52 protein-coding genes, 1 rRNA gene and 5 pseudogenes (1 of these 58 running past the window's edge) are annotated in these 56099 nt (G+C 69.1%); 21 read left to right on the top strand and 37 right to left on the bottom strand.

Features of this window, described 5'->3' with window-relative positions; translation table 11 throughout:
• The 3 genes from ABZT04_RS13510 to ABZT04_RS13500 all read right to left on the bottom strand — a co-directional run.
• Nucleotides 1–401, bottom strand: partial view of a response regulator transcription factor gene (locus tag ABZT04_RS13510; protein ID WP_356056305.1) — the 5' portion only. 340 nt of this gene lie to the left of the window's left edge; 401 of the gene's 741 nt are visible here — the first part of the coding sequence; the start codon lies at nt 399–401; the stop codon falls past the left edge of the window.
• A 193-nt stretch (nt 402–594) separates the two neighbouring features.
• Entirely contained in the window at nt 595–1209 is a 615-nt protein-coding gene (locus tag ABZT04_RS13505) for an FMN reductase (RefSeq protein WP_356056302.1), read from the bottom strand.
• Nucleotides 1206–2297: an LLM class flavin-dependent oxidoreductase gene (locus ABZT04_RS13500; RefSeq protein ID WP_356056300.1), complete on the bottom strand. Its 1092-nt coding sequence runs from the start codon at nt 2295–2297 to the stop codon at nt 1206–1208. Before ABZT04_RS13500 ends, ABZT04_RS13505 begins: the two co-directional genes overlap by 4 nt.
• Nucleotides 2298–2424: 127 nt before the next feature.
• On the opposite strand from ABZT04_RS13500, the gene ABZT04_RS13495 reads away from it, so the two are divergent.
• The 3 genes from ABZT04_RS13495 (at nt 2425) to ABZT04_RS13485 (ending at nt 5155) form a co-directional block, all read left to right on the top strand.
• Nucleotides 2425–3237: a helix-turn-helix transcriptional regulator gene (locus ABZT04_RS13495; RefSeq protein WP_356056298.1), complete on the top strand. Its 813-nt coding sequence runs from the start codon at nt 2425–2427 to the stop codon at nt 3235–3237.
• 71 nt (nt 3238–3308) lie between these two features.
• Complete coding sequence (locus ABZT04_RS13490; protein WP_356056295.1) at nt 3309–4466, top strand: histidine kinase; 1158 nt, start codon at nt 3309–3311, stop codon at nt 4464–4466.
• Nucleotides 4463–5155, top strand: coding sequence for a response regulator transcription factor (locus ABZT04_RS13485; RefSeq protein WP_356056294.1), 693 nt, complete (start codon nt 4463–4465; stop codon nt 5153–5155). The genes ABZT04_RS13490 and ABZT04_RS13485 overlap by 4 nt, the downstream gene beginning before the upstream one ends.
• Here ABZT04_RS13485 and ABZT04_RS13480 read toward each other — a convergent pair.
• The 3 genes from ABZT04_RS13480 to ABZT04_RS13470 form a co-directional block, all read right to left on the bottom strand.
• Nucleotides 5124–5681, bottom strand: a complete 558-nt coding sequence (locus ABZT04_RS13480) for a hypothetical protein (protein ID WP_356056292.1) — start codon at nt 5679–5681, stop codon at nt 5124–5126. The genes ABZT04_RS13485 and ABZT04_RS13480 overlap by 32 nt on opposite strands.
• Nucleotides 5682–5852: 171 nt before the next feature.
• Complete coding sequence (locus ABZT04_RS13475; RefSeq protein ID WP_356056290.1) at nt 5853–6326, bottom strand: MarR family transcriptional regulator; 474 nt, start codon at nt 6324–6326, stop codon at nt 5853–5855.
• A gap of 72 nt (nt 6327–6398) precedes the next feature.
• Complete coding sequence (locus ABZT04_RS13470) at nt 6399–6866, bottom strand: hypothetical protein (protein ID WP_356056555.1); 468 nt, start codon at nt 6864–6866, stop codon at nt 6399–6401.
• 122 nt (nt 6867–6988) lie between these two features.
• Here ABZT04_RS13470 and ABZT04_RS13465 point away from each other — a divergent pair, with 122 nt between their 5' ends.
• From ABZT04_RS13465 to ABZT04_RS13455, 3 genes are read left to right on the top strand one after another with little or no spacing between them, the layout of a single operon-like run.
• Nucleotides 6989–7327 carry a YnfA family protein gene (locus ABZT04_RS13465; protein ID WP_356056289.1) on the top strand — a complete coding sequence of 113 codons (339 nt, stop codon included), beginning with the start codon at nt 6989–6991 and terminating at the stop codon, nt 7325–7327.
• Nucleotides 7328–7383: 56 nt separating this feature from the next.
• On the top strand, nt 7384–8160 hold the full coding sequence (locus ABZT04_RS13460) for an SDR family NAD(P)-dependent oxidoreductase (RefSeq protein WP_356056287.1): 777 nt from the start codon (nt 7384–7386) through the stop codon (nt 8158–8160).
• Complete coding sequence (locus ABZT04_RS13455; RefSeq protein WP_356056562.1) at nt 8160–8327, top strand: hypothetical protein; 168 nt, start codon at nt 8160–8162, stop codon at nt 8325–8327. The genes ABZT04_RS13460 and ABZT04_RS13455 overlap by 1 nt, the downstream gene beginning before the upstream one ends.
• 29 nt (nt 8328–8356) lie before the next feature.
• Here ABZT04_RS13455 and ABZT04_RS13450 read toward each other — a convergent pair whose 3' ends face one another.
• Together ABZT04_RS13450 and ABZT04_RS13445 are read right to left on the bottom strand one after the other, a co-directional pair.
• Entirely contained in the window at nt 8357–9784 is a 1428-nt protein-coding gene (locus ABZT04_RS13450) for a PHB depolymerase family esterase (protein WP_356056285.1), read from the bottom strand.
• A gap of 10 nt (nt 9785–9794) precedes the next feature.
• Nucleotides 9795–11162, bottom strand: a complete 1368-nt coding sequence (locus tag ABZT04_RS13445) for a hypothetical protein (RefSeq protein ID WP_356056283.1) — start codon at nt 11160–11162, stop codon at nt 9795–9797.
• 412 nt (nt 11163–11574) lie between these two features.
• On the opposite strand from ABZT04_RS13445, the gene ABZT04_RS13440 reads away from it, so the two are divergent.
• Nucleotides 11575–12378, top strand: a complete 804-nt coding sequence (locus ABZT04_RS13440; RefSeq protein WP_356056281.1) for an LAGLIDADG family homing endonuclease — start codon at nt 11575–11577, stop codon at nt 12376–12378.
• Nucleotides 12379–12418: 40 nt separating this feature from the next.
• Here the strand turns inward: ABZT04_RS13440 and ABZT04_RS13435 are convergent, their stop codons facing one another.
• Nucleotides 12419–13612, bottom strand: coding sequence for an RtcB family protein (locus tag ABZT04_RS13435; RefSeq protein WP_356056279.1), 1194 nt, complete (start codon nt 13610–13612; stop codon nt 12419–12421).
• Between the two features lie 236 nt (nt 13613–13848).
• Between ABZT04_RS13435 and ABZT04_RS13430 the strand changes: the two genes are divergently transcribed.
• The 3 genes from ABZT04_RS13430 to ABZT04_RS13420 all read left to right on the top strand — a co-directional run bounded on the left by ABZT04_RS13430 (nt 13849) and on the right by ABZT04_RS13420 (nt 17170).
• Complete coding sequence (locus ABZT04_RS13430) at nt 13849–14700, top strand: DUF3558 domain-containing protein (protein WP_356056276.1); 852 nt, start codon at nt 13849–13851, stop codon at nt 14698–14700.
• Nucleotides 14701–14818: 118 nt separating this feature from the next.
• Entirely contained in the window at nt 14819–15697 is an 879-nt protein-coding gene (locus ABZT04_RS13425; protein WP_356056273.1) for a DUF3558 family protein, read from the top strand.
• 165 nt (nt 15698–15862) lie between these two features.
• Nucleotides 15863–17170, top strand: a complete 1308-nt coding sequence (locus ABZT04_RS13420; protein WP_356056271.1) for a DUF2637 domain-containing protein — start codon at nt 15863–15865, stop codon at nt 17168–17170.
• 54 nt (nt 17171–17224) lie between these two features.
• Here ABZT04_RS13420 and lysS read toward each other — a convergent pair whose 3' ends face one another.
• The gene (gene lysS / locus ABZT04_RS13415; RefSeq protein WP_356056269.1) at nt 17225–18964 is read right to left on the bottom strand and encodes a lysine--tRNA ligase; all 1740 of its coding nucleotides are present in this window, start codon (nt 18962–18964) and stop codon (nt 17225–17227) included.
• Between the two features lie 156 nt (nt 18965–19120).
• Between lysS and argS the strand changes: the two genes are divergently transcribed.
• From argS to ABZT04_RS13390, 5 genes and pseudogenes are all read left to right on the top strand, one after another.
• On the top strand, nt 19121–20893 hold the full coding sequence (argS, locus tag ABZT04_RS13410; RefSeq protein WP_356056267.1) for an arginine--tRNA ligase: 1773 nt from the start codon (nt 19121–19123) through the stop codon (nt 20891–20893).
• A gap of 96 nt (nt 20894–20989) precedes the next feature.
• A pseudogene (locus tag ABZT04_RS13405) lies at nt 20990–21169 on the top strand (peptidoglycan-binding domain-containing protein); the annotation flags it as partial.
• A pseudogene (locus ABZT04_RS13400) lies at nt 21166–21279 on the top strand (helix-turn-helix transcriptional regulator); the annotation flags it as partial. The pseudogenes ABZT04_RS13405 and ABZT04_RS13400, both read left to right, overlap by 4 nt.
• 292 nt (nt 21280–21571) lie before the next feature.
• Nucleotides 21572–21739, top strand: a pseudogene (locus tag ABZT04_RS13395) (DUF2690 domain-containing protein); the annotation flags it as partial.
• Nucleotides 21740–21894: 155 nt separating this feature from the next.
• Entirely contained in the window at nt 21895–23829 is a 1935-nt protein-coding gene (locus tag ABZT04_RS13390) for a glycosyltransferase family A protein (protein ID WP_356056553.1), read from the top strand.
• Nucleotides 23830–23968: 139 nt separating this feature from the next.
• On the opposite strand, the pseudogene ABZT04_RS13385 reads toward ABZT04_RS13390, so the two are convergent.
• Nucleotides 23969–24134: pseudogene (locus ABZT04_RS13385) on the bottom strand (nuclear transport factor 2 family protein); the annotation flags it as partial.
• A 258-nt stretch (nt 24135–24392) separates the two neighbouring features.
• Between ABZT04_RS13385 and ABZT04_RS13380 the strand changes: the two are divergent.
• Complete coding sequence (locus tag ABZT04_RS13380; protein ID WP_356056265.1) at nt 24393–25172, top strand: SDR family NAD(P)-dependent oxidoreductase; 780 nt, start codon at nt 24393–24395, stop codon at nt 25170–25172.
• Between the two features lie 37 nt (nt 25173–25209).
• Here ABZT04_RS13380 and ABZT04_RS13375 read toward each other — a convergent pair whose 3' ends face one another.
• Nucleotides 25210–26100, bottom strand: a complete 891-nt coding sequence (locus ABZT04_RS13375) for a calcium-binding protein (protein ID WP_356056262.1) — start codon at nt 26098–26100, stop codon at nt 25210–25212.
• Between the two features lie 116 nt (nt 26101–26216).
• A pseudogene (locus ABZT04_RS13370) lies at nt 26217–26477 on the bottom strand (ATP-binding protein); the annotation flags it as partial.
• A gap of 166 nt (nt 26478–26643) precedes the next feature.
• Between ABZT04_RS13370 and ABZT04_RS13365 the strand changes: the two are divergent.
• Nucleotides 26644–27396, top strand: coding sequence for a DUF4253 domain-containing protein (locus tag ABZT04_RS13365; protein WP_356056259.1), 753 nt, complete (start codon nt 26644–26646; stop codon nt 27394–27396).
• 1 nt (nt 27397) lies between these two features.
• On the opposite strand, the gene ABZT04_RS13360 is transcribed toward ABZT04_RS13365, so the two are convergent.
• The 14 genes from ABZT04_RS13360 to ABZT04_RS13295 form a co-directional block, all read right to left on the bottom strand.
• Nucleotides 27398–27682 (bottom strand): hypothetical protein, encoded by a 285-nt coding sequence (locus ABZT04_RS13360; RefSeq protein ID WP_356056257.1) that lies wholly within the window; start codon nt 27680–27682, stop codon nt 27398–27400.
• Entirely contained in the window at nt 27682–32364 is a 4683-nt protein-coding gene (locus tag ABZT04_RS13355; protein ID WP_356056255.1) for a putative T7SS-secreted protein, read from the bottom strand. Before ABZT04_RS13355 ends, ABZT04_RS13360 begins: the two co-directional genes overlap by 1 nt.
• A complete protein-coding gene (locus tag ABZT04_RS13350) occupies nt 32364–33008 on the bottom strand; it encodes a hypothetical protein (protein ID WP_356056253.1) in 645 nt (214 codons plus the stop codon). The genes ABZT04_RS13355 and ABZT04_RS13350 overlap by 1 nt, the downstream gene beginning before the upstream one ends.
• Nucleotides 33008–33487, bottom strand: coding sequence for a hypothetical protein (locus ABZT04_RS13345; RefSeq protein WP_356056252.1), 480 nt, complete (start codon nt 33485–33487; stop codon nt 33008–33010). Before ABZT04_RS13345 ends, ABZT04_RS13350 begins: the two co-directional genes overlap by 1 nt.
• A 217-nt stretch (nt 33488–33704) precedes the next feature.
• Nucleotides 33705–34928, bottom strand: a complete 1224-nt coding sequence (locus ABZT04_RS13340; RefSeq protein ID WP_356056249.1) for a PLP-dependent aminotransferase family protein — start codon at nt 34926–34928, stop codon at nt 33705–33707.
• Between the two features lie 81 nt (nt 34929–35009).
• The gene (locus tag ABZT04_RS13335; protein ID WP_356056247.1) at nt 35010–35912 is read right to left on the bottom strand and encodes an SAM-dependent methyltransferase; all 903 of its coding nucleotides are present in this window, start codon (nt 35910–35912) and stop codon (nt 35010–35012) included.
• Between the two features lie 189 nt (nt 35913–36101).
• The gene (locus ABZT04_RS13330) at nt 36102–36467 is read right to left on the bottom strand and encodes a DUF805 domain-containing protein (protein ID WP_356056245.1); all 366 of its coding nucleotides are present in this window, start codon (nt 36465–36467) and stop codon (nt 36102–36104) included.
• Nucleotides 36468–36710: 243 nt separating this feature from the next.
• Nucleotides 36711–37076: a DUF805 domain-containing protein gene (locus tag ABZT04_RS13325; RefSeq protein ID WP_356056243.1), complete on the bottom strand. Its 366-nt coding sequence runs from the start codon at nt 37074–37076 to the stop codon at nt 36711–36713.
• Nucleotides 37077–37103: 27 nt separating this feature from the next.
• The gene (gene hemB, locus ABZT04_RS13320; protein WP_355923351.1) at nt 37104–38099 is read right to left on the bottom strand and encodes a porphobilinogen synthase; all 996 of its coding nucleotides are present in this window, start codon (nt 38097–38099) and stop codon (nt 37104–37106) included.
• A 116-nt stretch (nt 38100–38215) separates the two neighbouring features.
• Nucleotides 38216–39922, bottom strand: a complete 1707-nt coding sequence (locus ABZT04_RS13315; protein WP_356056241.1) for a uroporphyrinogen-III synthase — start codon at nt 39920–39922, stop codon at nt 38216–38218.
• Nucleotides 39919–40875, bottom strand: a complete 957-nt coding sequence (gene hemC, locus ABZT04_RS13310) for a hydroxymethylbilane synthase (RefSeq protein WP_356056240.1) — start codon at nt 40873–40875, stop codon at nt 39919–39921. Before hemC ends, ABZT04_RS13315 begins: the two co-directional genes overlap by 4 nt.
• A complete protein-coding gene (locus ABZT04_RS13305; protein ID WP_356056239.1) occupies nt 40872–42584 on the bottom strand; it encodes a glutamyl-tRNA reductase in 1713 nt (570 codons plus the stop codon). Before ABZT04_RS13305 ends, hemC begins: the two co-directional genes overlap by 4 nt.
• Nucleotides 42581–43345: a redox-sensing transcriptional repressor Rex gene (locus tag ABZT04_RS13300; protein WP_356056237.1), complete on the bottom strand. Its 765-nt coding sequence runs from the start codon at nt 43343–43345 to the stop codon at nt 42581–42583. The genes ABZT04_RS13305 and ABZT04_RS13300 overlap by 4 nt, the downstream gene beginning before the upstream one ends.
• Before the next feature lie 247 nt (nt 43346–43592).
• Nucleotides 43593–43832 carry a glutaredoxin family protein gene (locus ABZT04_RS13295; protein ID WP_356056236.1) on the bottom strand — a complete coding sequence of 80 codons (240 nt, stop codon included), beginning with the start codon at nt 43830–43832 and terminating at the stop codon, nt 43593–43595.
• Nucleotides 43833–43946: 114 nt separating this feature from the next.
• Between ABZT04_RS13295 and ABZT04_RS13290 the strand changes: the two genes are divergently transcribed.
• From ABZT04_RS13290 to ABZT04_RS13280, 3 genes are all read left to right on the top strand, one after another.
• Nucleotides 43947–44885 (top strand): HAD-IB family hydrolase, encoded by a 939-nt coding sequence (locus ABZT04_RS13290; protein ID WP_356056234.1) that lies wholly within the window; start codon nt 43947–43949, stop codon nt 44883–44885.
• A gap of 315 nt (nt 44886–45200) precedes the next feature.
• Nucleotides 45201–45974: an ECF subfamily RNA polymerase sigma factor, BldN family gene (locus tag ABZT04_RS13285; protein ID WP_356056232.1), complete on the top strand. Its 774-nt coding sequence runs from the start codon at nt 45201–45203 to the stop codon at nt 45972–45974.
• Between the two features lie 233 nt (nt 45975–46207).
• On the top strand, nt 46208–47428 hold the full coding sequence (locus ABZT04_RS13280; RefSeq protein ID WP_356056230.1) for a DUF5667 domain-containing protein: 1221 nt from the start codon (nt 46208–46210) through the stop codon (nt 47426–47428).
• Nucleotides 47429–47521: 93 nt separating this feature from the next.
• On the opposite strand, the gene ABZT04_RS13275 is transcribed toward ABZT04_RS13280, so the two are convergent.
• The 5 genes from ABZT04_RS13275 to ABZT04_RS13255 form a co-directional block, all read right to left on the bottom strand.
• On the bottom strand, nt 47522–48604 hold the full coding sequence (locus ABZT04_RS13275; RefSeq protein WP_356056228.1) for a lysophospholipid acyltransferase family protein: 1083 nt from the start codon (nt 48602–48604) through the stop codon (nt 47522–47524).
• Between the two features lie 14 nt (nt 48605–48618).
• Nucleotides 48619–49680, bottom strand: a complete 1062-nt coding sequence (locus tag ABZT04_RS13270) for an NAD-dependent epimerase/dehydratase family protein (protein ID WP_356056226.1) — start codon at nt 49678–49680, stop codon at nt 48619–48621.
• Nucleotides 49681–49854: 174 nt separating this feature from the next.
• Complete coding sequence (locus ABZT04_RS13265) at nt 49855–49953, bottom strand: AURKAIP1/COX24 domain-containing protein (RefSeq protein WP_003948845.1); 99 nt, start codon at nt 49951–49953, stop codon at nt 49855–49857.
• A gap of 111 nt (nt 49954–50064) precedes the next feature.
• Complete coding sequence (locus tag ABZT04_RS13260; RefSeq protein ID WP_093781815.1) at nt 50065–50274, bottom strand: helix-turn-helix domain-containing protein; 210 nt, start codon at nt 50272–50274, stop codon at nt 50065–50067.
• Nucleotides 50275–50403: 129 nt separating this feature from the next.
• Entirely contained in the window at nt 50404–51219 is an 816-nt protein-coding gene (locus ABZT04_RS13255; protein WP_356056224.1) for a phosphatase, read from the bottom strand.
• 196 nt (nt 51220–51415) lie between these two features.
• Here ABZT04_RS13255 and ABZT04_RS13250 point away from each other — a divergent pair, with 196 nt between their 5' ends.
• The gene (locus tag ABZT04_RS13250; RefSeq protein WP_356056222.1) at nt 51416–51865 is read left to right on the top strand and encodes a spore-associated protein A; all 450 of its coding nucleotides are present in this window, start codon (nt 51416–51418) and stop codon (nt 51863–51865) included.
• 85 nt (nt 51866–51950) lie between these two features.
• Here ABZT04_RS13250 and ABZT04_RS13245 read toward each other — a convergent pair whose 3' ends face one another.
• The 5 genes from ABZT04_RS13245 to rrf form a co-directional block, all read right to left on the bottom strand.
• Nucleotides 51951–53123, bottom strand: a complete 1173-nt coding sequence (locus ABZT04_RS13245; RefSeq protein ID WP_356056220.1) for an acetoin utilization protein AcuC — start codon at nt 53121–53123, stop codon at nt 51951–51953.
• On the bottom strand, nt 53074–54285 hold the full coding sequence (locus tag ABZT04_RS13240) for an MFS transporter (RefSeq protein WP_356056218.1): 1212 nt from the start codon (nt 54283–54285) through the stop codon (nt 53074–53076). The genes ABZT04_RS13245 and ABZT04_RS13240 overlap by 50 nt, the downstream gene beginning before the upstream one ends.
• A 67-nt stretch (nt 54286–54352) precedes the next feature.
• Nucleotides 54353–55048, bottom strand: a complete 696-nt coding sequence (locus ABZT04_RS13235; RefSeq protein ID WP_356056215.1) for a VC0807 family protein — start codon at nt 55046–55048, stop codon at nt 54353–54355.
• Between the two features lie 69 nt (nt 55049–55117).
• On the bottom strand, nt 55118–55762 hold the full coding sequence (locus tag ABZT04_RS13230; RefSeq protein WP_356056213.1) for an HAD family hydrolase: 645 nt from the start codon (nt 55760–55762) through the stop codon (nt 55118–55120).
• A gap of 60 nt (nt 55763–55822) precedes the next feature.
• Nucleotides 55823–55939: ribosomal RNA gene (gene rrf, locus ABZT04_RS13225) — 5S ribosomal RNA — on the bottom strand.
• Nucleotides 55940–56099: the final 160 nt, after the last annotated feature.

Here is a 56099-nt window from a genome sequence, read left to right as displayed (position 1 = left end):
CCCGAGGCGGAGCCGCCGCCGAACACCGGCACCGGGCTGGTGCGACGGAGCAGGGCGCGCAGCCTCGCGAAGACCTCCTCGACGTCGAAGGGCTTCACCACGTAGTCGTCGGCGCCCGCGTCCAGGCCCGCGATGCGGTCGGCGGTCTCCACGAGTGCGGTCAGCATGAGGATCGGGGTGCTGTTGCCCTCGGCGCGCAGCACCCGGCAGACCTGGAGGCCGTCGATGCCGGGCATCATCACATCGAGAAGCAGCACGTCCGGTGGGGTGCGGTGGGCCTGCGCGAGCGCCTCGACACCGTCGGCGACCGCGGTCACCTGGTAGCCCTCCAGGGTCAGGGCCCGCTCCAGGGCATGACGGATGGCACGGTCGTCTTCGGCGAGCAGCACAGTCTGGGGCACGGCACCCAGTGTGCCAAGGCCTCCGGCGGTGGGGCGGTGGGGGCGGGTCTACGATCACCCTTTTTACCGGGCTCTCACCGTGGTGGGCGCAACCCGGGGCGACCTCCTACCGTCTTCTCACGGTCGGCCGGGCTGGCCGTACCTGGGGGCTGCGCCCCCAGACCCCCGCTTCGGCCCTGAACGGGCCTCGTCCTCAAACGCCGGACGGGCTGGGTGATGCCGAACGTGTGGGAGAGAGTGCCGCGAGCTGTTCCGCGAACGGTATGACCGTCTGCTTCTCCCTCGGGCGTGCTGCCGACAGGCCCTTCATCAGCGCCCCCAGCTCCCCCGCCGCCCGCTCGATCCGCTCCGGCAACCCCTCCACGCCCCAGTCCTCCGAGGCCGCGTAGACCCCGGTCGGGACGACTACGGCGCGCAGGTAGGAGAACAGCGGGCGCAGGGCATGGTCCAGGACCAGGGAGTGGCGGGCCGTGCCGCCGGTCGCCGCGATCAGGACCGGCTTTCCGGCGAGGGCGTCCTTCTCCAGGACGTCGAAGAACGACTTGAAGAGTCCGCTGTACGACGCCGAGAACACCGGGGTGACCACGATCAGCCCGTCCGCCTCCGTCACCGCGTCCAGCGCGGCGGCGAGGGAACGGCCGGGGAAGCCGTTGGTGAAGTTGTGCGCTATCTCGACGGCGAGGTCGCGCAGCTCGACGACCTCGATGTCGACGGGGGTGTGCCGGTCCACCGCCGCCGCCAGCCGGTCGGCCAGCAACCTGGTGGACGAGGGCACGCTCAGCCCCGCCGAGACGACTACGAGCTTCATGCGACGGTCACTCCTTCCGATGCGGCCGCGCGCAGCGACTCGTGCGTCGGGGCCTCCGGCACGTCCGCCGGGCGGTTCACCGCGAACTCCTTGCGCAGGACCGGTACGACCTCCTCGCCCAGCAGGTCGAGCTGCTCCAGGACGGTCTTCAGCGGCAGCCCGGCGTGGTCAAGGAGGAAGAGCTGGCGCTGGTAGTCACCGGCGTAGTCGCGGAAGGCGAGGGTCTTCTCGATGACCTCCTGCGGGGAGCCGACGGTCAGCGGGGTCTGGTCGGTGAAGTCCTCCAGGGAGGGCCCGTGGCCGTAGACCGGGGCGTTGTCGAAGTACGGGCGGAACTCGTTCACCGCGTCCTGGGAGTTCTTCCTCATGAAGACCTGGCCGCCGAGCCCGACGATCGCCTGCTCCGGCGTGCCGTGGCCGTAGTGCGCGTACCGCTCCCGGTACAGCTCGACCATCCGCTTGGTGTGGTCGGCCGGCCAGAAGATGTTGTTGTGGAAGAAGCCGTCGCCGTAGAAGGCCGCCTGTTCGGCGATCTCGGGGCTGCGGATCGAGCCGTGCCAGACGAACGGCGGTACGCCGTCCAGCGGGCGGGGCGTGGAGGTGAAGCCCTGGAGCGCGGTGCGGAACTTGCCCTCCCAGTTGACGACGTCCTCGCGCCACAGGCGGCGCAGCAGGGCGTAGTTCTCGATGGCGAGGTTGATGCCCTGGCGGATGTCCTGCCCGAACCAGGGATAGACCGGGCCGGTGTTGCCGCGGCCCATCATCAGGTCGACCCGGCCGTCGGCCAGGTGCTGGAGCATCGCGAAGTCCTCGGCGATCTTCACCGGGTCGTTGGTGGTGATGAGGGTGGTGGAGGTGGAGAGGATCAGCTTCTCGGTCCGGGCCGCTATGTAGCCGAGCATCGTGGTCGGGGACGAGGGCACGAAGGGCGGGTTGTGGTGCTCGCCGGTCGCGAAGACGTCGAGCCCGACCTCCTCGGCCTTCAGCGCGATGGCGACCATGGCCTTGATGCGCTCACGCTCGGTCGGCGTCCGTCCGGTGGTCGGGTCCGGTGTGACGTCGCCGACGCTGAAGATCCCGAACTGCATGGTCGTTCACCCTCCAGGTTGTTGATGATTCAACTATACCCTCCAACGGACACCCCGCCGCACATATTCCACCGGCCCGCACTTCCCTCCACCGGCCGATGTCAGTGGCCCGTCCTACGCTCCTCCCATGGCAGCCGCACACCGCGACACCCGAGGAATCGTCGACCCCGCCGAGCTCCTCGCCCGCGTGCGCTTCCGCCGCCCCGGACCCGCCGCGCCCCTGAACCCGTACGTCGAGCACTACTGGCTGATCGACTGGGACCTCACCGAGCCCTACGTCTCCCATGTCGTCCCGCACCCGGCCGTGCACATCGTCTTCCAGCGGCTGGCCGGCGAGGACGCCTTCGTCGAGGTCGCCGGCATCCCGCACGGCCTCTTCGCGCAGAAACTGGAGGGGCGCGGGCAGGTGTGCGGGATCAAGTTCCGGCCGGGCGCCTTCCGCACCGTCGCCGTCGCCCCGGACCGCCCGGTGTCGGAGTGGACGGGGCTGCGGGTCCGGCAACCCGAGGTGTTCCCGAACATCGACCCCGCCACGGTCCTCGACGCGCCGGGCGACGACAGCGCCCGCGTCGCCGCCCTCGACGCCTTCCTGCTCACCCTCGGCCCGCGCCCGGACCCGCAGGCCGAGCTGGCGACGGCCCTGGTCGACCGCATCCGCGCCGACCGCACGATCCGCCGCGTCACCGACTTCGCCCGCACCGAGGGCCTGTCCGTACGACTGCTGCAGCGCCTCTTCGCCGCGTACGTCGGCGTCGGCCCCAAGTGGGTCATCCTGCGCTACCGCATCCACGAGGCCCTGGAGCGCGCGGGCACCGAGGAGCCGGTCGACTGGGCGGCCCTCGCCGCCGACCTGGGCTATGCCGACCAGGCCCACCTGGTCCGGGACTTCACAGCGACGGTCGGGGTGACGCCGACGGCGTATGCGCAGGGCGTGCACTGACCGCCACCTGCCGCCGACGGTCGCGCTGATAGCTTTCGCAGCGGCCCGACCACAGCGGAGAGTGGGACCTGATGAACCGAACTCAGGCCGTGGTCCGCTGGTTCACGGCGGACAACAACCCCGTCCAGGTCTTCGGCACCGTCGTCGCCCTCGTCGTCACCGCGTTCACCGTGCGCCCGGTCGGCACGTCCGGTACCGGGCTCGCGGTGCTGTGTCTGCTCGTGCTGGAGTCGCTGCTGCTGTGCACGCGGCTGATTCCCGAGGGGCGGTTCTCGCCCACCGTGCAGCTCGCGGTGCTGTGTGTCTGGGCGGTCGGGGCGGCGGCGTTGATGAGTCTGGAGCACTCGGGGGCGTCGGCGCTGTTCGCGTACTTCGTGACCGGGCACGCCGGTTACCGCCTCGAAGCGCGCCGCGCGCTGCCCTTCGCCGCGCTCACCAGTGCCCTGTGCGCGGGGGCACTGCTTGTGCCGTGGGGCGACCATGACACCTCGTGGATCGTGGGCGCCTTCACCGGCGCCAGTGTGCTGGTCGGGATCTCCAACCGCGCCCACACCGACGCGCTGCGCTCCGCGCGTGCCGCCGCCGAGCAGTCCGAGCTGGCCGCACGTGCCGAGGCCCGGGCCGAGGCGCTCGCCGAGCGGGCCCGGATCGCCCGGGACGTGCACGACGTACTGGCCCACTCGCTGGCCGGGGTGAACATGCAACTGGAGGTCACCGACGCCCTGTTGGAGGCCGGAGACGTCGACCGGGCCCGGGAGGCCGCCCAGCGGGCGCAGAGCCTGGTGCGCTCGGGTCTCACCGAGGTGCAGCGCACGGTCGGGGACCTGCGGGAGGACGCGCTTCCGCTGGTGGAGACGCTGCGGTCACTGCTCGCCTCCGGGTCCGACGCCGGTACGCTGACCGTCGACGGGCCGCCGCGTGAACTGCCCGTCCGCCTCGCCCAGGTGATCGTGCGCTGCGCCCAGGAAGCCCTGACCAACGCACACAAGTACGCGCCCGGCGCCCCGGTCCGTATGCGCCTGGAGCACCGGCCTCAGGAGACTGTCTTCGAGGTGGTCAACTCGGCGCCGCCGCAAGGCCCTCGGCCCCTGGCCGGTGCGGGGAGCGGGATGGGACTTGTCGGGATGCGCGAGCGGCTCGACCTGGTGGGCGGCACGGTCTCGGCCGGGCCGAACGTGGACGGCGACGATGCGGGAGGATGGCGGGTGCACGTGGTGATCCCGGGATGAGCGAGCAGCGGCAGGACGAACAGCGGCCCGGCGTAAGGGTGGTTGTCGCCGACGACCAGACGGCGGTCCGTGAGGCGCTGGCGACCGTACTGGATCTCCAGCCCGGCGTGGAGGTCGTAGCGACGGCGAAGGACGGCGGGGAAGCTGTGCGGGCCGCCGAGGAGCACGCGCCCGATGTGATCCTGATGGATCTCAACATGCCACGGATGGACGGGGTCGAGGCCACCCGGCTGCTCACCGAGCGCTTCCCGCAGGTGGCCGTGGTCGTGCTCACCACCTTCGCCGACGAGGAGTACATCCTCGCCGCGCTCGGCGCCGGTGCCCGCGGCTACCTCACCAAGGAGTCCGGCCGGCAGGACATCACCCGCGCGGTGCGGGCCGCGGCGGCCGGGCAGTCCGTGCTCGACCCCGCCGTACGGGACCGGCTGGTCGCCGCCGCCGCTCGGGGCGGCACCCCCGCCGAGCGGCCGGGCACCGGACTGGCCCCGGATCTCACGCCCCGGGAGGTGGAGGTGCTCACGCTGATCGGCGAGGGGCTCACCAACCGGGGGATCGCCGAGCGGCTGGTGGTCAGCGAGGCCACGGTGAAGACCCATATCAACAACCTCTTCGCCAAGGCGCATCTGCGGGACCGGGCACATGCCGTGAAGTACGCGTTCATCCACGGACTGGTGAAGACCCCCGGGTGAGGGCCTCGCCCGGGGCCCCGGCCGGCGCCAGCAGGCGCACGCGGGCCAGCAGCAGGAACACCCGAGTGAGGACCATGGCCAGCGCCATGATGACGAAGAACGGTGCGATGGCGTCCTGGACTATGTGGTGCTCCGCCATGAACGTGCCCAGGTGCTCGCGGAACCCGGTGTTGTGCTCGGCGAGATAGATGAAGGCGACCCGCAGCCCGACCAACGCCGTCCAGATCGCGACGAACCCCACGCCACAGCGGGTGTGGACCTGGCCCGAGACCGGATCCCGCTCCACTCCGGTGGTGAGCGTGGCGACGACACCGCACGCCAGTCCGATCGCGGCGCCCACCAGATAGACGACGAGGTCGGCCTGCTGGCCGGGCATCCCCCTCAGATAGAAGTAGCCGATCGCGGGCACCGTGCCGATCGGCATCAGCACCTTGTGCAGGTCGTACTTCCGACGTCCGTACTGCGTCAGCATCATCACCGCGAAGATGCCCCCACTGATCGTCAGCGCCTGCTCCATGTCCGTCATGACGTCGCACTCCTCGGTCTCCGGCGGTCCACCCGCCGTCCCTTTTCCTGAGTGCGACTCTCCCGCCGGGGCCGGAAAAGCTCCCGGACCCACGGGTGGACATCCGGGTGGAGAGGCAGGGTGGAGCCGTCGCCCTGAGCATGCCGCCGCTCGCCCGACGGCCGGGGCGACCTACACGTCCCCCGCCCGCAGCCGCGCGATCTGCCGCCCGCTGAACTCCACCGTCCGCCTCATGTGCCCGACGATCACGGCGAGTTCGGCGTCGCCCAGTTCGTCGAAGAGGGTGAACCAGCCGCCGCCGAGGCGGTTCCACATCCGGGCGAACTCGGTGATCTTCTCCGGGACGGTCGCCACCAGCACCCGCCGCCGGTCCTCCGCGTCCCGCTCCCGCACCACGTACCCCGCCCGCTCCAGCCGGTCCACGAGCCGCGTCGCCGAGCCGGTCGTCAGCCCGGTCAGCTCGGCGATCCGGCCCGTGGTCACCGGCCCGGCCTCCAGCGTGAGCAGGTTCAGGCACTGCAGATCGGTGGGGTGCAGCCCGAGGCAGTCGGCGACGGCCTGGTTGAACAGGGCGTAGGACGCCATGTACCGGCGCGATACGGAGAACAACTCGTCCAGCAGCCGCGCCCGCGCGTTCCCGGACATGTCGCACCCCTCGTCGTCTCGCCGTCCGTGCCTATGGAGATCGAGATCGTACGACGAGACCGGGGGCGCGACTCAGAAGTAGTAGGTGTCCCCGGTGTCCAGGACCAGCACCCGCTGCTGGTCGTTGGCCCGATTGACGTCCACCGCGCCGCCGCCCCACACCGTGTCCAGCTCCAGCACCACCTCGGAGGACACGTCCCGCAGTTGTACCCGCACCTCCATCCGCTGGCCCACCTCGTCCGCGGCCAGCGCCCCCGTCCGGCACACCACCACCCGCTCCCCCGACCGGGCACACCCCACCGGCAGCGTCTCCCCCGTCGCGAGAGGCTTCGACCAGCGCAGCCGTACGGTCGCGTCCGGGACCGCGGACGGACCGTGGTTGCGCGGGGTGAACCGCACGTCGATGCGGCCCCCGCTCATGGTCGCGGACCCGTGATAGGCGAGATCCGCCTCCGGACCCGGCGCCCCGGGGGCCGCCCCCATCACCGCGAACGCGGCACCCGCCACCGCCCCGACCCGTAGTACCCGTACCACCCGCATACCGCCCATGTGCCATCCACTCCTCAGTACGCCGTCCACCGCGGTCGCAGGGATGTATCCCACGCGCGGCGCACGACAGGCGCCGTCCATCAGGTGACAGCGCGTGTGATGGGGTGGCGGCCATGCTCGTTCTTCGCTCCGCGGCCCTCTTCGTCCTCGCCGCCGTCTTCGAGATCGGCGGCGCCTGGCTGGTCTGGCAGGGGGTGCGCGAACACCGCGGCTGGCTGTGGATCGGCGGCGGGGTCATGGCCCTCGGCGTCTACGGCTTCGTCGCCACGTTCCAGCCCGACGCCCACTTCGGCCGCATCCTCGCGGCCTACGGCGGGATCTTCGTCGCCGGTTCACTGGCCTGGGGCGCGGTCGCGGACGGCTACCGGCCCGACCGCTGGGACATCACCGGCGCCCTGATCTGCCTGGCCGGGATGGCCGTGATCATGTGGGCGCCCCGCAACGGCGGCTGACCCGGCTCTATACCCTGGCAGCAGTCAGTCGTACGCACCGTCCCGAGGAGCAGCCCATGGCCGCCGCCGCACCGTCCGCCGCCTCCCGTATCGCGATCGTCACCGGGGCCAGCGGTGGAATCGGCGCCGCCACGGCCCGGCAGCTCGCGGCGGCCGGGTACCGCGTCGTCCTCACCGCCCGCCGCAAGGACCGTATCGAGGCGCTCGCCGAGGAGATCAACAAGGCGGGCCACAAGGCGACGGCATACGAACTCGACGTCACCGACCGGGCCGCCGTCGACGAGTTCGCGACCGCCTTCAAGACCGTCGGCGTCCTGGTCAACAACGCGGGCGGCGCACTCGGCGCCGACCCCGTCGCGACCGGCGACCCCGCCGACTGGCGCACGATGTACGAGACGAACGTCCTCGGCACCCTGAACATCACCCAGGCCCTGCTGCCCGCCCTCACCGCCAGCGGCGACGGCACGGTCGTGGTCGTCTCCTCCACCGCCGGCCACGGCACCTACGAGGGCGGCGCGGGCTATGTCGCCGCCAAGCACGGCGCCCATGTCCTCGCCGAGACGCTCCGCCTGGAGATCGTCGGCACCCCGGTCCGGGTCATCGAGATCGCGCCCGGCATGGTCAGGACGGACGAGTTCGCGCTGACCCGCTTCGGCGGCGACGCGGAGAAGGCGGCGAAGGTCTACGCGGGCGTCGCGGAGCCCCTCACCGCCGACGACGTGGCCGACACGATCACCTGGGCGGTCACCCGCCCCAGCCACGTCAACATCGACCTCCTCGTCGTCCGCCCCCGCGCCCAGGCCTCCAACACCAAGGTGCACAGGGAGCTGTGATGTCGGAGATGCCCGACGAGGACGACCGGTCCCCGGAGAAGCGCCGGCTGGCCGAGGAGACCAGGAACGAACGCAAGGTCTGGTACTTCCTCGGCTACTTCCTCTTCGGCATCCACATCATCGCGTTCGTGATGATGTACGCGGTGACGCACGCCCCGAAGAAGTAGCACCCCGGCGGAGTAGGCCGGGGTACCGCTCACTTCCGCTGGTCGAAGATCCACTCCCTGATGGCCTCGATGGTGTAGGCGATCGGCCAGGTCGAGTTGTGCTCAAGGGCGTTCGGGTTCTGCTTGACCTGTGCCGCCGTGAGGGTCGTGCCCTTCAGGAACGTCGAGTAGTTGACCGTCGTCCCCTTGGCCCGCATCGCCTTGACGTCCGCGGCGAACGCGGTGGCGCCGGCCCTCCCGTTCCAGGTCGCGCGGCTGACCTTCGTACCGGCCGCCTCGATGACCTTGGTGATGGCGTTCATCCCGGGATAGGCCTTGGTGTCGCCCTGCGAGACGGTGACCCACAGCTTCTTCTTCGCCAGCGGCTTCGCCTGGGCGTCGGGCCACTGGCCGGCGACGACGAACGAGGCCGCGAACAGGTCGGGGTACTTGATGTTCAGACCGAGGGTCATCATCGCGCCCATGGACTGGCCGGTGGAGTACAGCCGGTCCTTGTCGATGCTGTACCGGGTCGTCAGGTCCTCGACCAGGTTGGCCGTCGCGTCGAAGTACGCCGTCGGCTTGTAGTCGTCGCTCACCACCACGGCCGGGTACTGCGGCGCCAGCACGAACGCCTCGCGCTTGGCCTGGTCCTCGGGACTGGCCCAGCACACAGCGCCGAGACCCTGCACGAGCGTCGCCGTCGGAGTCGTACTGACCACGCTCGCGTCGTGCATGAAGAGGACCAGCGGATAGGACTTGGCCTTGTCGTAGTTCTTGGGGACGTAGAGGTTGTAGGGCAGGGACTTGCCGGTCTTCGGGTCCTTGAAGGTGAACTGCTTGAAGTCGTCCACGATCGGGTTCACGGTCCCGGTGGTGGTGACCTTCGCGCTGTCGGCCGGATAGGCGGTACCGCCGGTGGTCGTGACGGTGCCGGTCTGGGTGACGGTTCCCTTGGCCTTCTTGAGGTTGGCCGCGCCGCCGGTCGCGCCGAGGGTGGGGCCGGGGACGACTCCGGGAGTGCCCGTCGACTGGCTCGCCGAGGCCTGGGGCTGGGCGGACCCACTGGCACCGCCCTGTCCGCCCCCGCCCCCGTTGCCGTAGGGACCGGAGATCCCCCACAGCAGCGCACTGTCGTCGTCGGGGGAAAGCTCGACGATGACGTACCTGCCGTCGGTGCCCTGGTCGGCCGTCGCCGCGCTGGTGTTGGCGTAGACCTTCGTGACCGTACGGCCCTCCGCCTTGAAGGACGACGTCGACAGCTTGGCCGTGGCGATCTCGGCGTCGTACTCGATGGCGACGGCGATGAACTTCTGGCCCTCGCCGTACACCTTGGTGATGGCGGTGGCGCTCTTGACATGGCCGTTCCCGCTTCCGGAATCACCGGAATCGGAGCCGGAACTGCAGGCGGTGAGAGCCGGTGCGGTCAATGCGGCCGCCCCCAGAAAACGCGCCAGGAAAACACGCCTTGTCTGCATTTTCCCCACCTCAGTTCAGGGAATTGATGATGCGTCCGATGCGCGCCTCGGCCTTCTCGGCGGTGCCCTTGATGTAGAAGCCGTCGACCGCCTCGTAGGTGACGTGGTCGAAGTTCCATTGATCGGGCATGTTCTTCGCGCCGCCCTCGAACATCGACATGACGAAGGTGCTGGAGAACGATGAGTTCTCGCGGATCGCGGTCGCGGTGCTGGTGGACAACTCCGGTTCCACGCCGGCGAAGACGCCCTTGCCGACCTGGAAGACCCAGATCGGCACCTGGGCGGTGCCGGTCGGGGTGAAGGTGACGGTCTTGGTGGGCGCGCTGGCCTGGGGACCCGTCACCTGCGTCGTGGTGATGTCGTCGGTGACCAGCCGCACCACGACCGACTTCCCGCTCTCGTACTTGGTGATCCCCTGCGCCACCCGCACGATCTCGTTCCCGAGCCGCTCGCCCTGCACGGTCAGCAGCGCGAAGCCGGCGTCATGCAGATCGACGCCGTAGGTCCAGCCCTTGTCCTTGTCGATCGTGTACCGCTTCGAACGGTAGGCCGGGAACTGGTCCCCGCACGCCCCGACCAGCCAGAAGCCGACCGCGCCCGGGTACTGCGCCTCGACATGCGCGACGGCCGCGCCGGCGAGGTCGGCGGTGATCGGAAGGGTGCCGTCGGCCATGACGGAGTCCTGCATCACGCAGGACTGCACGTTGTAGTTGGTCAGCACGGCGATCGGGTTGCCGTCGAGGTCGTTGAAGCGGGCCACGTACACGCCCTTGTCGGAGGGCAGTTGCTCGTTGACGCCGAGCCAGTAGCCGTTCGCGGTGGACACATTGCGGTTGACGTTGACGTCGGACCGGCCGGAGCCGTAACCGACTTCGGCGTCCTGAAGGTTCTTCACCGCGTCGGCGACGGCGGACTTGGTGGCGGTCACGATGTTCTGCACATACGTGGCGGCAGCGGCCGAGGACGAACTCGCCTGCACATGCGGCGCGGAGAAGCAGTGCGTGACGGTGACCATGATGTTCGCGGCGGCCACGCCACTGGCCGCGGTGATGGCCTCGCGCATCAGCGCGATCGCCTCGGCGCTGATCGAGGTCAGGTCCAGCACGGCCAGTGCGATACGGCGGGAGCCGGACTCCACCAGCAGCACACGGACGTTGAGGTCGTCGTGCACGGCGGTGAAGTTGTCCAGCGGCAGCAGCGAGGCCGCGGGTGTGAACGCGGCCTTTCCGACACCGACCTTCAGCCCGCCCGTCGCCTTGGTCGCGGCCTGGGCGGAGCCGGCCCCGCCCGCCACGGTCGCGGCAAGGGCGGTGGCCGCACCGACGGCCACCACGGCCCGCCGGCTCATCTCGCTCTGGTTCTGGTGCCGCTCCATCATCTGCTGTCCTCCAAGACACTGCGGGTGGGGTCAGGCCAACACCCGCGCAGCATCACAGCGAATTTCGGAGCCAGCAATAAGGGTCACGCGCAAACAAAGCTTTCACGAATTGCGCAGGCAATTTGACGTGCGAAGTCGACGGAAAGCCACAGGAATATGTCCTGAATTCACAGCGCTCTCAGAGAGACCTCAGAGCGACCGATGCCTTGACTTTCCCGCCCACATCCCTTGATTCACCCACAAGGGTGAACAGCGTCGATCACCCGCACGGCGCCCGAACGGTCGACCTAGGCTCGCGCCACAACATCAACACGACGGCCCTCGACCAGGACTGGCATCCCGATCGAGGGCCTGACCAGCACGGAAGTGGAGCTTCCCTGTGGCTGAATGCGAGCCTAGCGCCCAGCGGTTCATGGACCTGACGGTCCCGGAGTACGCGTACATGTTCGGGTTCTTGCAGGCGGACGGACATCTCTCTCAGCAGTCGAGGCAGCGAGGACGACTGACCGTCGAAATCAGCGCCCGGGACATCGATCTGCTGTACAGGTTCAAGCACCTGACGCCCTACAACAGCAGCGTCACTGAACGCACTCGGTCCACCAACTTCGCCGAGACCCACACGTCAGCGATCTGGTCCCTCTTCTCCCTGGAGGCCAGGACCACACTCAACGAACTCGGCCTGCCCTACGGGCGTAAGTCGAAGACGATCGCCCCGCCAACCGTTGATTTTGTACGCCGCGACTACCTGCGGGGGCTGATCGACGCTGACGGTTCGGTGGGCGTCACCGGCAAGGGATTCCCGTTCGTCTCCCTGACCACGGCCAGCAGCCCGATCGCGTCCTATCTACGCGACTACTGCAGGGAGGTCACAGAAGCCGAGCGAACCCTCAAGCGCAACGCTCGCGACGCCATCTACAACGTCTTCTACACGATGGAGGTGGCCCAACGCCTGGTCAACGACCTCTACTATCCCGACTGCCTGTCGTTGGAGCGCAAGCGCAGCGCCGCCGAATCCCTCTCAGCCTGGGTACGCCCCACAGGCATGAGGGCCGCGTACACAAGGCGCCGGTGGACGGAGCAAGAAGACCGAGTCCTCCTGGAACTCGGCAGCCCAACAGCAGCCGCAGATGCACTCGGTAGGACCATCCAGAGCTGCCATCTCCGCCTCTGGCGCCTACACAGTGGCCAAGCATCCACGCCCAGCGATCAGCGATAGGCCGAGTGAGGCCTCCGGCATCGACCGGAGGCCTCACTCATCAGCCCTTCACGCACACAACCTGCTTCAGCTTCGCCACGACCTCCACAAGATCCCGCTGCTGATCGATGACCTGGTCGATCGACTTGTACGCACCCGGGATCTCGTCCACGACGCCGGAGTCCTTACGGCACTCCACACCCCGTGTCTGCTCCTCCAGGTCCCTCGTCGAGAAGCGACGCTTGGCCGCGTTGCGGCTCATTCGCCGACCGGCGCCGTGCGACGCGGAGTTGAAGGCCTTCTCGTTGCCGAGGCCCTTCACGATGTACGAACCCGTGCCCATCGAGCCCGGGATGATCCCGTACTCGCCGGAGCCGGCCCGGATCGCTCCCTTACGGGTGACGAGCAGGTCCATCCCCTCGTACCGCTCCTCGCTCACGTAGTTGTGGTGGCAGGAGATCTCCGGCTCGAAGGTCGGCTTCGCCTTCTTGAACTCCTTGCAGACCACGTCCTTCAGGAGCGCCATCATGAGCGTGCGGTTGTACTTCGCGTACTCCTGCGCCCAGAAAAGGTCGTTGCGGTACGCCGCCATCTGCGGGGTATCAGCGATGAAGACGGCGAGGTCACGGTCGACCAGCCCCTGGTTGTGCGGGAGCTTCTGGGCCGTGCCGATGTGATGCTCGGCCAGTTCCTTGCCGATGTTCCGGGACCCGGAGTGCAGCATGAGCCACACCGAACCGGACATATCTACACAGACTTCGCAGAAGTGATTTCCCGAGCCGAGCGTCCCCATCTGCTTGACAGCCCGCTCCTCCCGGAACTTCACCGCGTCCGCGACCCCCTCGAACCGCCCCCAGAACTCGTCCCACCCACTGGTGGCCAGCCCATGGAAGCCCCCCGGCTCGACGGGACTGTCGTGCATCCCCCGCCCCACCGGAATCGCCTGCTCGATCTTCGACCGCAGCCGGGACAGATCGCCCGGAAGGTCGTTCGCCGTGAGGGACGTCTTCACCGCGGACATTCCGCAGCCGATGTCGACCCCCACCGCGGCCGGGCACACCGCGCCCCGCATCGCGATGACCGAACCGACCGTCGCCCCCTTGCCGTAGTGGACGTCCGGCATGACCGCGAGGCCCTTGATCCACGGCAGGGTCGCGACATTGCGGAGCTGCTGGAGCGCCCCGTCCTCGACCGTCGCCGGGTCGGTCCACATGCGGATCGGGACCTTCGCGCCCGGTATTTCCACGTACGACATCTCGTCCTCATTCCCCCGAAATCACAGTAAAAGTCATACATCGCAAAACCGGCGCCAAGGCCAATGAAAGGGACAGCGGACCGGCGTCCACGGCTGTGCGTGCGATACACATTGTCTCCAGGGGGTCCCCGCCCGCGGCAAGCGATTAACCAGCGGGGACACTGGCTGTGCCTCGATCGTTCAAGGGGTCGAGGGACACGGAAGACACCTGGCACACCGTCGAGAGGAGCCCGACCGTGCAGCGGAAGGCGTACGTACCGGGCGCTGCCGCGCTCCTCGTGGCGCTGCTGGCAGCAGGCTGTACGAGCGGCTCGGCCGACAGCGGTACGACGGACGACGCGAACCCGGGCGAGGCCGGTACGGCGACGGCGGTGGCCCAGCCGGGCAAGTACCGCACGCTTCCGGAGCCCTGTGGGGCCGTCAGCCAGAGCACGCTGGATTCCCTGCTTCCCGGGATCAAGCAGATCGCGGACGCGGAGCAGCGGGAGACGGCGTACGAGGGCGACGCGACGCTGACGTACGACACGGACCGCAAGGTGGGCTGCCGTTGGAAGGTGGAGTCCACGGACGCGACCGACCATCTGCTGGTCGATTTCGAGCGGGTGGTGTCGTACGACAACGCGGTGAGCGACGACAACCAGGCGCAGACGATCTTCGGGACGAAGGAGGCGGCGGCGGATCTTCCGGAGCCGTCGTCGAGCGCCACGGCGTCGGACTCCGCGTCGGAGTCGGCGTCGGCGACACCCTCCGCGTCCGCCACTCCCTCGTCGTCCGCCTCAGCATCCGGTTCCTCCTCCGCCAGCGCTTCCACCTCGACCTCGCCCTCCCCGTCCTCCTCCCCCACCGCGCTCCAGCCCCGCACCCTCTCCGATCTCGGTGACGACGCGTTCATCGACGACACGTTGAGCAGCTCGGGTTCGACGGCGAAGCAGCGCACGGTGACTGTGGTGTTTCGCACGTCCAACGTCATCGTGACCATCGAGTACGAGGAGCAGCCGGCGACGGTCGGTGTCGTGCCGGACAGCCAGAAGATGCAGGACAGGGCCCGGAAACTGGCCGCGCAGTTGGCCGATTCGCTGAACGGTTAGGGCCGTTTCGGGTGGCTGGTGCGGCTCCGCGCAAAGGCGGTGAACGGAGACCGCACAGCCTGCTCACCGCGTACCGTGGCCCCTCGGACCCGATCCGACGGCAGGAACCACGAGCGTCATGAGTGAAGGAACCATGCATCAACCAGCACAGCGAGACCGGCTTGACCACCAGCGAGCGAAGCGTGTGAGTCGCGCCCTTGTCTGCGCGGCGGCCGTCCCGGTGATGCTGATCGTCGCCGGCTGCTCCTCGGACTCCGGCTCCGGCGACGCGGCGAGCAAGGAGGCGGGTCCCGGTGCCACCACGTCGGCCGCGACCTCCGTTCCCACGGTGCAGGCGGCGGCGTACAAGAAGTTGCCGGAGCCGTGTGCGGTGTTGTCGGCGAAGACGTTGACCGAGTTGGTGCCGAAGGGGGCCAAGTCGGGCAAGGAGGGTTCGTCGAGCGACACGGCGTCGCGGGGCAGTTGCTCCTGGACGAGCCTGGACAACAACGGGGTCAAGGGTTCGCAGTTCCGTTGGCTGAACGTGTCGTTGCTGCGGTTCGACTCCTCGCAGACCCAGGGCGAGGGCGACAAGCTGGCGCAGGCGTACTACACGAAGCAGGTGCGGGAGGCGCAGTCGGTGACCGGCGCGAAGAGCGTCAGGTCGGAGCCGGTCGCGGGTGCGGGCGACGAAGGCACGGCGGTGCGCTACGACCTGAAGAAGAAGGAAGGCGCCTTCAAGCAGCAGACGGTGGTGGCGCGGGTCGAGAACGTGGTCGTCACGATCGACTACAACGGCGCGGGTCTGGCGGGCGACAAGGCGCCGAGCGCGGACACGCTGACGAAGGCGGCGGAGAAGGCCGTGAAGGAGACTGTGGCCGCGGTCACGACGGCCAATGGCACCGGGGGCGGTTCGGGTGCGGGCTCGCCGTCCGCGTCTCCCACCAAGTCGGCGTCCAAGTCGCCGTCCAGGGCCGCGAGTGTCTCGCCCTCCCCCTCGGCGACGAAGAAGAGCTGACCGTTACATCGAGCCGGATTCGGGCCTCAACTCGCAGGTCAGCAGAGCTTTTTGACGGCGCCCGGTCCCCTCGCGGACCGGGCTCCTGACAGACCGGCACCCGGAGCGCCGCACACATGTGCCACCCTGTTGCGCGCAACAACATGTAAGGGGAGGGGAGTCCGGGTGTCCGCGCCCATTCAGCTCACACGTATGCACCGCGTGCTCATCGGCGTGGTCGTCTCCGGTGCGGTGGTCATCGCCGGTATCGGCTTCGCCGGTTCGTACGCCGCCGTACGTGAACTCGCCCTGAAGAAGGGCTTCGGGAACTTCGCGTATGTCTTCCCGATCGGTATCGACGCGGGCATCTGTGTGCTGCTCGCCCTGGACCTGCTGCTGACCTGGATCAGGATCCCCTTCCCGCTGCTGCGTCAGACGGCGTGGCTGCTGACGGTCGCGACGATCGCGTTCAACGGCGCGGCGGCCTGGCCGGATCCGCTGGGTGTGGGCATGCACGCGGTGATCCCGATCCTGTTCGTGGTCTCCGTGGAGGCGGCCCGGCACGCGATCGGCCGGATCGCCGACATCACGGCGGACAAGCACATGGAGGGCGTCCGCCTCACCCGCTGGCTGCTCTCCCCCGTGCCGACCTTCCTGCTGTGGCGGCGGATGAAGCTGTGGGAGCTGCGTTCCTATGAGCAGGTCATCAAGCTGGAGCAGGATCGTCTCGTCTACCAGGCGCGGCTGCACTCGCGCTTCGGTCGCGCGTGGCGCCGCAAGGCTCCGGTGGAGTCCCTGATGCCCCTGCGACTGGCCCGCTACGGCGTCCCGCTCGCGGAGACGGCTCCCTCGGGTCTGGCGGCGGCGGGCATCGAACCCGTACTGCTGCCCCCCGCCCCCCAGTTGGAGGCGGCGCGCGAGCCGGAGCCCGCGGCACCCGCCGTGCAGGCCGGCCCGGCACCGGTCCGGGAGCAGCTTCCCGTTCCCGCTCCTGCGATGAACGAGTCGCCGGAGCCACCCCAGCAGCCGGGCTTCGCCGAGCAGCAGAGTCAGTGGCTCCAGGCACGCGACCCCCAAGCCGTCGAGTACCAGGGCGGCTACGACCCGACGTACGACCCGGATGCCGCCTACCGGCAGTGGTACGCCGAGCAGCAGCAGGCCGATCAGTACGAGGAGCAGCAGCGGTACGAGCAGCAACCCGCTGCTGAGCCCGAGCCCGAACCCTCGCCGGAGGACACGGGTACCTTCCCGATCCCGTCCGGTCCGGGCCGTACCCGTGAACTGGGTGCGGGCGGTGGCACGGAGCCGACCGAGGACGACTACTACCAGATCTTCAAGAAGTCGATAGACGGCGGCTATCCGAGTGCCGGTCAGTTCCGGGGCGATGTGGAGGCCACCTTTGGCACCATGCTCCCGGCCCGTGAGGCCGACCGCATGGTCAACCGGTTCACGGCCCGCCACACGGAAGAGCTGCAGGAGTACCACAGCGCATAGCGGCACGACATGGGAAAGGGGCCCTCACGTGGAGGGCCCCTTTTTTCGTGCCGCCTACTCCCCGAGCAGGGCCCTGACCCGCTCCTGCCCGACCGCGAGCAGCAGCGTGGGCAGGCGCGGGCCGGTGTCGCGTCCTACCAGCAGGTGGTAGAGGAGCGCGAAGAAGGTCCGCTGGGAGGCCTTGATCTCGGGCGGGAGTTCCTTGGGGGTGGCGTCGGCGGGGAAGCCGGCCTGGACCTTGGGGACGCCGTAGACGAGGTGGGTGAGGCCGTCCAGGGACCAGTGGTCGGCGAGTCCGTCGGTCAGCAGTCGTAGGGACTGCTGGGCGGGCTCGTCGAGGGACTTGAGGAGTTCGGCGTCGGGTTCGTCGCGCACGACGGTCCGCTGGTCGGCGGGGACGTGTGTGTTGATCCAGGCCTCGGCCTTGTCGAGCCGGGGCCGTACGTCGTCGAGGGTGGACAGGGGGTTCGCCGGGTCGAGTTCGCTGAGGATGCGCAGCGTCTGGGCCTCGGCTCCGGCGGTGATGTCGGCGACGGACGCGAGGGTCCGGTACGGCATCGGGCGGGGCGTGCGGGGCAGCTCGCCGTCGGCGGTGCGCACCGCGCGGGAGTGCGCGGCGATGTCGGCCGGGAGGGCGGAGCCGTCGGCGACCTTGGCGTCGAGCTTGTCCCACTCGTCGTAGAGGCGCTGGATCTCCTGGTCGAAGGCGATCTTGAAGGACTGGTTGGGGCGGCGGCGGGCGTAGAGCCAGCGGAGGATCTGCGGTTCCATGATCTGGAGCGCGTCGGCCGGGGTGGGGACGCCGCCCCTGCTGCTGGACATCTTGGCCATGCCGCTGATGCCGACGAAGGCGTACATGGGGCCGATGGGCCGCTCGCCGCCGAAGATCCCGACGATCTGCCCGCCGACCTGGAAGGACGATCCCGGGGAGGAGTGGTCGACACCGCTCGGCTCGAAGATGACGCCCTCGTAGGCCCAGCGCATCGGCCAGTCGACCTTCCAGACCAGCTTGCCGCGGTTGAACTCGCTCAGCCGGACGGTCTCGGCGAAGCCGCAGGCGTCGCAGGTGTACGACAGCTCGGTGGTGTCGTCGTCGTACGCGGTGACGGTGGTGAGGTCCTTGCCGCAGGCGCCGCAGTAGGGCTTGTACGGGAAGTAGCCGGCGGAGCCGGAGCTGCCGTCGTCCTCCTCGGCCGCGCCGGACCCTTCCTCGGCCTCCAGCTCGGCCGCGTCGAGGGGCTTCTGCTGCTTCTTGGGTGGGGCCTTCTTGGTGCGGTACTGGTCGAGGATCGCGTCGATGTCGCCGCGGTGCTTCATGGCGTGCAGGATCTGCTCGCGGTACACCCCGGAGGTGTACTGCGCGGTCTGGCTGATCCCGTCGAACTCCACGCCCAGCTCGGCGAGCGAGGCGATCATCGCGGCCTTGAAGTGCTCCGCCCAGTTCGGGTACGACGATCCGGCCGGGGCCGGGACCGAGGTCAGCGGCTTGCCGATGTGCTCGGCCCAGCTCGCGTCGACGCCCTCGACGCCGTTCGGCACCTTGCGGTAGCGGTCGTAGTCGTCCCAGGAGATGAGGTGCCGGACCTCGTGCCCGCGGCGGCGGATCTCGTCGGCGACGAGGTGCGGGGTCATGACCTCGCGCAGGTTGCCGAGGTGGATGGGACCCGAGGGGGACAGTCCGGACGCGACGACTACGGGTTTGCCCGGGGCTCGGCGCTCCGACTCCTCGATGACCTCATCCGCGAAACGGGAGACCCAGTCGGTGGTCTCGGTGCTCTGAGCCACGATCGGCACGTCCTCTTTTTCTGACAGTTCTGCACGGGCAGCCGGTACGGTCGCACGGCTGACGTTTCATTCTCCCAGACCGGGACCTGCCGAAGAAAACCGCTTTACCCTCCGTGGGATACTGGTGGGGTATATCCATCCCCACGAGGAAACGGCTCCCACCCCATGGCCCCGGTCACGTCCCTCACCGATCTCGTCCACCAGCGCCTCGCGTCCGCCCTCTCGGCTGCCCTGCCGGAGGCCGGTACCGCCGACCCGCTGTTGCGACGTAGCGACCGGGCGGACTTCCAGGCGAACGGCATCCTCGCGCTCGCGAAGAAGGCCAAGGCGAATCCGCGGGAGCTGGCGACGCAGGTCGTGGCGCGGGTGGTCGCCGGTGAGGTGATCAAGGACATCGAGGTCTCCGGCCCCGGCTTCCTGAACATCACGATCAGCGACAGGGCGATCACCGAGACCCTGGCCGCGCGCTACGCCGACGACACGGACCGCCTCGGTGTGCCGCTCGCCCCGCACCCGGGGACGACGGTCATCGACTACGCGCAGCCGAACGTGGCGAAGGAGATGCACGTCGGTCATCTGCGGTCCGCGGTGATCGGTGACGCGCTGGTCCAACTCCTGGAGTTCACCGGCGAGTCGGTGGTCCGGCGGCACCACATCGGCGACTGGGGCACGCAGTTCGGCATGCTGATCCAGTATCTGGACGAGCACCCGGGCGAGTTGGACCACGGCGACGCGGAGATCACCGGCGAGGAGGCGATGTCGAACCTCGACCGGCTCTACAAGGCGGCGCGCAAACTCTTCGACTCCGACGAGGAGTTCAAGACGCGGGCCCGGCGCCGGGTAGTCGACCTCCAGGCGGGCGAGCCGAAGACGCTGGCGGCCTGGCAGAAGTTCGTCGACGAGTCGAAGATCTACTTCTTCTCCGTGTTCGAGAAGCTGGACATGGAGATCCGGGACGCGGACATCGTCGGCGAGTCGGGTTACAACGACATGCTGGACGAGACCTGCCGCCTCCTTGAGGAGTCCGGGGTCGCGGAGATCTCGGACGGCGCGCTGTGCGTGTTCTTCGACGACATCAAGGGCCCGGACGGCAACCGCGTCCCGCTGATCGTCCGCAAGTCCGACGGCGGCTACGGCTACGCGGCGACGGACCTGTCCGCGATCAGGGACCGGGTCTTCAACCTCAAGGCGACCTCGCTCCTGTATGTCGTCGACGTCCGCCAGGCCCTGCACTTCAAGATGGTCTTCGAGACCGCGCGGCGGGCCGGCTGGCTCAACGACGACGTGACGGCGTACCAGTTGGCGTTCGGCACGATCCTCGGCAAGGACGGCAAGCCGTTCAAGACGCGTGAGGGTGTGTCGGTGAAGCTGGAGGATCTCCTCGACGAGGCCGTCCAGCGCGCCACCGCGGTCGTCCGGGACAAGGCCGAGAAGGTGGGCCTCACCGAGCAGGAGATCGTCGACAACGGCCGGTACGTCGGCATCGGCGCGGTGAAGTACGCCGACCTGTCCACGTCCGCCGTGCGGGACTACAAGTTCGACCTGGACCAGATGGTCTCGCTGAACGGCGACACGTCCGTGTACCTCCAGTACGCGTACGCCCGTATCCAGTCCATCCTCCGCAAGGCGGGCGAGGCCCGGCCGCTGGCCCACCCGGAGCTGGAACTGGCCCCGGCGGAGCGGGCGTTGGGCCTGCACCTGGACCAGTTCAGCGAGGTGGTGACGGAGGCGGCGAAGGAGTACGCCCCGCACAAGCTGACGGCGTACCTGTACCAACTGGCGTCCACGCTCACGACGTTCTACGACCAGTGCCATGTGCTGTCGTCGGACAACTCGCCGGAGGTCGTGGAGAACCGCCTGTTCCTGGTGGACCTGACGGCCCGCACTCTGCGGCGGGGGATGGGGCTGCTGGGCATCAGGACGCCGGAGAAGCTCTGACGGTGTTCATGAGTGCGTGAGTGTGGCCCGTCCTCCCCCGAGAGGACGGGCCACACGCGTGAACGGCCCTTGTTTCAGGTGCCGTTGGCGTCAGACGCGGGACCGGATGTGGCCGAGGCGCAGTGTCTGCTGTGCAGGGCGCGGATCTCGCCGGGCGGCATCGACGGGATGTTCGGTCCACTGACGGAACACGCGGTCAAGGAGTTCCAGCGGCGGTCCAGGCTTGTCGTGGACGGCATGGTCGGACCGCACACCTGGAAGGCCTTGAGGGGATGAGCCAACTGGCCGCCGCGATGCGGGAGTTGCGAGCAGCCACCGGCCTGAGCCTGGCGGGCCTCGCCACGAAGACCCCGTACAGCAAGTCGTCCTGGGAGCGCTGTCTCAACGGCAGGACGCTGCCCCCGAGGGAGGCGGTGCGGGAGCTGTGCCGGCTCGCGGGGGAGCCGGAGGGGCGGTGCGTGGCGCTGTGGGAGATCGCGGAGGCAGCCGGGGCCGGCCGGTGTGGCCGTGGTGGCGGTCCTCGCGTCCGTCTGCGCGGTCGCCGTGAGCGCGGTGGGCGTCGCGCTGCTGCTGCTCCCCGACTCCGGCTCGTCCGAGCCCCTGTCCCCGACGGCCGCCACCACGGCCACACCGGCCGGCCCCGGCTGCCACGGTTCGACCTGCGCGAACCGCAGCCCGATGGCGATGCGCTGCGCGTCCCAGCCGGACACCCTCGCCCAGCACCGGACGACCACCGGCGCATGGCTGGAGCTCCGCCACAGCAAGGCATGCGGCACGACCTGGGCCCGCACCTGGGGCGGCCACATCGAACTGAGCGTGCCGGGACGGACGGGCGCGGTGCACGGGGCGGAGGTGAGCAACGCGGCGGACGCGGAGTCGTACGTCTACACGTTGATGGCTGTGACGGGGCCGGGGAGTGTGGTGCGGGCGTGCCTCCGGCCGGCGGGGGGGCCCGGAACCGACTTGGCACCATGCTTTCACCGCCAGGTAAGGTCCATGGAATGCCGAGAGTCAAAGTCAGCGTCATCGTCCCCGTCTACAACACCGGGAAGTACGTCGACGAGTGCGCGCCCTCGCTGCTGGGACAGAGCCTCCCGGCCGACGAGTACGAGGTCATCTACGTCGACGACGGCTCGACGGACGACACGCTGAGCCGGCTGGAGAAGATCGCGGCCGCCCACCCGAACGTCCAGGTCCACACCCAGCCCAACTCGGGCTGGCCCGGCGCACCCCGCAACCTCGGCATGCGGCACGCCAAGGGCGAGTACATCCAGTTCGTCGACCATGACGACAAGCTCGGGCCGGAGGCCCTGGAGCGGCTGTACGAGCATGCCAAGCGCAACGACGCGGACGTCGTCCTCGGCAAGATGTCCAGCACGATGGTGCGGCCCCGGCGGCTGTTCCGGCACACGGTGGACGTCTGCACGATCGAGAACGACGAGCTGACGCAGAGCATGTCGCCGCACAAGATGTTCCGGCGGGCGTTCGTCGAGGAGCACGGGCTGCGTTTCCCCGAGGGGCCCTGGATCCTGGAGGACCTGGCCTTCGTCAGCGCCGCCTATCTGAAGGCGGAACGCATCTCGATCCTCGCCGACTACCCCGTCTACTACTGGATGAAGCGGGACGACGGCGGCAACAACACCCAGCACCGCTTCAACCCGCGCCACGGCTTCTGGCCCAACACCCGCACCGTCGTCCGCCAGATCAAGGACGGCACCCCCGCGTCCGACGACATCGACGCACTCCAGAACCGACTCCTCCACCGGCTCTACCACGTGGAGATCCTCTCCCGCACCCGTGAGCCCGAGATCCTCCGCGAGGACCCGGCCGAGCAGCGCCAGCGTTTCGAGGCGGCGCGCGAGGTGGCGGTCGAGGAGTTCCCGGCTGCCGTACGAGAGGGCCTGCCCGCTGTCTCCCGACTGCGCGCGGAACTGCTGGAACGCGGTGACTTCGACGGAGCCGTGACCCTCGCCGAGCGCGTCCGCGAGGTGAAGGCCCGCAGCGAGATCGGCGAACTCCGCTGGGAGGACGGCCACTTGGTCGCCGACGTCACCCTCGGCCTGCTGCGCGGCGACGGCGAACCGCTCGTCCTCGTCGAGCGGGACGGAAAGCTGTGGCTGGACCCGGAGTTGGTCGCGGGAGTGCCGGGGACCGAGGACGGCTGGGAGGTTCCCGACCCGTTCCGGCTTGCGTACGCGGAACTCGTGGTCAAGGACCGGGACCGCGAGGACTGGTGGTATCCCGAGGGCGACTTGGAAGTACGGCTGAAGCCTCTGGGCGATGGTCGTTCGCAGGTGGTCGCCGCCGGGCAACTGCGCCTCGACCCCGAACGGCTCGCGGGCGGACGGCCGTTGGAGCGCGGGGTGCACGACGTGTGGGCGTACGTCCAACTGCTGGGCGTGGACCGGATGGTACGGGTGACGAGCGGGACCAGCACCGACACTCCGGCCGCCGGACCGGCGCTGACCGGTGGTCGGCTCGCCCTGCCGTACTGGACGATCAAGGGCCAACTCGCCCTGGACGTCGACCAACGGCAACGGAAGCTGGGACCGGACACGGCCGCGGCCGCCGCGGCGAACGCCGGACGCGGGCAGGGACGGTCGCTCGCGCTACCGTACGTGGCGGCGGCTCCGGGCTCCGCTCCGGCGCGCGTGAAGGTGACCGTGGCGATGCTGGCGGTGAACGCCGAGTTGCTCCCCTCCCCCAACGCCACCACGGCTCAACTCCGGCTCCCCGCACGCCTGAAGCTCCCCTCCGGCCGCCACCCGGTCACCCTCCCTAAGACGGCCGGTCCGCTGGCGTACGCGGTCGTCCGCGACGGCGCCGTGCTCCGGCTGGAGGGGCCCGCGTACGAGGCGGGAAGCGGGCGCAGGTTCCTGGACTCGGTCGCGGACAACCGGCAAGTGCGGCGGGTGCGGAGGAAGTTGGCGCGCTAGTGCTCTGACCGCGTGCGCGGACTGACCGATCAGGAGGGGCAGAAACTGCAGGCCTACCCGCGGAAAGTCCACCGCGAACCGCAGCCCCGGAGTGCCGAAAGGGACAGGTTCACGCGAAGGACAGCGACAGAAGGACGACTCAGGAGGCGGACGGCTCGATCTCCCCCGCAAAGACGATGACCTGGTCGCATGTCCACCGCTGAGCAGCGCACCATCGTGCCGTTCCCCGCCGGGTGGCGCCGGATGTCCAGCACGAACCGCTCGACCGCCGCGATTCCTTCGCTGCGACCCAGCGGCCCCCAGAAAAACATGCCCCAGTAATACCAGCCGTTGCGCGTGCGCTCGTCCCGCGAGCCGCCTTCCGATCACGGTGGACCATCCCGGTCACAGCACTAGGGCCTGTTGCGAAAGTCCCGTCGTCGTACTCGTACAGGCCACTTACCGCGTCGATCGAGCCGACTGTGCCACGTGTCAACTCAGCCGATTGCCTTGATCGTACGGAACGCGATTCACTGCGCGAACGCGACGCAGGCGGGGATGACGATGAAACGGAGTGGGCGTTGATGGATGACTTCCTGCGGCGCTACGGGCCGGTGGCCGTGGTCACCGGGGCCTCCTCGGGGATCGGGCGGTCGTTCGCGACCGAGTTGGCCGGGCGGGGACTTGACGTCGTTCTCGTGGCCCGGCGCCTCGATCGGCTGAAGGAGCTCGCCGAGACCCTGCGGGCCGCCCACGGTGTCGAGGTCACCGTCGTATCCGCCGACCTCGCGGATGCGGCGGCGCCCGGGGAGATCCTGGACGCGGTGGCGGGGCTGGACGTCGGGCTGTTGGTGAGCAACGCGGGGTTCGGGGTCAAGGGCCCCTTCGAGGACGGCGATTCAGCGACCCTCTCCTCCATGCTCATGGTCAACTGCCAGGCCCCGACCCAGCTCGCGCACGGCCTCGCCCCGCGCCTGAAGCGGCGCGGGCGCGGCGGCGTGATCTTCACCAGCTCGGTGGAGGGCCTGATCGGGTGCCCGTACTCGGCGGGCTACTCGGCCACGAAGGCGTATGTCGTCGCCCTCGGCGAGGCCCTGTGGGCGGAGTTCGCCCCGAGCGGCGTCGACGTACTCACCCTCTGCCCGGGCGCCACCGACACCGAGGCCCCCCGCAACCAGGGCATCGACCCCGCGACCCTCCACGACCTGATGTCCCCGGACGATGTCGCCCGCGCGGCCCTGGACAACCTCGAAAACGGGCCCACCCACATCCCCAGCGCCCACTACCGGGGCCTGTTCGACACGCTGCTCGCGATGCCGCGCGGCGAGGCACTCACCGCGATGGCGCGCCAGACGGGGAAGTGAGGGAGGTGCGCGAACGCCAACGTCCGCGCCCGCCCGTTCAGTTCTGGTGTACGAGGTTCCGGCCCGGGCCTCCCGAGAGCTTGTCCGTGCCGGGGCCGCCGTACAGCTTGTCGTTGCCGCTGTTGCCGTAGATCGTGTCGTTGCCGCTGTTGCCGTACAGGATGTCGTTGCCCGCCTGACCGTAGATCGTGTCGTTGCCGGTGCCGCCGAGGATCGTGTCGTTGCCGGCGTCGATGCCGCCGCTCAGGGTCTGGGCGCCCGGGCCGCCGTAGATGAGGTCACCGCCGGTGCCACCGTCCGCCCTGGTTCCGTCGCCGTTGGCGTAGATCGTGTCGGTGTCGCTGCCGCCCACCGTCTGGGACCGGGCGCCGACGCGGATCGTGTCCTTGCCGGCCTGGCCCTGGACGATCGAATCGGTGCCCGTCGTGATGGTATCGGCGCCCGGCCCGCCCTCGACCTCGTTGCCGTCGACGCTGCCGGTGTCGGTCACGGTGTCCTTGCCGTCGCCCATGAGCAGCCAGGCGTAGTAGAGGGTCTGGCCGGTGGCGTTGTCGTAGGTGAGGGTGTCGTCGCCGTCGCCGAGGTCCACCTTCAGTTTGTTGTAACCGAAGTCCTCCCCCAGACCGGCCTTCGTGCAGGAGACCTTGGTGAGGTCCGCGCTGTCGGGGTGGGTGCAGGGAGTCCCCGACTCGATGGTGATCGGGACCACGTCGTCGATGAGGTAGGTGAACTGCAGGTCTTCGGGTTCGGTCGCGACGACGGTCATCCTGTTGGTCTGGCCGGGCGCCGCCGTGTAGGTGACCCACCTCCCGCCGTCGCCCCTCCCCACGGTGGCCGACGTGGTCGCGGCCGTGGCGGTGGTGGGCAGGGCGGCGACCGACGCGGCAAGTGCCGTACCGACGGCCAGGGTGACGAGAGACGAACGCATGACACAACCTCCGTGTGAAGCGTGAAGCACGGGTTTCCGACCACCCCGAGCGACCAGTGGGGCGTAGGGGCGGTTGTGCTCACGCTTGCGAAGTTCATGGTTACGTCGGGCAGTGTTCAGCGGCGAACTCGGCCCACACCACCTTGCCCAACTCCCCACTCCCGCGGAATGCCACCCCCGCTGTCATGCACCTCGACCCGCACCATCCGGCCGTCGTACCGCAGCACGACCCGGAACTGCCGCCCCTCCGGCACCCCGTGCACCAACGCGTTGGTCGCCAACTCGCTTACACACAGCAGCACATCACCGCCGCACTCGGCCTCGGCGAGTCCGCACTCCGTGAGGAACGCGTGCGCGAAGCGCCGGGCGGCGGGAACGGACCGGCGTTCGCGCCGGAAGAACTTTTGCGGCCAGTGTCTCGAAGTTGCCTTCGCCTGGCGCCACCGGCCCCACCCTCACCATCCCCCCCACCGCCTGGGCGGCCTTCACCGCAACTCGGTGACCGGGTGAGCGATGTCAGTGGTCGCCTCTACAGTCTCTGACATGGCGACTCTTCCCAACCCGCTGCCGAGGCTCGCGGCCCTCGGTCTCGAACTGCCCGCCGGCCGACTGATCGACGAGACCGACGAGGGACCGTGGCCCGAGCCGCTGTTGTGGCTCGCGGACGAGCGGGCGATACCGGGCGCGTGGTCCGCACTGCGGCAGACGGCGCGTCAAGCCGGTCTGCTCCCGGTCGTGTTGGAGGTCGGGGGCGACCAAGGCGGGCCGGAGAAGTGGGAGTTGAGCCCCGACGAGGCGTCGTATCCCGGGGACCACGACGCCGACGAGGTGCTGGAGGAACTCTGGGAGGAGTTCACCGAGGAGGGCGACGAGTGGCCCGGGCTTGCCGAACCGCTCGCGCTGGACGCCGACCCCGATGAGCGGGCGGCCGAGATCGCCAACTCCCTTGCGGGCGGCGGGCTCGGGGTCGAGGAGCCGCGGCTCGCGCTGGTACCGGCCCGCCGCAGCGCGGACATCCCGGCGGCCATCGGCTGGATGGGCCCGGCCAACCACGAGAACGACGTGGCCCGTCTCTGCGCGGTACTCCGCTCCTGGGAGGACCGCTTCGGCGTACGGCTCGTGGCCCTCGGCTACGACCGGCTGACCGTGTCCGTGGCGGCACCGCCCGCCGACCTCGACGAGGCGGACGAGGTGGCCGCCGAGCACTTCGCCTTCTGCCCGGACGACATCGGCGACCTTGAGGCGTACGCCGGGAAGCTGATCGGCGAGCACGTCTGGCATTTCTGGTGGGACTGATTCACTGGCGTGGGTTGAACGGGTCCACTGACAGACATTCCTGGATACCGAGGAATCGGCATTCCCCGGTTTCGCTGTGCACCGAAATAAAAGTGGGCCCGTAGAGGAAGTACTTGTCGTCCCGGGTGGCGATGTACTTCGCCGACTGGAAGTTGAAGAAGAAGAACTCGCCCTTCCGCGCCTTCCATTCATCCTCTTCAAACAGAGCGACTTCACTGTCCCAACCAGCACTTTTCTGACGGAGGAACTCCGCCGCCAGTCGCTCCGCCTGATCCATCGTGTACATCAATTCGTCCTCATCAGCTTGAATGTCTTGAACAGGACCGGATCCACAAATCCGGTCTGCGCGTCAAGGAAAAACACCCGACCCTGCGAGTTCACGATATTGAACACGTGACCCGCCCCATTCTCGGGCAGCCCGGCCACTATACCGCGAGCACCGTCTCCGGAATTCCTGATATGGTCGACCATGTCCCAGAAACCCTTGTCCTCGAAGCTCCTGCCATAGACACTCTCCAGTCGGTCAAGGGACTGCAAGCCACCCATATCTCCCGGGACGGCCTTGATTCCCTCGCCGGCGAGATATCGGTCCAGCGCTTCCCCGACAAAGGTGCAGTTCTGCATCCCTCCCTCAGGATTGATCTGCTTCGCCAAGTCGGAAAGATTGGCCGTCTCATACGGCTTCGGCGGAAGAAGTGACTTTTGCGGAGCCAGGCCCAGCGGGTCGCACGCCACCTGAGGCCGGTCCACATAGGTGACGGGATTCGCCGCCGGGGCGAGACCGAGGGGGTCCTGGCTGACGTAGCGGCCGACTTCGGGGTCGTAGTACCGGAGGTAGTTGTAGTTCAGGCCTGTCTCGGAGTCGAAGTACTGGCCTGGGAAACGCAGGGGTGTGTAAGCATGGCTTTCCGGCGCCCAGGACACCTTGCCCCAGTGTGTGGCCCGGGATCTCCAGGCGATGTCCCCGGATTCCCCGACCAGTTCGCTGGGGGCTCCCGAGACATCGGAGACGATGGCGAAGAACCGGGCGTCGATCTCTTTCTGCGACGTCGATGCCGTCACCCGGCGCTCGCTCTGCGCGAGCGCTTCCGGGCCGTGGAGATGCCACGTCAGGGTGACCGCGTCACTCGAACTCCCCCAACTGGTCGTCTGTTCGCAGAGCCACGTGCCGTCCCACGTGAAGTCCACCCGCTCCAGCACGTCCACGCCGTTCTCCGCGAGGCGCTGCTTGTTCGTGCGTCTGCCCAGAGCGTCGTACCGATACCGCCAGGTCGTGCCGTCCGGGGTGATGACCTGGGTGAGGCGGTCCTCCGCGTCCCAGGTGTAGCGCCAGGTGTCCGGCTTGCGGGAGAGGCGGGTCTTCTGGCGGAGGACGACGCGTCCGGCGGCGTCGTGCTCGTACCGGATTCGGCCGGCACCGGTGACATCGGCGCCCCGGTAGGTGCGATCGCCACAGCCGTCGTCACCGAACTGCCGTGTCGGCCAGTGGGCTTGTGTCTGGTTGCCGACCTTGTCGTACGCGTAGGACTCGACCCACCCGTCCCCGCTGACCCGAGTCGCCCTTCCCGCCGGGTCCAGTTGGTACTCGCGGACCCCGTTCAACTCGTCGAGTACCTTGGTCACGCTGCCGTCCGCGCGATATTCATAGGCCCTCGACTGGAGACGCCCCAGGGGGTGTTCCACGGCTTGCGAGGTCAGCCGGTTCATCTCGTCGAAGGACCGGGAAATACTCAAGGAGTCGTCGAACCGGCGACTGATTTCGCGGCCGACCCGGTCGTACTCCAGCGCGACGACGCGCCCGTCCGCAGTGAACCGGTGGAGTTGTCCCACGGAGTCGTATTCCCAGGCACTCTCCACGCCCGCCGGCGTCTTACGACCCGTCAGTTTTCCGAACTCGTCGTAGCGGTAGGCCACTTCGCGGTCGTTGATGCGCTCGGAGACCACCCGCCCGTGCCGGTCACGGAGGAGGTTCAGGTTCGTGTGGGCGTTGGCGGCCTGGGCGATCTGGTCGGTGAAGTCGTAGGTGTACGTCATCACCTCGCCGTCGACGCTTTTCCGGACGACCTGCCCCAGTTCGTTGTGCTCGTAGGAGACGGTCTGTCCGAGCGCGTTCGTACGGGAGATCAGATCCCCGGCCGCGTTGTAGGAGTACCGGTTGACCCGGCCACCGAAATCGGTCTCGGTGGTCAGTCGGCCGACCGCGTCGTATGCGTACGTCCAGACCAGACCGCCCGGGTTGGTCACCCTTGTCAGTCGCAGATCGTTGTCGTACGCGAACTCGTAACGGGAGCCGTCGGGCTCGACCCGTTCGGTCAGCAGGTCGAAAGGGGCGTACCGGAAGCGGGTGACTCCCCCCAGGGTGTCCGTGTGGGTGAGGCAGTTTCCCTCGCCGTCGTAGGTCCAGCTCTCCTCGGTTCCGTCCGGATGCACTCGGCGGGTGATCTTGCCCTCGACGGACCATTCGATTTTCCCGGTCTGTCCAAGCGGATCCGTGGCGGACACGATGCGGCCGAGCGAATCCCGCTCGTACCGCATGACATTTCCCGCGTGATCACGTACCTCGACGGGCAGGCCTGCCGAGTCGGAGCGTATGCGGGTCACTCGGCCGTGCTGGTCGCGCAGCTCGGACAAGTGCCCGCAGTCGTCGTACGTGAAATGGGTCGTGCCGCCTGCCGAGTCGGCCACCAGAACTCGGTTGCCGCGTTCGTCGAATTCCTGACGAATCGCGCTTCCGTCGGGGCGCACTATCCGCGTGGGGAGTCCGCGGTCGTCGTAGGAGAAGGTGGTGCTACGGCCGTCGGGGCGGGTGATCTCGGTCGGGTTCCCCGCGTCGTCGTACCGGAAGGACGTGGTGCGGCCCAGCGCGTCGGTCTCGGACAGCAGGCGGTTGAACCGGTCACGCGTAAAGCGTCTGGTGTTTCCCGAGGGGTCGACGATGGCGACGATGTGGTGCAGTTCGTCGACGAAGTACTGGCGCACAGCGCCGTCGCCGTTCGTCGCCGTCGTGGTGCGCAGTCCGGTTTCCGGGTCCCTTTCGCCGTAGGACAACCGCAGGCTCATATGGCCCGCGGAGCCGCCCTGCGCGACACAGCGGTTCGCTTCGTCGTATGCGTAGGAGTACGCGTGTCCGTTCGTGTCGGTCCACGACGTGACTCTGAGCGCCTCGTCGTACGCGAACCGGAGAGGCAGCCCGGACGAATTGACGACTTCGGTGAGATTCCCCTGCGCGTAGCCGTACCGGATCAGGGGGAGATCCGATCCGTCCGCGGCCCCGCCGACCAGACACACGCCCTGGATCAGCCCATCGGCGCTGTCGATCCGCAGCCGGTGTCCGGCGCTGTGCGCGATGCCCGACGGGGTCCCCGTCTCGTCGTACTCGAAGCTGATCCAGTGGCCGTTGCTGTCGTCGATCTGTACGAGTTCGGCCAGCTTCTCGTCGCGGTCCGCGAAATGCCACACCTGCCGGGTCTGCGGATCGGTGACGGTATAGCCGTCCGCTTCCCGGTCAAGGGGCCAGCGCGGGCCGTGTCCGGGCAGGACGGGCAGGCCCGGTGCCGGATGCGGATAGTGGAGGCGCATTCCGTCCTCGTGGACGAAAGTGACGCCGGCCGACGTGATGTCCAGGCGCTGATCGACGGTGCTCATCCACGAGGGGCCGAGCCAACGGCCGTACGCGCGGCCCGACTCGACCCGGCGCTTGAAGGCGAACGGCAGCGAACCGGGGAGCGACACGTCCGTCTGGGACAGGTACATCCTGCCGGTGGCCAGGTTGACCGGGTCCGTGCCCGCGGACTCCACATCCCCGGCGGCCTGGCTCTCGGCCGCGCTCGGAGTCTCCGCGAGAGCGCCCTCTTCGGCCGTCGCGGCCTCCGCGCCGTCGGCGGCGAGCATGCCCTCCTCCGCCGCGGTTCCCGCCCCGTCCGACGCCACGGCCAGGGCGACCTGGGGAATCAGTTCCCCGCCGAAGTTGTACGGGTCCGACGTGAACGACTTCCAGGCCGATTCCAGGGCGCGTTCGGGATGTGTGGCCTGGCTGACCACACCTCCGAGCAGCTGCACCTTGTTCTGCAGGAAGGCGGCCGGATGGGTCAGGTTGTACGGGTCCATGGGGTTGAGGCTGCGGGCGAAGTTCAGGATGCCCGCCGTGCCCTTGACGAGACCGCCGACGACATGCGACGAGTCGACGGAGCCGGCCTCCAGAAGATCCGCGCCGTCCAGCTTCAACTGCTGTACGACCGAAGGCTCCTTCGGCGCGTGCGCCAGCGCGGCCTTCAGCTTGGTCTCCGTCTCGGCGGCGATCGAGTTCCGCTGCCGCCGCGCCGCGTCGAGGACGTCCTGCGCCTCCCGCATCGAGGACGCCCCGGGATCCTCCTCGGGCGGAAGCGGGCCGGGGTCCTCGGTGCCCTGCTCCAGCTTGAGGTCGTAGGCGTCGACCTGCTTCTGATGCGCGTCCGAGGCGGACTTGCCCTTCTTGTACAGGCGGATGGCCTCCTCGGCCTGCTTCTGCGCCCATTCGACCGTGTCGGCCAGGGCGTTCAGTGCCGCGGCCGCGTCCGCGCAAGCCGCTCCCGCCTGAAGCCACTTGGTCGGGTGCAGGGCGAACTTCTCGCGGAAGGTGTTCGCCGCCTCGCCCTTCCAGCCCGCCGAGTCCACGGCCTTCATGCCGACGCCGACCTCGTCGAAGGCCGTGGCGAACGCCAGCAGATGGGTGGCCTTCTCGCGGATCGTCGCCGGCTTGCCGTGGATCAGATCACTCGGCTCGGCATCCGGCCCGAGCTGCTGTTCGGCGACGTGCGCGCCGAGATAGGACGCGAGTTGGTCCCCGCCGTCCCGCACCTTCTGGGCCGTCCCGTGCGCGCCGACCGTGTCGAGGACGTCGCCGGTGAGATCGGCGCCCTCGTCGACGACATGCCCCACACCCCGCTTGGCGTCGTCGAAGAGTCCCTTGCCCTTGCTCCAGATCGACATCAGCCCTGGCCCTCCGGCTTGAGGCCGAGCGACTTGCTCACCGTGGCGTCGTAGTCGTCCTGGTCCATGCCGAGGGCGGTGGGCGCCGCCTCCACGCCGGGCACGACCTCCGCGGTCGCCGCGTCACGTGCCATTCCCTTGAGGACCTGTTCCGAGTTGGCGGCACCGTCCTCGAAGGACTTCGCGCTGTAGTCCGGGTCCAGCCATGCGGGCTTTGCCAGTTGGCTCCAGCTCTGCTTCTCGATCTGGTCCTCCGTGGCGTACGGGTTTCCCTCCAGGGAGTTCAGGCCGACCTTGAGCGAGTTCTTCACGGTCTGGTCCGACTGGTACTGCGTCCCCGCGGCGAGACCCACCGATTCCGCGAAGCGGTTTCCCTCGCTGACGAGGGATCGCACGCCCCATTGCCAGCGCTCGCAGAACGAGTGGAAGACGGCTCCTACGGCGTCGTCGCCGATCGTCAGGCCGTCCATCTCCAGGTCGTCGAACCCGCGCCCCGCGCCCGACCAGCCCACCTTGTCGAGAAAGCCCAGCTTCCCCAACTCGGCCAGAGCCTTGTCGATCCCGTCGGCGATCAGCGCCAGCCCGACGACCTGCAGATCCGGCCCGGCACCGCCTTCGCCACCCTGGGGAACCTCCGCCGCCATTACCGCCCCGCCTCCCCGATCGCCCCGTCGGCCTCCGGCCCGTCCACCGCGACGTCCTCCGGCACGATCCCCACCACCGGCGGCAGCACGAGCCCCCGCTCACCGTCGGCCACGTCCACCAACACCCCGCACGGCATGCCCGACTCGGCCACGGTCGGTACGGCCGCGTCGAGCAGGGCGGCACCCCACACGCCCCGGTACGGCCATCCCCGGCCACCTTCTCCCCGGGCCAGCGCATACCGCGCCAACGCGCCCTCGCCGGTGAACGCGAGGAGCCACCGCACCCCGCCCGCGTCGACGGTCAGGGGCGCCCGCGCCGCACCGTCCGGCCCGGTCGACGGACCCATCGGCACCAGCACGCGCGACCGCCGGAACTCACCCAGCCGGTCCAGGAACCGCCTTCGGCGCGCCTCCACCCGCGCGGCCTCGCCGTCGTTCGGGCCACTCCGCGCGTCCTCTTCGCTCCCGGTACGGATCACCGTCTGATCGGCGATGTCCGTCAACCGCGACCGCGGCAACCCCGACGCGGATCCACTCGCCGCCGTATCCACCAAACCCCCGTCGCAGGGCGGCCGTTCGCCCTCGTTCAGTGATCAAACTCCACGAGGCTCACACGTTGCGATTGCCACCTGCAACCCAATGTGAGCCAACGAAGAACAAAGGAATTCCCAAGGGGAAGCTCCGAGGCGTCGCGCGTCAACGCACCCCCGCCCGCAGCCCCTCCCCCAGCCGCCGCAGCCCCTCCCCGATCTCCTCCGGCGTCTGCGTCACAAAGCACAGCCGCATCGTCGAGCGGTCGGGCTCCCCGGCATAGAAGGGCGCACCCGGCACATAGGCCACGTCATGCCGCACCACGCGCGGCAGCAGTTCCGTCGTGTCGTACGACTCCGGAAGCCGCGCCCAGAGGAACATGCCGCCCTCGGGACGCTCCCAACTCGACCCCTCCGGAAGGGAGTTGCCGAGCCCCGCGAGCATGGCGTCGCGGCGCTCCCGGTAGACGGCGGCCACGCGCGCGACATGCGCGTCGAGGTCGTTGTCCGCCAAGTACCGTGCCGCGGCCAACTGGTTGACGGTCGGGGTGTGCAGGTCGGCGGCCTGCTTGGCGACAACGCAGGCCCGCAGCAGCTCGGCCGGCGCACGCAGCCAGCCCAGGCGGAGACCGGGGGCCATCACCTTGGAGAAGGAACCGAGCAGGACCGTACGGTCCGCCGCGCCCTCCTGGGCGGCGATCCACGGCAACCGCTCGCCCTCGAAGCGGAGTTCGCCGTAGGGATCGTCCTCCACGAGCCACAGCCCGCGCCGCGCGGCGACGGCGGCGACCTCGGTCCTGCGGGCGGCGGGCATGGTGCGGCCGGTGGGGTTCTGGAAGGTCGGCACGGTGTAGAGCAGCTTGGGCCGCTCGCGGACCACCAGGTCCTCCAGCGCCTCGGGATCGACCCCGTCGCCGTCGCCCGGCACGGCGACGACCCGGGCGCCCGCGAACGCGAAGACCTGAAGTGCCGCCAGATAACAGGGACTTTCGACGAGGACGACGTCCCCCGGTTCCAGCAGCGCGGTCGCGAGCAGCGAGAGCGCCTGCTGCGATCCGGTGGTGACGAGGACGTCGTCGGCGGCGGTGGGCAGCCCGCGGGCCGAGGTGCGCGCGGCGAGCGCGGCGCGCAGATCCGGCTCGCCCTCGGTCGTCGCGTACTGGAGCGCCCGCGCGGGCGTCTCGGTGAGGACCGCCCGGTACGCGGCGGCGATGCCGGTGGCGTCGAAGAGGTCGGGGGCCGGGAGCCCGCCCGCGAAGTTGATCACTTCGGGGCGGGCGGTGACGGCGAGGATGTCCCGTACCGGCGAACCGCCGATCGCACGGGCCCGCGCGGCGAGCGGCGGGAGAACGGCGGGGGCGGGGGCGGGGGCGGGCTCGATGACAGTCATGCCGGACAGCGTAAAAAGGTAGGTGTCGCCTACAAGCACGTTTCCGCGATCCGGACAGGCCCGGGTCCCGCCCCCGGCCGGTCAGGCCTTGCGGCCCGTCGCCCCGTACACGTTGATGTCGTCGTCCGTCACATCGTTGATGTCCCGGTAGGTGATCTTCTCGATGTCGTCGAGGCTGTCGAAGTACGCCTGCTCCACCGTCGGCGGGGCGGGCGCCGGGCCGGGGTGCCACCGGTGGGCGGGGACCACACCGGGCTCGTCCAGGGTGATGCCCGGCGTCTCGGTGAAGAACCGCTCGACCTCGTCCTTCGTACGGAACACGAAGGTGAACCCCCGCTCCGTGTACGTCCGTTGCACCGCACGGGTCGGGATCGGGTGGAGCTCGTCCGTGAGGTGGCTGAGCACCAGGTGGCTGCCGGAGGGCAGCACGTCCACCAGGTCGCGCACCAGCGGGTACGCCTCCTCGTCCTCCACGAAGTGCAGGATCGCCACCAGCATCAGGGCGATCGGCTCGTTGAAGTCGAGGGTCTTGGCGGCCTGTTCGAGGATGTCGGCCGGCCGGCGCAGGTCCGCGTCGATGTAGTCGGTGCGGCCCTCGGGGCTGCTGGTGAGCAGGGCGCGGGCGTGCGCCAGCACCACCGGGTCGTTGTCGACGTACACGATCCTCGCCTCGGGGTCGACGCCCTGGGCGATCTGGTGGACGTTCTCCGCGGTGGGCAGTCCGGTGCCGATGTCGAGGAACTGGCGGACCCCGTGCTCCTGCGACAGCCGGGTCACCGCGCGGCGCATGAAGTCCCGGTTGTGCCGTACGTCGAGGTAGCCGCGCGGGTTGGCGGCGAGCGCGGCGGCGGCTGCCTCACGGTCGACGGGGTAGTTGTCCTTGCCGCCGAGGAAGACGTCGTAGACGCGGGCCGAGTGGGCCTTGGTGGTGTCGATCCTCCTTCTCAGCTCGGCGGGATCCTGGCTGAGGGCGTCACCGGACATGGGCGTCTCCCGGAAGAGTGGGTCATTCGAAGGACAACAAGAGCAGTGGTCAACAACCTAACTCCCACCGGGACTTGATGGTGCCCAACGACGAAGGCCCGTCAGGGCGTGAGCCCCTCGTCGTCCATGACGACGGGGGCCACACCCTGACGGGCCTCGTGGTGACGTGCGACCAGATGTGACGTGCGATCAGACGTGCGCGGGAGCCCCGCCGACGGCCTTCGGGTTCGGGCCGTACTGGTTGTCGCCGGGCTGGCTGTCCGTGCAGGTGAAGACCAGCATGATGATGGGGCCGGCGATCGGGATGAGGCTGATGAAGAACCAGCCGCCCGAGCGGCCCGTGTCGTGCAGTCGGCGGACGGTGACGCCCAGGCCGGGAAGCAGGATCGCGAGGTAGAAGATGCCCACGAGGGCCGGGAACTTGATCGCGATACCGATGCCGAGCAGCACGGCCGCGATGATCGCCGCGAACAGGCCGAACATCCAGTACTCCTTGCGGCGCGCCCGCCCGCTGAATACCGCGTACTTCTTCAGCGCCTCGATGAACCAGCTCATGGTGTCCCCCAGGGATCGACGTCCAGACCGTCCGGAATGGATCAGGCCAGGCGCAGAAGGTATGAACACTGATGCGGACGCGTCAAATCCGTATAAGCACGCCCCGGAAGGGGGCCTTCCGGGGCACAACACCCCATCACCACCAGCGATTTCGAGCCAGCGCCCCGCCACACCCCGAACCGAGATCGCCCCGTCTCCGGAACGATCTCGAAGCGTTGCCGACCGGTCGGCGGTCACCGGTGCTCAGAGGTGCGCGGGGATCACCTTCGGGCACGAGCCGAACCGGTTCTCGCCCGGCTCGCTCTCCGTGCACAGGAAGACCAGCATGACGACGGTGCCGACGAACGGCACGAAGCCGATGAGGAACCACCAGCCCGACCGGTCCGTGTCATGCAGCCGCCGGACGGTGACGGCCACGGCGGGCAGCAGGCTCCCCACAGTGACGAGGAACGCGGCGACGACGAGGGCCGGGGACCTGGTCGAGATCCCGAGGCCGGCCAGCACGACGTAGACGCCGTAGACGACCGGCACGAATGTCCAGTACTCCTGGCGCCGCGCGCGCCCGCTGAACACCGCGTACTTGCGCAGCGGTTCGACAAACCAGTCCACCCCGAGTCCCCCCACCCCGCCCCTGTCTCAGTCGCGCAGCTTCTGCGCGGCCTCCACGGCCCAGTACGTCAGGATGTTCCGCGCTCCGGCCCGCTTGATCCCGGTCAGTGTCTCGAAGATCGCGCGGTCCCGGTCCACCCAGCCCTTCTCGGCGGCGGCCTCGACCATCGAGTACTCGCCGGAGATCTGGTAGGCGGCGACGGGCACGTCCACGGCGTCGGCGACCTTGGCCAGGATGTCCAGATAGGGTCCGGCCGGCTTCACCATCACCATGTCGGCGCCCTCCTCCAGGTCGAGCGCCAACTCCCGCAGGGACTCACGCCAGTTGGCCGGGTCCTGCTGGTAGGTCTTGCGGTCCCCCTTGAGCGAGGAACCGACGGCCTCGCGGAACGGCCCGAAGAACGCGGACGAATACTTGACGGTGTACGCGAGGATCGACACGTCCTCCCGCCCGATCTGGTCGAGCGCGTCCCGGACGACCCCGATCTGCCCGTCCATCATCCCGCTCGGCCCGACGACATGGGCCCCCGCGTCGGCCTGCACCTGAGCCATCTCGGCGTACCGCTCCAGCGTGGCGTCGTTGTCGACGCGCCCCTGCTCGTCCAGTACACCGCAGTGGCCGTGGTCGGTGGTCTCGTCGAGGCACAGGTCGGACATGACGAGCAGCTCGTCCCCGACCTCGGCCCGCACATCCCGCAACGCGACCTGGAGAATCCCGTCCGGGTCGGTCCCCGGCGTGCCGAGCGCGTCCTTCTTGCTCTCCTCCGGCACCCCGAACAGCATGATCCCGGAGATCCCCGCCGCCACCGCCTCGGCGGCCGCCTTCTTCAGACTGTCCCGCGTGTGCTGTACGACCCCGGGCATCGCCGAGATCGGCACCGGCTCGGAGATTCCCTCACGCACGAACGCCGGAAGGATGAAGTCGGCGGGATGCAACCGGGTCTCGGCGACCATGCGGCGCATGACGGGGGTGGTCCGCAGCCGCCGGGGGCGCGAGCCGGGAAAGGATCCGTACGTCGTCATGACTTCTACGCTACGCCCGCCTCAGGGGCACCTTTGCCGACGGTGAGTCGGTGCACATATCGCACAGTTTTCGGGGGTGTGGGGGCGCGGCCCCCGCACCCCCACTCACCTCTGCCTCAGGTCGTACGCCGCCGCCGCGCACCCGGCCGGCGCTCACTGGGCCGGGTGACGGGATCCCCCGCCTCCTGCGCCGCGGCGCGCCGCCGCAACCCGAAGTTCGCCAACGCCTCGGCCAACTTGTGCACGGACGGCTCCGGAGCCATCACATCCACCCGCAGCCCGTGCTCCTCGGCCGTCTTCGCCGTAGCGGGACCGATGCACGCGATCACGGTCACGTTGTGCGGCTTCCCGGCGATACCCACCAGGTTCCGCACCGTGGACGACGAGGTGAAGAGAACGGCGTCGAAGCCACCCCCCTTGATCGCCTCCCGGGTGTCGGCCGGCGGCGGCGAGGCCCGCACGGTCCGGTAGGCCGTCACGTCGTCGACCTCCCAGCCCAGCTCGATCAGCCCGGCGACAAGGGTCTCGGTCGCGATGTCGGCACGCGGCAGGAACACCCGGTCGATCGGGTCGAAGACCGGATCGTACGGCGGCCAGTCCTCCAGCAGACCGGCGGCGGACTGCTCCCCGCTCGGCACCAGATCCGGCTTCACACCGAAGGCGATCAGCGCGTTGGCGGTCTGCTCGCCGACGGCGGCGACCTTGATGCCCGCGAAGGCACGCGCGTCGAGCCCGTACTCCTCGAACTTCTCGCGTACGGCCTTGACCGCGTTGACCGACGTGAAGGCGATCCACTCGTAGCGGCCCGTGACGAGCCCCTTGACCGCGCGCTCCATCTGCTGGGGCGTGCGCGGAGGTTCGACGGCGATGGTCGGCACCTCGTGCGGTACGGCGCCGTAGGACCGCAGTTGGTCGGAGAGCGAGGCCGCCTGCTCCTTCGTGCGCGGGACGAGGACCCTCCAGCCGAACAGCGGCTTGGACTCGAACCACGACAACTGGTCGCGCTGGGCGGCGGCGGAACGCTCACCGACCACGGCTATCACCGGCCGGCCACCCTCCGGGGACGGCAGCACCTTCGCCTGCTTCAGCGTCTGCGCGATGGTGCCGAGCGTCGCGGACCAGGTGCGCTGGCGCGTGGTCGTGCCGGCCACCGTGACCGCCATCGGCGTATCGGGCTTGCGGCCGGCGGCCACCAGCTCACCGGCCGCCGCGGCGACCGAGTCCAGCGAGGTGGACACGACGACCGTGCCGTCGGACGCGCCGACCTCGGTCCAGCAGCGGTCCGAGGCGGTACGGGCGTCCACGAACCGGACGTCCGCACCCTGCGCGTCCCGCAGCGGGACACCGGCGTACGCGGGCACGCCGACGGCCGCCGCGACACCGGGGACGACCTCGAAGGGCACACCGGCGCGGGCGCAGGCGAGCATTTCCTCGGCGGCGTACGTATCTAGTCCCGGGTCCCCGGACACCGCACGTACGACCCGCCTGCCGCCCCGCGCGGCCTCCATGACAAGATGTGCCGCATCCCGTACAGCGGGTAGGCCAACGGTTGTTGACACACCGTCAACAACCGTTAGTTGAGGCGTGCCTGTGCCCGGGAACGCGTCCGACGAAGGACCCGGATCCGGATGCACGACGGCCACGCCCGATCGGGCGTGCGCACGTACGACGTCGAGCACCTCGTGCTCGGCGACGAGGACGTCCGCGTTCGCCAGCGCCTCCACGGCGCGCAGTGTGAGCAGTCCCGGATCTCCGGGTCCGGCACCCAGGAAGGTGACGTGCCCGTGTTCCGGACCAGCGGCGGGAAGAGTGGTGGGGCTCACTTGGCTTGCTCCCCCATGAGACCGGCCGCGCCCTGGGCAAGCATCTCGGCGGCGAGTTCGCGACCGAGCGCCAGTGCTTGGTCATGCGTCTCGGGCACGGGACCGGTGGTGGACGTCTGCACCGTACGCGATCCGTCGGTCGTGCCGACTATCCCGCGCAGACGCATTTCCTTGACAATCTGCCCGTCGGCCAGCAAGTCGGCCAGCGCGCCCACAGGGGCGGAGCAGCCGGCTTCCAGGGCGGCGAGCAGGGACCGTTCGGCGGTCACGGCGACCCGTGTGAAGGGGTCGTCGAGCTCACCGAGCGCGGCGATCAGGTCCGCGTGGTCCGCGGCACACTCGATCGCCAGGGCCCCCTGGCCGGGGGCGGGCAAAACCGTGTCGACCGACAGGAAGTCGGTCACCTCGTCGATCCGGCCGATCCGGCTCAGCCCGGCGGCGGCGAGGACGACGGCGTCCAGCTCACCGTCCCGCACGAAGCCGATCCGGGTGTCGACGTTCCCGCGGATCGGGACCGTCTCGATGTCGAGGCCGTGGCCGCGCGCGTACGCGTTCAACTGGGCCGTGCGGCGCGGGGAGCCCGTACCGATGCGCGCCCCGCGGGGCAGGTCGGTGAACTTCCGCGCGTCCCTCGCGACGAGTACGTCCCGCGGGTCCTCGCGCTCCGGGATGGCGGCGAGCACCAGCTCGTCGGGCTGCGTGGTCGGCAGGTCCTTCAGCGAATGAACCGCGAAGTCGACCTCACCGCCGAGCAGCGCCTCACGCAGCGCGGTCACGAAGACCCCGGTGCCGCCGATCTGCGCGAGGTGTTCGCGGGAGGTGTCGCCGTAGGTGGTGATCTCGACGAGCTCGACGGGCCGTCCGGTCACCTGGCTCACGGCATCCGCCACCAACCCGGACTGGGCCAGGGCGAGTCTGCTTCGCCTGGTCCCGAGCCTCAGTGTGCTACTCATGCTGGCCCTCGGTTCTTGCTGTTCTCGTTCTCAGAGTCTTGTTGGGCCCTGGAGACGGAGGCCACCGTCTCCTGGTCGAGGTCGAACAGGGTGCGCAGCGCGTCCGCGTACCCGGCGCCGCCGGGTTCGGCCGCGAGCTGCTTGACCCGTACGGTCGGGGCGTGCAGCAGCTTGTCGACGACGCGCCGCACGGTCTGCGTGATCTCGGCGCGGTGCTTGTCGTCGAGGCCGGGCAGCCGTCCGTCGAGCCGGGCGATCTCACCCGCGACGACATCGGCGGCCATGGCGCGCAGGGCGACCACGGTCGGCGTGATGTGCGCGGCCCGCTGGGCTGCCCCGAAGGCCGCGACCTCGTCGGAGACGATACGCCGGACCGCGTCCACGTCGGCCGCCATCGGAGCGTCCGCGGAAGCCTCGGCGAGCGACTCGATGTCCACGAGCCGCACCCCGGCCAGCCGGTGCACGGCGGCGTCCACGTCCCGCGGCATCGCGAGGTCGAGGAGCGACAGCGCGGGCGCCGGGCGCGGGATCCGCGCGACGGGCTCGGGCCTGCGCCGCTCGGGGATCCGGCCCACGGTCACGGCCATGGCGGCGAGCGCGGCGATGAGCTCCGCCTCGGCCTCGGGCGTACGGCGGCTGGTCTCGCGCCGGTCGACGGTGGCCCCGGCGACCCAGGCCGCGTGCTGCTCCAGCGTCGCCGCGTCCATGCCGGCCACGGCGGCCTCCCCCATCACGGAGAAGCCGGTCGCGCCCTGCACCGCCGAGAGGTCCAGCGGACAGCCGTCCTCGGTCCCGACGGAGGTCGGCGGAAGCTCTTCGCGTACGTCGTCCGGCGCGGCCGTGCGATCGGCCGCCGCGTCCTGCGGCACCCGGCCCTCGACGGCCTGCGCGACCGCCTCGGCCGTCAGGACCAGGCCCGTGGCGCCCGTGCAGGACACGGCGACATCGGCACGTGTCAGCTCGAACGGCACCGACTCCATCGGTACCGCGCGGGCGGACACGTCCGTCTCGGGGCCCTCGGTGATGATCTGGGCGAGGCGCTCGGCGCGGTCGGACGTGCGGTTGGCGACGACGATCTCGGCGACCCCGGCACGGGCGAGGGTCGCGGCGGCCAGCGACGACATGGAGCCGGCGCCGATGACCAGGGCGCGTTTCCCCTTCACCCAGGCCTCCACCGGCGTACCGGAGGAGAGCTGCTGAAGGCCGAAGGTGACCAGGGACTGGCCGGCGCGGTCGATGCCGGTCTCGGAGTGGGCGCGCTTGCCGACTCTGAGGGCCTGCTGGAACAGGTCGTTCAACAGCCGCCCGGCGGAGTGCAGTTCCTGCGCCTTGGCCAGCGAGTCCTTGATCTGGCCGAGGATCTGGCCCTCGCCGACGACCATCGAGTCGAGGCCGCAGGCCACCGCGAAGAGGTGGTGGACGGCCCGGTCCTCGTAGTGCACGTAGAGATAAGGGGTGAGTTCCTCCAGGCCGACCCCGCTGTGCTGGGCCAGCAGCGTGGACAGCTCGGCGACGCCCGCGTGGAACTTGTCCACGTCGGCGTAGAGCTCGACGCGGTTGCAGGTGGCGAGGACGGCGGCCTCGGTGGCCGGTTCGGCGGCGACCGTGTCCTGGAGGAGCTTGATCTGCGCGTCCGCGTTCAGCGTGGCCCGCTCCAGGAGACTGACCGGGGCGCTGCGGTGGCTCAGCCCGACGACGAGGAGACTCATGCCGGCATCACGGCGGGGACGTCCCCGTCCGGTCCCTGCTCGGCGGAGTCGCCGCGGCGGGCGGCGGCCGGGTGCCCGTCCTCGTTGGCGGCGGCCTCCTCGCCGGCCTTGCGCTGCTCGTGGAAGGCGAGGATCTGCAGCTCGATGGAGAGGTCGACCTTGCGGACGTCGACGCCGTCCGGGACGGTCAGCACGGTCGGCGCGAAGTTCAGGATGGAGGTGACCCCGGCGGCCACCAGCCGGTCGCAGACGGGCTGGGCGGCACCGGCGGGGGTGGCGATGACGCCGATGGAGACGCCGTTGTCGCTGATGATCTTTTCCAGCTCGTCCGAGTGCTGCACCGGGATGCCCGCGACGGGCTTGCCGGCCATCGCCGGGTCGGCGTCGATGAGGGCGGCGACCCGGAAGCCCCGGGAGGCGAACCCGCCGTAGTTGGCGAGGGCGGCGCCGAGGTTTCCGATACCGACGATCACGACCGGCCAGTCCTGGGTCAGGCCCAGTTCGCGGGAGATCTGGTAGACGAGGTACTCGACGTCGTAGCCCACACCGCGGGTGCCGTAGGAGCCGAGATAGGAGAAGTCCTTGCGCAGCTTCGCGGAGTTGACCCCCGCGGCGGCCGCGAGCTCCTCGGAGGAGACCGTGGGTACCGAGCGCTCCGAGAGTCCGGTCAGCGCGCGGAGGTACAGCGGGAGACGGGCGACGGTGGCCTCGGGAATCCCTCGGCTACGGGTCGCCGGTCGGTGAGTTCGGCCAGTTGCCACGGTGCTCCTGCGGGTAGAGCGGGGCTGTAGGCGGTCACACGTACCAAGACCGCCCCGTCGAAAGCAGGCTATGTCTTTGTGAACGCGTGCACAAAGATGGTGTCCGTTTTGCCCGGCCAACGTGACCGGGGTCACGCACACGCGTCCCAGGCGCATTCCAGGGGGCAAAACCGCCACACTCCTCGTAATTCCCGCCCCCGAGACCAAACCGCCGTCGATCCTAAGCGACGTTCGGGTGCGCGTTGAACTACTTGGTCAGTTCCCGGCGCAGCCGCCCCTCGTCCACCCGCCAGAAGGTGTGCTGTTTCCCATCCACGAGGACGACCGGAATCTGCTCCCAGTACTCGTCGTGGAGCCGCTGGTCCTCGGTGATGTCCTTCTGTTCCCAGGAGACACCGAGGTCGGCGCACACCTTCTCCACGACGAGCTGCGCGTCCTCGCACAGATGACAGCCGGGCTTCCCGATGAGGGTCACGAGATGACTCATGCACACCATTCTCACGCCGTCCGAGGACTTCTTTAACGGTCAGGTCGCGGAGAGTTCACAGCGTCCGTACCTGGCGGCTCCGGAACCACCGAACAGAATGGCTATGCTCACGACATGGCCGCTCTCGGATGGCTCACTCCCCGTAGGCGCTCCGCCACGGCGCGGAGCGTGTTGGCAGGCGAGGCCTCTGCGGAGGCAGCGCGCAAGTCGTCGCAGGATGTCCAGGACATACAGGACGCCCGCACGGAAGAGGCTCAGGAGCCCGAGTTCCCCGTCCTCGGCGACGACAGAGCGGCCGCCTTCTTCGACCTCGACAACACCGTCATGCAGGGCGCGTCGATCTTCCACTTCGGCCGTGGCCTGTACAAGCGGAAGTTCTTCGAAACCCGCGACCTCGCCAGGTTCGCCTGGCAGCAGGCCTGGTTCAGGCTCGCCGGCTCCGAGGACCCCGAGCACATGCAGGACGCGCGCGACTCCGCGCTGTCCATCGTCAAGGGTCACCGCGTCGCCGAACTCCAGTCGATCGGCGAGGAGATCTACGACGAGTACATGGCCGAGCGCATCTGGCCGGGCACCCGCGCCCTCGCCGAGGCGCACCTGGCCGCGGGTCAGAAGGTGTGGCTCGTCACGGCGGCCCCGGTGGAGATCGCCAATGTGATCGCCCGCCGCCTCGGCCTCACCGGCGCGCTCGGCACGGTCGCCGAGTCCGTCGACGGCGTCTACACCGGCAAGTTGGTCGGCGAACCCCTGCACGGCCCCGCGAAGGCGGAGGCGGTACGGGCGTTGGCGGCCGCGGAGGGCCTGGACCTGTCCCGCTGCGCCGCGTACAGCGACTCGCACAACGACATCCCGATGCTGTCGCTGGTCGGGCACCCCTACGCCATCAACCCGGACTCCAAGCTGCGCAAGCACGCGCGGGAGCTGGACTGGCGGCTGCGCGACTACCGCACGGCCCGCAGGGCGGCCAAGGTCGGCATCCCGGCCGCGGCCGGCGTGGGCGCGGTGGCCGGCGGCACGGCCGCGGCGATCGCATTGCACCGCCGACGCCGGTGACGCGGTAAACACAGCCAATCCACGAGTCGTACCCGCGTAACCCGCTGTCCAGTCACGTTGGCTGCACACGGCCACAACACGCCCCGGTCCCTGACTGAATTCGGACTGTTCTGATCAACAACCGGTCACTCTGCGGTACTTGATCGGGCGTCAACCGGTTACAGAAGCGACGTAATCGATGATTTGAGCAACTGGGTGTAGCAGCGCCTGCACGAAGCGTTATTCTCCTCAGACGCAATCCGGTACCCCTCCGTCGCTACGACGGGTGAATGTTCCGGTACTGCACGTGATGGAAGCTCTGCCTCTGGGAGTCCCGTGTACCCACACGTCGGGGTTGACGCCTCGGGCCTGGCTACGCTGCGCGCAACGGTCCAAGACCTGTTGCGCGGCTTCGTCCCCACCGCGTACGCCGTCCCCGCCGCCTTCGCCACCACCGCACCCGTCGGTCCGTGCTATGCACTGGCCGACGGCGGCGCGGCCGTTGGCAGACGAGGGCGCTCGGCCGGCGCCGCCACCGCACGCCGTCCGGCCGCTGACAGCGACAGCGGCCGGATGATGGACCTCGTGGAGCGTGCCCAGGCCGGCGAAGCCGACGCCTTCGGCCGCCTCTACGACCAGTACAGCGACACTGTGTACCGGTACATCTACTACCGAGTGGGAGGCAAAGCCACCGCCGAGGACCTCACCAGCGAGACCTTTCTGCGCGCCCTGCGCCGCATCGGCACGTTCACCTATCAGGGGCGCGACTTCGGCGCCTGGCTGGTGACCATCGCCCGCAACCTCGTGGCGGACCACTTCAAGTCGAGCCGCTTCCGGCTGGAAGTGACCACCGGCGAGATGCTCGACGCCAACGAGGTCGAGCGCTCCCCCGAGGACTCCGTCCTGGAGTCCCTGTCGAACGCCGCCCTCCTCGACGCCGTACGACGGCTCAACCCCCAGCAGCAGGAGTGCGTCACGCTCCGCTTCCTCCAGGGCCTCTCCGTCGCGGAGACCGCCCGGGTGATGGGCAAGAACGAGGGCGCGATCAAGACCCTCCAGTACCGGGCCGTGCGGACTCTCGCCCGGCTTCTCCCGGACGACGCCCGCTGACGGCATACGCTCGGTAGCGCCCAACTCGCGCTCAGTGAAAGTCCGTTGAGTTCGCGGTCGGATCATCCGTCGTCCGTAACCCAAGTGCCGCGCCGCTCGTTGTGCGGGATACAGGCTCCCTGTGGTCACGTCCTGACTCTCTCCGATCACTCGATCGTGTGGATGCGGTCAGGCTGTGCAACCCTCAGGACCCCCTGGGGAGTCGACCGTCATGACGAGAGGAGGTGCCGCCAGTGATCGCGAACGTATCGGCGCACCGGCGGGCGAACGCCTTCGCCCAGGCCCTGGAAGAGGAGCAGTCCGACCGGGGTACGGCGGCCGAGCAGTCCGAAGGACCGGCCCCGGCCCCGGCTGCTGCGGAACAGACCGAGCAGGGCCGCATGCTGGCCTTCGCCACCGGTCTCGGCGAGCTGCCCAAACCCGTGCTGGACCCCGAGGTCAAGGTCGTCCAGCGGGCCCAGTTGGTCGCCGCGTTCGAGGCCCTGCTGCAAGGGGGCGAGGCACCGGAACCTTCGGTACCGGAGCAGCGTTCGCATCGGTCCCGGGGCGCGCACCGGGCCACCGGCCTGGGCAAGCTTCGCCCGCGTACCCGCCTGACCAAGGGCCTCGCGGCCGGCGGACTGAGTGTCGGGGTGGCCGCGGGTGCCTTCGGCGGAGTGGCCGCAGCGAGTTCGGGCGCCCTGCCCGGCGACTCGCTCTACGGCCTGAAGCGCGGCATCGAGGACTTCAAGCTCAACTACCTGTCCGAAGGCGACGACCAGCGCGGTGTGGCCTACCTCGACCAGGCGTCCAACCGCCTGAGCGAGGCACGCCGGCTGATCGAGCGGGACCGCGGCGGCCACCTCGACCACGAGCAGCTCGGCGAGATCCGCCGCACGCTGTCCGGGATGACGCACGACGCGTCCGAGGGCCACCGCCTGCTGCACGAGGCGTACGAGCAGGACCCGAACTCCCTGGGCCCCATCCAGGCCCTCTCCGCGTTCTCCCGCTCGCACCGCGAGGCCTGGGGCGCGCTCCGCGACCGCCTGCCCGTCCAGCTCGGCGACGTAAGCGACCAGGTCTCCTCGGTCTTCGACGCCATAGACGAAGAGGTCGCCCCGCTCCAGTCGCTGCTCCCCCAGCCCCCGGCCAAATCGACCGGCGGCACGGGCAGACACCGCGCCCCCGACACGCCGTCCACCGGCGGCTCCTCCGGCTCCCACCGCTCGACGACCCCGAGCACCGCGGAGGGCTCCGCCGAGAACAGCCACTCCACCACTCCGACCGAGTCCGCCACCACCGGCGACGGCCTCCTCGGCGGCAACACAGGCGGCCTCCTGGACCCCCCGAAGTCCTCCGGCACGGCATCCCCGTCCACCACCAAGCCGACCATCCCCGAACCGGACGTCACCCTCCCGCCCCTGCTCCCGGGCCTTCTGCCGGGCCTGGGCATCGACGGCGAGGACGCCAACTAGGCGACCATCACATGCCTGTGGGGCTACGGGACTTTCCCGTAGCCCCACAGGCACATGTCAGGTTTCTCAGACAACGGTCGCGCGAAGCCGCCGTCAGAAGAACACGGACCGCCGCTGCACCAGCAGTTTGTACAGCGTGTGCTGGATCTGTTCCCTCACCTGGTCCGTGAGGTTGAACATCAGCATCGGGTCCTCGGCCGCCTCCGGCGGGTAGCCGTCCGTGGGGATCGGCTCGCCGAACTGGATCGTCCACTTCGTGGGGAGGGGGATCGCGCCGAGCGGGCCCAGCCACGGGAACGTGGGGGTGATCGGGAAGTACGGGAAGCCCAGGACCCGGGCCAGCGTCTTCGAGTTGCCGATCATCGGGTAGATCTCCTCCGCGCCCACGATCGAGCACGGGATGATCGGGGCGCCCTGCCGCAGGGCCGTCGAGACGAAGCCGCCCCGGCCGAAGCGCTGCAGCTTGTAGCGCTCGCTGAACGGCTTGCCGATGCCCTTGAAGCCCTCCGGCATCACACCGACCAGCTCACCGCGCCCCAGCAGCCGCTCGGCGTCCTCCGCGCAGGCGAGGGTGTGACCGGCCTTGCGGGCCAGCTCGTTGGCGACCGGCAGCATGAACACCAGGTCCGCCGCGAGCAGCCGGAGGTGCCTGCCCGCGGGGTGGTTGTCGTGGACGGCGACCTGCATCATCAGGCCGTCCAGCGGCAGCGTCCCGGAGTGGTTGGCGACGATCAGCGCCCCGCCCTCGGCCGGGATGTTCTCGATGCCCTTGACCTCGACCCGGAAGTACTTCTCGTACAACGGGCGCAGCACCGACATCAGGACCTGGTCGGTCAGCTCCGCGTCGTAGCCGAAGTCGTCGACCTCGTAGTCCCCGGTCAGCCGGCGGCGCAGGAACGACAGGCCGTGGGCGATACGGCGCTCCAGGCCGCCCTGGACACTCTGAGCACCCTGGCCGACCTCGTCGTCCGGTGCCCGCTCCGGCTCTTGTTCCCCGCGCTCCACAAGAACATCATCCTGCGCGAGGTCCAGTCCGGGCAGGGGTTGGACCTCACGGACCAGCGCGGGCTCGCCGTTCTTGCGCCGGCTCCCCGTACTCCGACGCCGCTGCGGCCGCTGCACGGCGTTCGCGCGGGACCGGTCGTCGTCGAACGGAATGACCTTGGCATCCGCCATCGTTGATGCGCTCCTCAGTTGGCGCTCGGCGTCGGGGTGTGGCCACTGCCCGGTCGGGACAGCGCGGCGATCCGGTCGACGGCTCCCGCGACGGCCTCGGGCGGCAGCAGCCCCGGGCCCTGGCCGCGCGCGAAGTCCGCGAAGGTCTCGGCGGTCGTGTACTTCGGCTTGTACCCCAGCGTCTCGCGCATCTGGACCGTCGACACGACCCGGCCGTGAGTGAGCAACCGGATCTGTTCGGGAGAGAAGTCCGTCATCCCCAGCGTCCGCACCAGAGAACCGGCCCAGGTGACCGCGGGCAGCAGCAGCGGCACGGTCGGGCGGCCCAGGCGCCGGGAGCACTGGGAGAGCAACAGGACGCCGTCCCCGGCGATGTTGAAGGTGCCGCTGTTGAGGGTGCCCCGCTCCGGTTCGTGCGAGGCGATCCGCATGACCTCGATCATGTCGTCCTCGTGGACGAACTGCAGCCGCGGGTCGTAGCCGAACACGGTCGGCAGGACCGGCAGCGAGAAGTACGACGCGAGCGGCGAATCCGCCGTAGGACCAAGGATGTTGGCGAACCGCAGCACGCACACCGCGACGTCGGGGCGGCGGCGGGCGAAGCCGCGCACATAGCCCTCGACCTCGACGGTGTCCTTGGCGAAGCCGCCGCTGGGCAGGGACTTCGGCGGGGTCGTCTCGGTGAAGACGGCCGGATCGCGCGGCGCGGACCCATACACATTGGTGCTGGACTTCACCACCAGCCGCTTGACGACCGGCGACTTCTGGCAGGCACCGAGGAGCTGCATGGTGCCGATGACGTTGGTCTCCTTGACCGTGGTCCGGTTGCCGCTGCCCAGCGCGGTGCCCGTCACGTCCATGTGCACGACCGTGTCGGCGCCCGACTCGGCGAGCACGCGCGCGATGGTGGGCTGCCGGATGTCGGCCTGGATGAACTCCGCGCCCCCCAGATGGTGCCCGGGCGGGACCGCGTCCACGGCGATCACCCGGTCGACCTCCGGGTCACGCTGAATCCGTCGTACGAACCGGCCCCCCAACTGACGGGCCACTCCGGTCACGAGCACGACCTTCCCCAAGATCAGCGCCTTCCTTTTGCGTTACCCGTGTGCGGCCAACCTAGCGGGTCGGTGTTGCGCTGTGATGACCGCCTGACGCCCGACATGGCGAGTACCCACATTCGGCACATGACTGTGGCCCCCCACCGAATTCGGTGGGGGGCCACAGGAGACGCTTTCGCCGCGTCGCGTCGTCTACTTCTTGTTACGACGCTGAACGCGCGTGCGCTTCAGCAGCTTGCGGTGCTTCTTCTTAGCCATCCGCTTGCGCCGCTTCTTGATAACAGAGCCCACGACTACCCTCGCTCACTTCTCATCACTCGGTGCTGGGCATCATGGGCCCATACGACCTACAAGGGGCCAGCCTACCCGTCCGAGCGCTGAGGTCGTAATCGAGGGTTCGCCTCAGGCTGTCTCCACCCCCACATAACTCTCGCGAAGGTACTCGTGTACCGCTTGCTCGGGGACGCGGAAGGACCGCCCCACCCGGATAGCGGGCAGATGACCGCTGTGCACCAACCGGTACACGGTCATCTTCGACACTCGCATCACCGAGGCGACCTCCGCCACGGTAAGGAACTGAACCTCGTTCAGAGGCCTCTCGCCAGCAGCCATGACACACCTGAACCTTCCGCACTCGACGGTCACCGGCTTCCCCTTCCGATGACTCTTCGTCGTTGCGTGCTCACTCCCCAATGTAGGGGCGGGTGATGCGAGTGGGGAAGAGGTGCACCCATCGGCGGCCTACTGTGACAGACACGCTCGATTGAGTACGTAGCGGGTAAGCGGGCGGTAGTAATCGGACCGCACAGCGTCATCAAGCGGAACTACCACGGACACCGACCCCTCGGCCTCCCCCACGAAGAGCGCGGGGTCATCCGTATCCGCGAGCCCAATGGCCTCAAACCCCAGTTGACCTGCTCCGCAGACCCATCCGTGGTCTCCGATCACCAGCTCCGGAAGCACCCCGCCGGCCTCCGCCGCCGCAGCCAGCACGGTACGAACCGGGAGCGGTGAGTGCGTGTGTGCGCCGGGCTCACAACCGGGGCGTTCGGGGCCAGGATCGCGGACGAGCGCGACGCCTCGTACGTAGGCAAGGTTGTAGGTGCGTAGACCGAACCGGGTCGTTATGTCGACACAGCGACCATGCGCCGGGGTGAGGACAGTACATCCCGCCGCCGACAGCGCGTCCGCCAAGTCGGCGTAGAACCCGAGCAGCCGATGCGGATGCCCGGTACCGAGGAGCACGGTCCCACTGCGCTGCGCGACCGCCGCCAACCGGTCGGCGAAAGCATCCAGAGCGGTCAGGGTCCGCTCCGGGTCGATCACATCATGCCCGGAAACATGTTCGGGGTCGGCCGAAACTCCACACTTGTCCGCCATCAGACCGATCAAGTCCCGCTGTCCCCATGTCCATTCGGGATCGAGTCCGATCAGCACCCGGGGGTCCCGGGCGGCGAAGGCCCGGTAGCTCCGCAGGCTCTCCTCCCGCGAGGTCGCCACGGGCCCGGCCAGCTTGGCGGCCAGCAGATGGGCGCGGAGCGCGCCGGTGGTCAACACGGGAGCGATGGTGACGGACCCCGGCACCGGGCACGGGGGGAACGCCGGAAACACCGCACCGTTGGCGTAGTCCCGGTGACAGAACAGTGACAAAAACCACCACAACTGCCGTACGGGGTCCCGGGTCTCACCTTGCGTGGACGGAACGACCAACCGTCCCAAGCGAGTTGACGATCACATCAACAGGGGGAACACCATGAAGCTGAACCTGTCCCGCCGCACCACGACCGCCGCGGCCCTGACCGTGCTGGCCCTCGGCGGCACGGTCGCCGCCACCGCGCCGGCCTCGGCGGCCACCACCACCTCCGCCAAGGCGGCGGCCACCGCCACCTACAACGGCGCCTGCGGCACCGGCTACAAGGTCATCGACTCCACTCCGGTCGGCAACGTCGGCAAGGTGTTCCTGACCTGGAACGAGTCGACCGGCAAGAACTGCGCCGTGACCATCCGCAACGCCCCGGGCGCCAAGATCTTCATGGCCGTCGAACTCAACATCAGCGTCAACCACGAGAGCACCCCGGTCGTCGACAGCGGCCAGTACACGTCGTACGCCGGCCCCGTCTACATGCCCGCCCGCGGCGAGTGCGCCGTCTGGTACGGCGTCATCGGCACGGCCAAGGGCGGCGACTCGGGGCACTGCGGCTGAGGCACCCGCGCCGGGGGCGGACCGACCATCCGCTCCCGGCACTTGTCAGCACCGGCCCGCATCGATCAGGACAGCAACCGGTGGCCTACGCCAACAACCCCCGCAGCGGGAACACGGCCCGCCGAGCCGCCACGATCGCCTGATCGAGGCGGTCGGCAGGGTCGTAGCCCGCCTCCCAGGAGGCGTAGGCCACCGGCCACCGCCCATCCGTCATCCGCTGCGGCCCCAACTGCCGCGTCCGCGCGAACACTTCCTGCCGCCACCCCTCCGGGATCATCGCCTCGGGCGGGATCTCCCGCCCCGCGGCGATCGCGACGAGATGCGTCCACGACCGCGGCACCACCTCCACCACGGCATAACCACCCCCACCGAGCGCGACCCATTTCCCGTCCGCGTACTCGTGCGCCAGCTCATGGCACGCCACCTGCACGGCCCGCTGCGCGTCCAGCGACACGGCGAGATGCGCGAGCGGATCCTCGAAGTGCGTATCGGCCCCGTGCTGCGTCACCAGCACCTGCGGCCGGAAGTCCGCGATCAGCTCCGGTACGACGGAGTGGAAGGCCCGCAGCCACCCCGCGTCCCCGGTTCCGGCCGGCAGCGCCACGTTCACCGCGGAGCCCTTCGCACTCGCGGCCCCGGTCTCCTCCGGCCACCCGGTCTGCGGGAACAAGGTCCGCGGATGCTCGTGCAGCGAGATCGTCAGCACCCGGGGATCCTCCCAGAACGCCGCCTGGACCCCGTCCCCGTGATGCACGTCCACATCGACGTACGCGACCCGTTCGGCCCCCAGCTCCAACAGCCGCGCGATGGCCAGCGAGGCGTCGTTGTAGATACAGAACCCGGAAGCCGCCCCCGGCATCGCGTGATGCAGCCCACCCGCGAAGTTCACGGCGTGCAGCGCGTCCCCACGCCACACGGCCTCGGCCGCCCCCACCGACTGCCCGGCAATCAGCGCGGACACCTCGTGCATCCCGGCGAAGGCGGGATCATCCATCGTCCCCAGCCCATACGCCCCGTCCGCCGACTCCGGATCGGCCGAGGCGGCCTTCACCGCCTGGACGTAGTCCTCCCGGTGGACGAGCCGCAGCGTCGAATCACCGGCGGGCTTCGCCGCGACGACATCCACGTCCTTGTCGAGCCCGAAGGCGTCGACGAGTCTCCGGGTCAGGGCGAGCCGGACCGGATCCATCGGATGGTCCGGACCGAAGTCATAGCCCGTTACTGCCTCGTCCCACATCAACTGTGCGCGCCCGCTCATGCCCGTCACCGTATCGGTCCACCTGGGGCGCGAACGAGCGGGCGTACACCAACGTCACCAGCACCAACACCATCGGCACGAGCATCGCCCAGCGATAACTCCACGCGTCGCCCAACGCCCCGACCAACGGCGAACCGATCAGGAACCCGACGTAGTTGAAGACATTCAGCCGCGCGATCGCCGTATCGGAGGCCCCCGGGAACAACCGCCCGGCAGCCGCGAAGGTCTGCGGCACCAGCACACACAACCCGAGCCCCAACAGGGTGAACCCGAGCATCCCGACCCAGGCCCCGGGCGCCACGGCCACCACGGCGAACCCCAGCGCGGCCACCACCGCCCCCAGCCGTACGACAGCCACGGCCCCGAACCGCCGCACCCCGAGGTCCCCGATCCCGCGCCCGAGCAGGCACGTCACCATGTAGACGTTGTACGGAACGGTAGCCACCTGCTCCGAGCTGCCCAGCACGTCCTTCAGATACTTCGCGCTCCAGTTGGAGACCGTCGAGTCCCCGATATAGGCGAAGGTCATCACCAGACACAGCGGCAGCAGCAACTTGAAGACCAGCGGCCCGGCCTCGGCCCCCTCGCCCTCGACGCCCGACCCACTCCCGTCGACGTACCACCGACTCCCCACGAGGGCCGCCGGCAGCAACACCGCCACCACGGGCAGATACGACACCCACAACGCCAGATGCCAGTGCGCCCCCGCCCACGCGAGCGAGGCCCCCATGATCCCGCCCAGGCTGTACGCGGCATGGAAGCTGAGCATGATGCTCCGCCCGTACGTCCGCTGGAGACTCACCCCGAGCATGTTCATCGAGGCGTCCAGCGCACCCACCGCGAGCCCGAACACGCCGAGCGCGACGGCCAGTTCGGCCATGTTGTCCCCGGCCCCGACCCCGAGCAGCGCCAGCAGCACGACGGGCTGGGACCAGCGCAGCAGCACGCTGGGCCGTATTCGCTTCACCAACTGCTCGGTCGTGACACTGCCGACCCCGGCGAGGATCGGTACGGCGGCCAGGAAGACGGGCAGCAGCGCGTCCGATACCCCGTACCGGTCCTGGATCGCCGGGATCCGTGTCACGAGCAGCGCGAAGGTGGCGCCCTGAGCGAAGAAGCTGAACGCCAACGAGGCCCTACCGCGCCGCAGCACATCTGTCATGGCGGCGAGCGTAAGGGCCCCGGCGTACTCGTGGGTAGATCCAGCCAAAGATGAATTCGGTTCACCTTTACCGAGCGGCAACCAGCGAGGGAACAACCGCAGATGAGGGGGCCTCCCCGACCTTGAGCTCCTCGGCGATCATCTCCGTCATCGGCCCGACGGCGACACCACCACTGACCACCGCGGTCACGGCCATCGTGCCGATCATGACGACCGTACCCAGCCAGACCATCGTGTCCACCGGCAGCGTGTACGCGCCGACGACCCGGGCGACACACTCTCCAAGCAGCGCGACACCCCAGACCAGCGAGAAGCGCCGCTCGGCCCGCTGAAAGGCCGCCGACCCGCCCAACAGCCGCTCGAAAGCGGCCTCCCGCTCCGGGTCACCCTTCACCAGGAACGGCTTCATACCGGCGGTCATCATCGGCCGCCCCATCGCCACCGACACCAGGACCCCGATCCCGACGACACTGCTGACCCCGCTGTCCTTGGCGAGCATCAGCCGCGGATCACCGGCGACAAGACTCAGCAGCAGCCCGACGACATTCACGAAGAGGATCAGGGCGGCAAAGGCATTGATCGTCCGCTCGGCGACCACACCCCACACCGTCCGCACCGCCGGCACCACACTGCTCCACCCGAGCGCCGCCACCGTGCTCATCCCGAACCCGCTCTTCAGCAGGTAGTACGACCCGATCGGCACCGCCACGTCGATGAGGAGCGGCGCGAAGTTCTGCTTCTTGGAGCCCGTGTTCGTCGTCATGCACTCAGACTGCCGCCGACGCCCCCACCGCCAGTAGAACCGATCGTCCGGACCTCGGCATGACAAATGTCAGACGAGCAGGTCGGCCAACTCCCGCATGTCACCGAAGAGTTCCGTGGCCCCGGCAAGCCGCTCAGCAGGCGTCATGGCGGTGAACCCATAGACATCCATCCCGGCTGCGACAGCGGCCTCCACCCCCAGCGGACTGTCCTCCACGACCACACACCGCTCCGGTACGACGCCCATCCGCTCGGCCGCGTACAGGAACAGATCCGGCGCCGGCTTACCCCGCCCCACGTCCTGCGAGGAGAAGACCCGCCCCTCCTCGAACCACCGGTCGAGCCCGGTCGTCCGATGCCCCACCCGAATCCGCTCATGACTCCCGGACGAGGCCACGCAGTACGGCACCCCGTCCGCCGCCAACTTCTCCAGCACGTCGACGGCCCCGCCGACCGGCTTCAACTCCCGCTCGAACGCGGCGAACACGCGGGCATGGAAGAGGTCGTCGAAGTCGCCCGGCAACCGTTGCCCGGTCCGCTCCAGGACCAGCTCATGGATCCGGTGCATCGCCGAGCCCATGTAGTCACGGATGGAGTCCTCGTACGTGGTCGGATGCCCCAGTTCGGTGAGATAGCCGGCGAGGATCCTGTTGGAGATCGGCTCACTGTCGACGAGAACACCGTCGTTGTCGAAGATCACGAGGTCATAGCGCATGGGAACGAGCCTAAACGCAAAAAACCCCGTGCCATATGGCACGGGGTTTTCGCAATATTTGTTCGGCGGCGTCCTACTCTCCCACAGGGTCCCCCCTGCAGTACCATCGGCGCTGTAAGGCTTAGCTTCCGGGTTCGGAATGTAACCGGGCGTTTCCCTCACGCTATGACCACCGAAACACTATGAAACAGACAACCGGAGCCGTGGCAAAAGCTACGACGGTTGTTCGTGGTTTCAGAACCAACACAGTGGACGCGAGCAACTGAGGACAAGCCCTCGGCCTATTAGTACCGGTCACCTCCACCCCTTACGGGGCTTCCAGATCCGGCCTATCAAC

This window comes from Streptomyces sp. NPDC005492 (assembly GCF_040605995.1).
Classification (GTDB): domain Bacteria; phylum Actinomycetota; class Actinomycetes; order Streptomycetales; family Streptomycetaceae; genus Streptomyces.
The sequence above is the reverse complement of the archived record's forward strand: the minus strand, read 5'-3'. Positions and strand labels throughout refer to the sequence as shown.

Coding starts and splice junctions, on each gene's coding strand:
- ABZT04_RS13470 (WP_356056555.1), bottom strand. CDS start 6,866: ATGCGGGTGGTACGGGTACTACGGGTCGGGGCGGTGGCGGGTGCCGCG.
- ABZT04_RS13330 (WP_356056245.1), bottom strand. CDS start 36,467: ATGAGCTGGTTCATCGAGGCGCTGAAGAAGTACGCGGTATTCAGCGGG.
- ABZT04_RS13295 (WP_356056236.1), bottom strand. CDS start 43,832: ATGAGTCATCTCGTGACCCTCATCGGGAAGCCCGGCTGTCATCTGTGC.
- ABZT04_RS13505 (WP_356056302.1), bottom strand. CDS start 1,209: ATGAAGCTCGTAGTCGTCTCGGCGGGGCTGAGCGTGCCCTCGTCCACC.
- ABZT04_RS13245 (WP_356056220.1), bottom strand. CDS start 53,123: ATGAGCGGGCGCGCACAGTTGATGTGGGACGAGGCAGTAACGGGCTAT.
- ABZT04_RS13490 (WP_356056295.1), top strand. CDS start 3,309: ATGAACCGAACTCAGGCCGTGGTCCGCTGGTTCACGGCGGACAACAAC.
- ABZT04_RS13290 (WP_356056234.1), top strand. CDS start 43,947: ATGGCCGCTCTCGGATGGCTCACTCCCCGTAGGCGCTCCGCCACGGCG.
- hemC (WP_356056240.1), bottom strand. CDS start 40,875: ATGAGTAGCACACTGAGGCTCGGGACCAGGCGAAGCAGACTCGCCCTG.
- ABZT04_RS13485 (WP_356056294.1), top strand. CDS start 4,463: ATGAGCGAGCAGCGGCAGGACGAACAGCGGCCCGGCGTAAGGGTGGTT.
- ABZT04_RS13335 (WP_356056247.1), bottom strand. CDS start 35,912: ATGTCCGGTGACGCCCTCAGCCAGGATCCCGCCGAGCTGAGAAGGAGG.
- ABZT04_RS13375 (WP_356056262.1), bottom strand. CDS start 26,100: ATGCGTTCGTCTCTCGTCACCCTGGCCGTCGGTACGGCACTTGCCGCG.
- ABZT04_RS13440 (WP_356056281.1), top strand. CDS start 11,575: ATGGACCTGACGGTCCCGGAGTACGCGTACATGTTCGGGTTCTTGCAG.
- argS (WP_356056267.1), top strand. CDS start 19,121: ATGGCCCCGGTCACGTCCCTCACCGATCTCGTCCACCAGCGCCTCGCG.
- ABZT04_RS13260 (WP_093781815.1), bottom strand. CDS start 50,274: ATGGCTGCTGGCGAGAGGCCTCTGAACGAGGTTCAGTTCCTTACCGTG.
- ABZT04_RS13380 (WP_356056265.1), top strand. CDS start 24,393: ATGGATGACTTCCTGCGGCGCTACGGGCCGGTGGCCGTGGTCACCGGG.
- ABZT04_RS13350 (WP_356056253.1), bottom strand. CDS start 33,008: ATGGCGGCGGAGGTTCCCCAGGGTGGCGAAGGCGGTGCCGGGCCGGAT.
- ABZT04_RS13235 (WP_356056215.1), bottom strand. CDS start 55,048: ATGACGACGAACACGGGCTCCAAGAAGCAGAACTTCGCGCCGCTCCTC.
- ABZT04_RS13390 (WP_356056553.1), top strand. CDS start 21,895: ATGCCGAGAGTCAAAGTCAGCGTCATCGTCCCCGTCTACAACACCGGG.
- ABZT04_RS13495 (WP_356056298.1), top strand. CDS start 2,425: ATGGCAGCCGCACACCGCGACACCCGAGGAATCGTCGACCCCGCCGAG.
- ABZT04_RS13480 (WP_356056292.1), bottom strand. CDS start 5,681: ATGACGGACATGGAGCAGGCGCTGACGATCAGTGGGGGCATCTTCGCG.
- ABZT04_RS13475 (WP_356056290.1), bottom strand. CDS start 6,326: ATGTCCGGGAACGCGCGGGCGCGGCTGCTGGACGAGTTGTTCTCCGTA.
- ABZT04_RS13305 (WP_356056239.1), bottom strand. CDS start 42,584: ATGAGTCTCCTCGTCGTCGGGCTGAGCCACCGCAGCGCCCCGGTCAGT.
- ABZT04_RS13240 (WP_356056218.1), bottom strand. CDS start 54,285: ATGACAGATGTGCTGCGGCGCGGTAGGGCCTCGTTGGCGTTCAGCTTC.
- ABZT04_RS13450 (WP_356056285.1), bottom strand. CDS start 9,784: ATGCAGACAAGGCGTGTTTTCCTGGCGCGTTTTCTGGGGGCGGCCGCA.
- ABZT04_RS13465 (WP_356056289.1), top strand. CDS start 6,989: ATGCTCGTTCTTCGCTCCGCGGCCCTCTTCGTCCTCGCCGCCGTCTTC.
- ABZT04_RS13500 (WP_356056300.1), bottom strand. CDS start 2,297: ATGCAGTTCGGGATCTTCAGCGTCGGCGACGTCACACCGGACCCGACC.
- ABZT04_RS13360 (WP_356056257.1), bottom strand. CDS start 27,682: ATGTACACGATGGATCAGGCGGAGCGACTGGCGGCGGAGTTCCTCCGT.
- ABZT04_RS13460 (WP_356056287.1), top strand. CDS start 7,384: ATGGCCGCCGCCGCACCGTCCGCCGCCTCCCGTATCGCGATCGTCACC.
- ABZT04_RS13340 (WP_356056249.1), bottom strand. CDS start 34,928: ATGACTGTCATCGAGCCCGCCCCCGCCCCCGCCCCCGCCGTTCTCCCG.
- ABZT04_RS13365 (WP_356056259.1), top strand. CDS start 26,644: ATGGCGACTCTTCCCAACCCGCTGCCGAGGCTCGCGGCCCTCGGTCTC.
- ABZT04_RS13250 (WP_356056222.1), top strand. CDS start 51,416: ATGAAGCTGAACCTGTCCCGCCGCACCACGACCGCCGCGGCCCTGACC.
- ABZT04_RS13275 (WP_356056228.1), bottom strand. CDS start 48,604: ATGGCGGATGCCAAGGTCATTCCGTTCGACGACGACCGGTCCCGCGCG.
- ABZT04_RS13445 (WP_356056283.1), bottom strand. CDS start 11,162: ATGATGGAGCGGCACCAGAACCAGAGCGAGATGAGCCGGCGGGCCGTG.
- ABZT04_RS13230 (WP_356056213.1), bottom strand. CDS start 55,762: ATGCGCTATGACCTCGTGATCTTCGACAACGACGGTGTTCTCGTCGAC.
- ABZT04_RS13435 (WP_356056279.1), bottom strand. CDS start 13,612: ATGTCGTACGTGGAAATACCGGGCGCGAAGGTCCCGATCCGCATGTGG.
- ABZT04_RS13455 (WP_356056562.1), top strand. CDS start 8,160: ATGTCGGAGATGCCCGACGAGGACGACCGGTCCCCGGAGAAGCGCCGG.
- hemB (WP_355923351.1), bottom strand. CDS start 38,099: ATGACGACGTACGGATCCTTTCCCGGCTCGCGCCCCCGGCGGCTGCGG.
- ABZT04_RS13425 (WP_356056273.1), top strand. CDS start 14,819: ATGAGTGAAGGAACCATGCATCAACCAGCACAGCGAGACCGGCTTGAC.
- ABZT04_RS13355 (WP_356056255.1), bottom strand. CDS start 32,364: ATGTCGATCTGGAGCAAGGGCAAGGGACTCTTCGACGACGCCAAGCGG.